This is a genomic window from Pseudothioglobus sp. nBUS_23 (genome assembly GCF_051201565.1).
Taxonomy (GTDB): domain Bacteria; phylum Pseudomonadota; class Gammaproteobacteria; order PS1; family Pseudothioglobaceae; genus Pseudothioglobus.
Genome location: NZ_CP179200.1, coordinates 171,185 through 228,855, shown reverse-complemented (window position 1 = coordinate 228,855; position 57,671 = coordinate 171,185). Strand labels below are relative to the sequence as shown.

Annotated in this window: 45 protein-coding genes, 2 tRNA genes and 3 rRNA genes (2 of these 50 running past the window's edge); 9 read left to right on the top strand and 41 right to left on the bottom strand. The window is 38.9% G+C overall.

The annotated features are described in order from the left end of the window. From secD to gshA, 14 genes are all read right to left on the bottom strand, one after another. A protein-coding gene (secD, locus tag ACMAZA_RS01110; RefSeq protein WP_435189275.1) for a protein translocase subunit SecD crosses the window boundary here: on the bottom strand, positions 1-1,690 show its 5' portion. 158 nt of this gene lie to the left of the window's left edge; only the first 1,690 of its 1,848 coding nucleotides appear in the window; its start codon is at positions 1,688-1,690; its stop codon lies off the left edge, out of view. A 16-nt stretch (positions 1,691-1,706) separates the two neighbouring features. Further along, positions 1,707-2,036 (bottom strand): preprotein translocase subunit YajC, encoded by a 330-nt coding sequence (gene yajC / locus ACMAZA_RS01105; protein WP_435189274.1) that lies wholly within the window; start codon positions 2,034-2,036, stop codon positions 1,707-1,709. A gap of 27 nt (positions 2,037-2,063) precedes the next feature. Further along, a complete protein-coding gene (gene serS, locus ACMAZA_RS01100) occupies positions 2,064-3,359 on the bottom strand; it encodes a serine--tRNA ligase (protein ID WP_435189272.1) in 1,296 nt (431 codons plus the stop codon). A 106-nt stretch (positions 3,360-3,465) separates the two neighbouring features. Beyond that, the gene (locus ACMAZA_RS01095; protein WP_435189270.1) at positions 3,466-4,737 is read right to left on the bottom strand and encodes a Tat pathway signal protein; all 1,272 of its coding nucleotides are present in this window, start codon (positions 4,735-4,737) and stop codon (positions 3,466-3,468) included. 8 nt (positions 4,738-4,745) lie between these two features. Further along, positions 4,746-5,660 carry an outer membrane lipoprotein-sorting protein gene (locus ACMAZA_RS01090; RefSeq protein WP_435189268.1) on the bottom strand — a complete coding sequence of 305 codons (915 nt, stop codon included), beginning with the start codon at positions 5,658-5,660 and terminating at the stop codon, positions 4,746-4,748. Next, positions 5,657-8,245 carry an efflux RND transporter permease subunit gene (locus tag ACMAZA_RS01085; protein WP_435190439.1) on the bottom strand — a complete coding sequence of 863 codons (2,589 nt, stop codon included), beginning with the start codon at positions 8,243-8,245 and terminating at the stop codon, positions 5,657-5,659. The genes ACMAZA_RS01090 and ACMAZA_RS01085 overlap by 4 nt, the downstream gene beginning before the upstream one ends. Before the next feature lie 172 nt (positions 8,246-8,417). Then, complete coding sequence (locus ACMAZA_RS01080; RefSeq protein WP_435189266.1) at positions 8,418-9,368, bottom strand: MBL fold metallo-hydrolase; 951 nt, start codon at positions 9,366-9,368, stop codon at positions 8,418-8,420. Between the two features lie 105 nt (positions 9,369-9,473). After that, a 5S ribosomal RNA gene (gene rrf / locus ACMAZA_RS01075) occupies positions 9,474-9,589 on the bottom strand. A 147-nt stretch (positions 9,590-9,736) separates the two neighbouring features. Beyond that, positions 9,737-12,626 (bottom strand): 23S ribosomal RNA (locus ACMAZA_RS01070). Positions 12,627-12,930: 304 nt separating this feature from the next. Then, positions 12,931-13,006 (bottom strand) — tRNA-Ala (locus ACMAZA_RS01065). Positions 13,007-13,030: 24 nt separating this feature from the next. Continuing rightward, positions 13,031-13,107 (bottom strand) — tRNA-Ile (locus ACMAZA_RS01060). Between the two features lie 91 nt (positions 13,108-13,198). After that, positions 13,199-14,738, bottom strand: a 16S ribosomal RNA gene (locus ACMAZA_RS01055). Together the 16S, 23S and 5S rRNA genes with 2 tRNA genes alongside form the textbook arrangement of a ribosomal RNA operon. 366 nt (positions 14,739-15,104) lie before the next feature. Beyond that, on the bottom strand, positions 15,105-16,448 hold the full coding sequence (gene mnmE / locus ACMAZA_RS01050) for a tRNA uridine-5-carboxymethylaminomethyl(34) synthesis GTPase MnmE (RefSeq protein ID WP_435189264.1): 1,344 nt from the start codon (positions 16,446-16,448) through the stop codon (positions 15,105-15,107). Continuing rightward, a complete protein-coding gene (gene gshA / locus ACMAZA_RS01045; RefSeq protein WP_435189262.1) occupies positions 16,438-18,000 on the bottom strand; it encodes a glutamate--cysteine ligase in 1,563 nt (520 codons plus the stop codon). The genes mnmE and gshA overlap by 11 nt, the downstream gene beginning before the upstream one ends. A 108-nt stretch (positions 18,001-18,108) precedes the next feature. On the opposite strand from gshA, the gene ACMAZA_RS01040 reads away from it, so the two are divergent. Beyond that, positions 18,109-19,020: a Nudix family hydrolase gene (locus ACMAZA_RS01040; RefSeq protein ID WP_435189261.1), complete on the top strand. Its 912-nt coding sequence runs from the start codon at positions 18,109-18,111 to the stop codon at positions 19,018-19,020. On the opposite strand, the gene ACMAZA_RS01035 is transcribed toward ACMAZA_RS01040, so the two are convergent. Continuing rightward, positions 19,017-19,283, bottom strand: coding sequence for a glutaredoxin family protein (locus ACMAZA_RS01035; RefSeq protein ID WP_435189259.1), 267 nt, complete (start codon positions 19,281-19,283; stop codon positions 19,017-19,019). The two genes, ACMAZA_RS01040 and ACMAZA_RS01035, sit on opposite strands and share 4 nt — an antisense overlap. 53 nt (positions 19,284-19,336) lie before the next feature. Further along, on the bottom strand, positions 19,337-20,089 hold the full coding sequence (yaaA, locus tag ACMAZA_RS01030) for a peroxide stress protein YaaA (RefSeq protein ID WP_435189257.1): 753 nt from the start codon (positions 20,087-20,089) through the stop codon (positions 19,337-19,339). 137 nt (positions 20,090-20,226) lie between these two features. Between yaaA and gltB the strand changes: the two genes are divergently transcribed. After that, positions 20,227-24,744: a glutamate synthase large subunit gene (gene gltB / locus ACMAZA_RS01025; protein ID WP_435189255.1), complete on the top strand. Its 4,518-nt coding sequence runs from the start codon at positions 20,227-20,229 to the stop codon at positions 24,742-24,744. Here the strand turns inward: gltB and ACMAZA_RS01020 are convergent. Further along, positions 24,741-24,923 (bottom strand): DUF6726 family protein, encoded by a 183-nt coding sequence (locus ACMAZA_RS01020; protein WP_435189253.1) that lies wholly within the window; start codon positions 24,921-24,923, stop codon positions 24,741-24,743. The two genes, gltB and ACMAZA_RS01020, sit on opposite strands and share 4 nt — an antisense overlap. Then, positions 24,920-25,408 carry a dihydrofolate reductase gene (locus tag ACMAZA_RS01015; RefSeq protein WP_435189252.1) on the bottom strand — a complete coding sequence of 163 codons (489 nt, stop codon included), beginning with the start codon at positions 25,406-25,408 and terminating at the stop codon, positions 24,920-24,922. The genes ACMAZA_RS01020 and ACMAZA_RS01015 overlap by 4 nt, the downstream gene beginning before the upstream one ends. Before the next feature lie 56 nt (positions 25,409-25,464). On the opposite strand from ACMAZA_RS01015, the gene ACMAZA_RS01010 reads away from it, so the two are divergent. Beyond that, positions 25,465-26,055, top strand: a complete 591-nt coding sequence (locus ACMAZA_RS01010; protein ID WP_435189250.1) for a Maf family protein — start codon at positions 25,465-25,467, stop codon at positions 26,053-26,055. Continuing rightward, positions 26,052-29,483, top strand: a complete 3,432-nt coding sequence (gene mfd / locus ACMAZA_RS01005; protein WP_435189248.1) for a transcription-repair coupling factor — start codon at positions 26,052-26,054, stop codon at positions 29,481-29,483. Before ACMAZA_RS01010 ends, mfd begins: the two co-directional genes overlap by 4 nt. A gap of 44 nt (positions 29,484-29,527) precedes the next feature. Here mfd and ACMAZA_RS01000 read toward each other — a convergent pair whose 3' ends face one another. The 13 genes from ACMAZA_RS01000 to ACMAZA_RS00940 form a co-directional block, all read right to left on the bottom strand. Then, positions 29,528-30,103, bottom strand: a complete 576-nt coding sequence (locus ACMAZA_RS01000; RefSeq protein WP_435189246.1) for a hypothetical protein — start codon at positions 30,101-30,103, stop codon at positions 29,528-29,530. A 309-nt stretch (positions 30,104-30,412) separates the two neighbouring features. Then, complete coding sequence (locus ACMAZA_RS00995) at positions 30,413-30,694, bottom strand: hypothetical protein (protein WP_435189244.1); 282 nt, start codon at positions 30,692-30,694, stop codon at positions 30,413-30,415. 110 nt (positions 30,695-30,804) lie between these two features. Beyond that, positions 30,805-31,806 carry an adenosine kinase gene (locus ACMAZA_RS00990; protein WP_435189242.1) on the bottom strand — a complete coding sequence of 334 codons (1,002 nt, stop codon included), beginning with the start codon at positions 31,804-31,806 and terminating at the stop codon, positions 30,805-30,807. A gap of 19 nt (positions 31,807-31,825) precedes the next feature. Further along, positions 31,826-32,755, bottom strand: a complete 930-nt coding sequence (ispH, locus tag ACMAZA_RS00985) for a 4-hydroxy-3-methylbut-2-enyl diphosphate reductase (protein WP_435189240.1) — start codon at positions 32,753-32,755, stop codon at positions 31,826-31,828. 26 nt (positions 32,756-32,781) lie between these two features. After that, positions 32,782-33,627, bottom strand: coding sequence for an acetyl-CoA carboxylase, carboxyltransferase subunit beta (gene accD / locus ACMAZA_RS00980; protein ID WP_435189239.1), 846 nt, complete (start codon positions 33,625-33,627; stop codon positions 32,782-32,784). Between the two features lie 12 nt (positions 33,628-33,639). Further along, a complete protein-coding gene (trpA, locus tag ACMAZA_RS00975; protein WP_435189237.1) occupies positions 33,640-34,440 on the bottom strand; it encodes a tryptophan synthase subunit alpha in 801 nt (266 codons plus the stop codon). A gap of 66 nt (positions 34,441-34,506) precedes the next feature. After that, positions 34,507-35,547, bottom strand: a complete 1,041-nt coding sequence (gene hemE / locus ACMAZA_RS00970; protein WP_435189235.1) for a uroporphyrinogen decarboxylase — start codon at positions 35,545-35,547, stop codon at positions 34,507-34,509. A gap of 109 nt (positions 35,548-35,656) precedes the next feature. Next, entirely contained in the window at positions 35,657-35,869 is a 213-nt protein-coding gene (gene rpmE / locus ACMAZA_RS00965; protein ID WP_435189233.1) for a 50S ribosomal protein L31, read from the bottom strand. A gap of 42 nt (positions 35,870-35,911) precedes the next feature. Beyond that, positions 35,912-36,139: a BolA family protein gene (locus ACMAZA_RS00960; protein WP_435189231.1), complete on the bottom strand. Its 228-nt coding sequence runs from the start codon at positions 36,137-36,139 to the stop codon at positions 35,912-35,914. Positions 36,140-36,177: 38 nt separating this feature from the next. Then, complete coding sequence (locus tag ACMAZA_RS00955) at positions 36,178-37,458, bottom strand: inorganic phosphate transporter (protein WP_435189230.1); 1,281 nt, start codon at positions 37,456-37,458, stop codon at positions 36,178-36,180. 9 nt (positions 37,459-37,467) lie between these two features. Further along, positions 37,468-38,148, bottom strand: coding sequence for a TIGR00153 family protein (locus ACMAZA_RS00950; RefSeq protein ID WP_435189228.1), 681 nt, complete (start codon positions 38,146-38,148; stop codon positions 37,468-37,470). Positions 38,149-38,394: 246 nt separating this feature from the next. Next, on the bottom strand, positions 38,395-38,817 hold the full coding sequence (locus tag ACMAZA_RS00945) for an arsenate reductase ArsC (protein ID WP_435189227.1): 423 nt from the start codon (positions 38,815-38,817) through the stop codon (positions 38,395-38,397). Positions 38,818-38,826: 9 nt separating this feature from the next. Further along, the gene (locus ACMAZA_RS00940) at positions 38,827-39,495 is read right to left on the bottom strand and encodes an MIP/aquaporin family protein (RefSeq protein WP_435189225.1); all 669 of its coding nucleotides are present in this window, start codon (positions 39,493-39,495) and stop codon (positions 38,827-38,829) included. Positions 39,496-39,675: 180 nt separating this feature from the next. Here ACMAZA_RS00940 and glmU point away from each other — a divergent pair, with 180 nt between their 5' ends. The 3 genes from glmU to ACMAZA_RS00925 are packed head-to-tail and all read left to right on the top strand — an operon-like array spanning position 39,676 to position 43,092. Next, on the top strand, positions 39,676-41,031 hold the full coding sequence (glmU, locus tag ACMAZA_RS00935; protein WP_435189223.1) for a bifunctional UDP-N-acetylglucosamine diphosphorylase/glucosamine-1-phosphate N-acetyltransferase GlmU: 1,356 nt from the start codon (positions 39,676-39,678) through the stop codon (positions 41,029-41,031). Positions 41,032-41,045: 14 nt separating this feature from the next. Further along, positions 41,046-42,215 (top strand): MFS transporter, encoded by a 1,170-nt coding sequence (locus tag ACMAZA_RS00930; RefSeq protein WP_435189222.1) that lies wholly within the window; start codon positions 41,046-41,048, stop codon positions 42,213-42,215. 43 nt (positions 42,216-42,258) lie between these two features. Next, positions 42,259-43,092 carry a TauD/TfdA dioxygenase family protein gene (locus ACMAZA_RS00925; protein WP_435189220.1) on the top strand — a complete coding sequence of 278 codons (834 nt, stop codon included), beginning with the start codon at positions 42,259-42,261 and terminating at the stop codon, positions 43,090-43,092. Here ACMAZA_RS00925 and metC read toward each other — a convergent pair whose 3' ends face one another. The 4 genes from metC to polA form a co-directional block, all read right to left on the bottom strand. Further along, positions 43,093-44,256 carry a cystathionine beta-lyase gene (gene metC, locus ACMAZA_RS00920; RefSeq protein WP_435189219.1) on the bottom strand — a complete coding sequence of 388 codons (1,164 nt, stop codon included), beginning with the start codon at positions 44,254-44,256 and terminating at the stop codon, positions 43,093-43,095. Positions 44,257-44,336: 80 nt separating this feature from the next. Next, positions 44,337-47,513, bottom strand: a complete 3,177-nt coding sequence (locus ACMAZA_RS00915; protein WP_435189217.1) for a UvrD-helicase domain-containing protein — start codon at positions 47,511-47,513, stop codon at positions 44,337-44,339. Beyond that, positions 47,510-49,258 carry an arginine--tRNA ligase gene (argS, locus tag ACMAZA_RS00910; protein ID WP_435189215.1) on the bottom strand — a complete coding sequence of 583 codons (1,749 nt, stop codon included), beginning with the start codon at positions 49,256-49,258 and terminating at the stop codon, positions 47,510-47,512. The genes ACMAZA_RS00915 and argS overlap by 4 nt, the downstream gene beginning before the upstream one ends. Positions 49,259-49,372: 114 nt before the next feature. Then, entirely contained in the window at positions 49,373-52,111 is a 2,739-nt protein-coding gene (polA, locus tag ACMAZA_RS00905; RefSeq protein WP_435189213.1) for a DNA polymerase I, read from the bottom strand. 115 nt (positions 52,112-52,226) lie between these two features. On the opposite strand from polA, the gene ACMAZA_RS00900 reads away from it, so the two are divergent. Continuing rightward, positions 52,227-52,946 (top strand): metal ABC transporter ATP-binding protein, encoded by a 720-nt coding sequence (locus tag ACMAZA_RS00900; protein ID WP_435189211.1) that lies wholly within the window; start codon positions 52,227-52,229, stop codon positions 52,944-52,946. A 55-nt stretch (positions 52,947-53,001) separates the two neighbouring features. After that, positions 53,002-53,817, top strand: coding sequence for a 2,3,4,5-tetrahydropyridine-2,6-dicarboxylate N-succinyltransferase (dapD, locus tag ACMAZA_RS00895; protein WP_435189209.1), 816 nt, complete (start codon positions 53,002-53,004; stop codon positions 53,815-53,817). A gap of 66 nt (positions 53,818-53,883) precedes the next feature. Here the strand turns inward: dapD and ACMAZA_RS00890 are convergent, their stop codons facing one another. The 6 genes from ACMAZA_RS00890 to rsmG all read right to left on the bottom strand — a co-directional run. Further along, entirely contained in the window at positions 53,884-54,102 is a 219-nt protein-coding gene (locus ACMAZA_RS00890; protein WP_435189207.1) for a hypothetical protein, read from the bottom strand. A gap of 216 nt (positions 54,103-54,318) precedes the next feature. After that, the gene (locus ACMAZA_RS00885) at positions 54,319-54,534 is read right to left on the bottom strand and encodes a hypothetical protein (protein ID WP_435189206.1); all 216 of its coding nucleotides are present in this window, start codon (positions 54,532-54,534) and stop codon (positions 54,319-54,321) included. Positions 54,535-54,701: 167 nt separating this feature from the next. Next, complete coding sequence (gene ubiA, locus ACMAZA_RS00880; protein WP_435189204.1) at positions 54,702-55,544, bottom strand: 4-hydroxybenzoate octaprenyltransferase; 843 nt, start codon at positions 55,542-55,544, stop codon at positions 54,702-54,704. Then, complete coding sequence (locus ACMAZA_RS00875; protein ID WP_435189202.1) at positions 55,541-56,464, bottom strand: RluA family pseudouridine synthase; 924 nt, start codon at positions 56,462-56,464, stop codon at positions 55,541-55,543. Before ACMAZA_RS00875 ends, ubiA begins: the two co-directional genes overlap by 4 nt. A gap of 4 nt (positions 56,465-56,468) precedes the next feature. After that, a complete protein-coding gene (locus tag ACMAZA_RS00870; protein WP_435189200.1) occupies positions 56,469-57,239 on the bottom strand; it encodes a TatD family hydrolase in 771 nt (256 codons plus the stop codon). 7 nt (positions 57,240-57,246) lie between these two features. Then, a protein-coding gene (gene rsmG, locus ACMAZA_RS00865) for a 16S rRNA (guanine(527)-N(7))-methyltransferase RsmG (protein ID WP_435189198.1) crosses the window boundary here: on the bottom strand, positions 57,247-57,671 show its 3' portion. The gene runs 187 nt beyond the window's last position; 425 of the gene's 612 nt are visible here — the last part of the coding sequence; the start codon falls outside the window, past its right edge; the stop codon is at positions 57,247-57,249.

Below are 57,671 nucleotides of genomic sequence, written 5' to 3'. Positions count from 1 at the left end.
ATGCGATGAGCGTTGTTATATTAGCATCTGCAATTGTCAGTAAGGCTTTTTCATAGCCGGAGGATATTGCTTTTTGAATATTTTTACTGGAGCGCATCTCTTCTTTAATACGCTCAAAAATTAAAACGTTTGCGTCAACTGCCATACCCACAGTCAGCACAATTCCCGCTATTCCAGGGAGTGTGAGTGTCGCTTGAATCAATGACAAAATAGATATAATAGTAACCAAGTTAAGAGTCAAGGCTAAATTTGCAACCAGCCCAAAAACTCGGTAACGCCATGCCATAAAAATCAGCACTAAGCCAAAACCAACGAGCACAGAAATTAACCCTTTTTGAATATTATCAGCACCAAGACTTGGACCAATAGTTCTCTCCTCAATAATCTCTACTGGGGCAGAGAGAGATCCAGCCCTTAAAAGAAGCGCTAAATTTGTTGCTTCTCTGGCACTATCTAATCCTGTAATTTGAAAACGATTTGAAAAAGTACCCTGAATCGTCGCAGCGTTAATTATATCTTGCGTCTTAGAGCGCTTCTTAACAGCAACGCCATCTTCCATCACGGTTTCTACCTGGTTTTCGATAAAGACAACCGCCATTCTATAGCCTAAGAACTCTTTTGTAGTATCGAGCATAGAACGGCCGCCAGAGCTATCGAGAACAATGCTGACGCTCGGCTGGTTGTTCTCATCCATACTGGAAGAGGCGTCAACTATGTTTTCACCAGTTGTAATCACATTAGACTTTAAAAGGAGAGGCCTGCCATCTTTAAACTTATAAATTTTTGAACCTGTAGGCGTTTTTCCTGATTGAATTGCAGTCTGGACATCATTTTTTTCATCAACCAACCTAAACTCAATAGTTGCTACGGCGCCTAAAATCTCTTTTGCTCTTGCGGTATCTTGAACTCCGGGCAATTGAACCACGATTCTCTCTGTTCCTTGTTGCTGGATGATAGGCTCAGCAACACCCAACTCATTCACACGATTTCTGAGCGTCGTAATATTTTGTTTTAATGCGCCATTTTTTGCATCTGCTTGAGCAGCAGCTGAAATTTCAAGTCCTATTTCAAGTTCTTGCTCACTGCCTTCAGCAATAACCAAGTCAGGTAAGTCCTCTTTTATGACCTTTTTTGCCTCATTTTTGAGCGCTTCACTTTTGAATGAAACAAAAAGCAGATTATCTTCTTTACGGATTTTCTTATACAGCTTGTCTTTTCTGAGTGCCGCTCTAAGTTCATTGTAATAGCGATCAACAGCCATTGTTGTGACAGCGTTCATGTCAACCTCTAAGAGGAAATGAACACCGCCCCTAAGATCAAGGCCTAATGACATCGCCTTTCCACCAAGATTTGTAAGCCACTGAGGAATTGATGGCGCTAAATTAAGAGCTACAACGTAATTTCTTGTGAGCGAGTCTTTCAAAATTGCTTTGGAAGATAGTTGTGATTGAGAGTCATTAAATCTGACCAAAACATTCTTATCCTCAAGAGAAATCGATTTAAAGTTCACCCCATTATCTGACAATGTACCATTGATTTTATCTAGGTCTCTCTGACTGACATCATAGTTACCAGATCCAGAAATTTGAATCGCTAAATCTGAACCATAAAGATTTGGCAATGCATATAGACCTAAAATAAATAGGAAAAATACAATTAGAAGATTTTTCCAGGCTGCGTAATGGTTCATATGGTGTATTTGCCCTTTATTCCGCTTTTTCTATTGCTTTCGTCTTAGCCTTTGACTTACTGGTTGCCTTAGTCATTGGCTTGACACTACCTTTTGGCATTTTTTGATTGATACCTTGCTTTTGAACTTTCATAGAAACGCCCGAAGAAACCTCTATTTCAGCAAAAGATTCATCAACAGCAGTTATTTTTCCAATAACGCCACCATTAGTAACAACTTCATCACCCTTCTTTAATTCTTTCAATAAGTTTTTATGGTCTTTAGCTCTTTTTTGTTGTGGTCTGATTAGTAAAAAATACATCAGCACAAACATTGCAATCAGAAAAATTTCTGGTGGTAGATTCATCTTTCACTCCAAAAAATAATAAAGGGGTTATTTTATCTTAGTTAGGCCGCCCATGTAGCCCTGTAGGACTTTTGGTATAGTAATACTGCCATCAGCATTTTGATAGTTTTCAATCACTGCCACCAATGTTCTGCCAACTGCTAATCCTGAGCCATTTAAAGTATGCAAAAACTCTGACTCATTTGTCTCTGGATTCTTCCATCTAAGCTGCATTCTTCTTGCTTGAAACGATTCAAAACAAGAGCATGAAGAAATTTCACGATAGGCATTCTGACCTGGAAGCCACACTTCCAAATCATAGGTTTTTGCGGAAGAAAAGCCTAGATCACCTGTACAGAGAGTAACTTTTCGATAGGGCAACTCTAATAACTTCAGTATGCCTTCTGCATCATTCGTCAACTCTTCGAGAATATTGTATGATTCAGAAGGTTTTGAAATTTGAACGAGCTCAACTTTCTCGAACTGGTGCTGTCTAATTAGTCCGCGCGTATCTTTTCCATAAGAACCAGCCTCTGATCTAAAGCAAGGGGTATGTGCAACAAACTTAAGTGGCAGCTCAGATTCTTTCAAAATTGAATCTCGGACAAGATTTGTAACAGGAACTTCTGCAGTAGGAATTAAATATAAAGCTCTTGCCTCGCCCTCCTCGCCGTGCAGATGCGTTTTAAATAAATCGGCCTCAAATTTAGGTAATTGACCTGTACCCATTAATGAATCTGAATTTACCAAATATGGTGCATAAGTCTCTTTGTAATTATTATTTTCAGTATGATGATCCAACATAAACTGAGTTAAAGCACGCTGAAGCTTTGCCAGCCTCCCAGTAATAACAACAAACCTTGAGCCAGAAATCTTAGCTGCTGCTGCAAAATCAATTCCGTGTAACTCACCTAAATCAACATGATCTTTAGGCTCAAAATCAAATGGTGTTGGCCCCTCTTTTGGCCAACTTGAAACTTCCTCATTCTCATCTTCAGAATTGCCCTTAGGCACAGAAGGATGGGGTATATTGGGCATTGATAAAGCAATATCACTAATCTTTGACTGAATTTCTTGGAGTTCAACCTTAGCGTTATCAAGCTTTTCACCAAGGTCTGACACCTCTTTAAGAAGTGGCTCAATATTTTTACCACTTGCCTTAGCCTGACCTATAGATTTAGATTTGGTATTACGAAGATTTTGTAACTCCTGAGTCTGAACTTGGATAATTTTTCTTTGATTTTCAAGCTCATTGAATTCGTCAACATCAAAGGAAAAATTTCGTCTTTTGAGTTGCTCAACAACAAAATCTATATTCCCTCTTAAAAGCTTACTCTCTAGCATGATACTCAGTTAAATTAATATGCGTAAATTATACTATGTACTAACGAAGCAGGGTCATTGTTAGCTTGGCATCAGTCTTTATTGAATCACTTCAAAATTAATCGTCTTAATATTGATACTTAATTTCTAGGTTCACTCTCTGATAATCATCTAGGGCGGCATAAGCACGATTATCTTTAGCATCGATATAAGTTCCACTTAAAGAGGCTTGCCACTGATCATTAATGTCCCAATCTAGCGTTGCTGAACTGAGATTGAGGTCATTATTGGAGGATATGACATTAGATAAGCCCCATTTCCAGTCAGAGTCTCCAAAATTATCACTGACGCTGAACATGTAGCTCATGTTATTTCGTTTTGCACCTACACCAACACCTAAAATTGAAGGCGTTAAATAATCATTAGCATAATCCAAAAGATACTGAGAATTAATAGATATAAGCCACTGCCTATCATCGTTTTGAATATCAAATGCCAAGTCCCAATCAAGCCGATCTACTTTAATAAATTGTCCCGTTCGATTGTGCTGAACATTGTTCTTGAGGGCAATATCAAATTTAAGCAAAAAGTCATCAAAAGCCTTGTTCATACCAAAACCTATTAATTGATAAGGGGTTGCATAAACCATCCCATCAGTTAGATTAATGAGCGCATCATTGGGCACTAGTTGACCCAAATACAATGCCATATCACTTCCCTCACTGCTAATTCCGTATCGCATTCCAAATTCATCATAGGTATCATTTTTCAGAATAAGGAGGCTACTCTTCGAAACTTTTGGATTCGTATTGTAAAAAAAACTTAAATCACTATGATCAAAATAGCGGGTGGCGCTTAAAAACCACTGAGGAATCACAGATGGATCTGTCAACCCTCCAGAAGGATTAACAACGTCAATTGCACCGCCTTCGAGCTCACCCCAGCCAATGGTATATTTACCTATCTTAGTGCTCCAGTCATCAAAGCTAAACTGTAAAAAAGCCTGCTCAACCTCTAAATCACTTTTTTCAGTTGAATAATTGCTGTCACTGGGCCAGTATTTGGTTGCCTTTAATTCAACCTCTCCATAACCTGAATCAGAGACGCTACCACTAGTTCCGAGAGTCAACTCTGTTCTTTCTTGAGTGGTACTGTAATCACTTGCAGGATTGAAACCCCACTTTTGAGTCACTCCAAGATCTAGCCAAGGTAATCTTTTTTCTTCAATAGCAGCTTCTTCTCCAAAGATATCACTATCATCAGACCACTCATCAAAATCCCCTTCAGACTCATCAAAAGCAATGTCGTCATCAAAAAATGAGTCGTCTGCATTGACATTCATTAAGAAGGTAAAGCCAAATATTACAAATATTAATTGTCTTAGAACACTATTTAACATCTTAAGATTTATTTGGCCTGTTTGCGAAGATCTTTCAGATATTTCTCTCTGAAGGCCTGATCAGTAAGGGCTCTCTGAGTTAAAAAATCCTCTTTAATGTCCATATCAAAATTGATAGCCTCAAGCCTCATATTGGTTAGCCTGTTACTGACAGTATTAAAAAATGTCAAACTTCTACCCATCCAAACATCATTAATTTTTTCAACTTTACCTACCTCAAGCTTTTTAATAGGATTGGAGTTCTTATCAAACATTTGAACCTTCAAGGTAATGAATCTTTCAGTATCTACCCAACTCTGGGTTTTTCCATAACTACTTTTACTGAGTCGATGAGGCTTTGGTGTCGACTCAATGACGGCAACGTCACGACCTCTAAACTTACCTTGCTCTAGTAATTCATAGGTATAGTCATCGAGCTTTCCGGACTCCTGATCTTCTGTTGTCATTTCAGTTCCAAAAATACTAGCCGACTCAGTCTCCTCGTCATCACTATTTCTGACACTTATTCTCTTCACCTTTCCAAGCGCAGACAAATAGAGCCAGGTCTCATTATCTCTGTCACTATCATCATAGCTGTAAGAGAGCATTCCAATGCCTCTCTCACTGGCTGGCTCAAGAATGATTGCGACACTCTTGGTATCCTTATCATCAACGCCAGTATTGATTTGTGCATTCTCGACTAATTTAACACGGGGCTTTTCAGCACACTTAATCTTGCCATCCTTTTTGCCATATTTACAAGTCGTTAACTTCATTCTGGTGAACGCAGAGTCTGTTGACTTTCTGGACTCTTCGTCAACTCTTTCCATGATTTCTCTTGCGCTCATATCAGTATCAGCACTGACATTAAGACTAAACATTGCTACACAGAAACTTAACATGAGCAGTTTTAAGTTCAAATCATTTCTTACTGGTTTATTCATTTTGAAACCTCTATAAAGTTTAAATTATCATCAACGTCTTTCTGGCCAAATTTTGGCTTGAATATCATTATCAGTGCAGGGAAAAACAACAGGTCACATAGCAGCGCTACAAAAATTGCTAAGGAGCCAAAGCCCCCTATTTTAGCTAATCCTAAATAGTCACTAAAGGTTAACATAAAAAACCCACAACCCAGTATGAGTGTAGTAAACGTAACCGCCTGACCAACCTCTTTTATGGTTTCAACCAGCGCGATTTTCATGTTGTGGTTTTGAGCGAGTGACATTCTGTAATGACTAATAAAGTGAATTGTATCATCGACCGCAATACCAATAATTAAAGGTGCAATCATGAGCGTATCTGTATCCAGCGAAATCCCAAGTAGGCCCATTAACCCAAAAGCCAATGTTGCTGGAATTAGGTTTGGAACAATCGAGATTACACCTGCCTGCAATGAACCAAGTGTCAACATCATAAGCAAACTGATAACAACTGCTGCTATCGCCAAACTCTTAAATTGATTCTTGCTGATATCATCTGCTAGCCTCATCATCAATGCAAATGAGCCAGTAATTTGAACCTTGAGTTCTGGATAGGTTGCTGTAAGCTTGTTAAACTCGTTATTGATATCCTTCTGTATCTCATCAAAAAAATCTTTGTATTCTTCTGATCCTGCATTCCTGAGTTGAACACTAATATGGCTTTTACTGAAATCATCACTGACTAAGGCTCTCCGCTCCTCTGGATTGGAACTATTAAAGAGATAAAGGAGCTGGGAGACTGCAATCTGACTGTCAGGAATAGTTCTGAATTCCTCTGAACTTTGCATAATCGCATGAGTATCTTTAACGAGGTCAGCTAGGGAATTTGTACGGATAATGTAATCACTATAACTATCTTCGATTTTAGTCTGAAGTCTATCCATCGAGCTTAATACCGCAGGATCCATGATTCCATCAGATACAGCAGTATCAACCACTATGACCATGTTTCCAGTCCCCATCATATTGTCATCAACAATGTCATATGCCTGTCCAATTGGAACATCGTCAGAATAAAGTTCAACTAGATTAGAGTCTATTTTTACTTGCGTTGCGCCATACAAAAACACGATAAACCCGCCAAAAAATATGATGGCAATCAGGTATCGAAAACGCTCTACAAAAGCTGGGATTCTGTCTAATAACGGCTGGAGCCACTCTGCGCTCACTAACCAGGTCAAACCAACTTTTTGTGATGCACTTAATAGGGGTTTTGCAAAGAAACATAAAAAACTTAATATCTTTGATTTCAGCAATAGGACTAGAGCTCTAATTCCTTTTTTGTTATAAGTATCTTCATTACTTGATTTTTTAATCTGCATTGGATGCCAGTAATTTAACAAAACGGGTAGCAAGTAGATTGTGTATAAAAAGGCAAAGAAAACCCCTGCCGCGGAAGAAAGGCCAAACTGTACAAACATCGGCATGCCTATTGCAGCAAGTGATGACATACCTGCCATTGTTGTAATGGTTGTTAGGAGTATTGGAACCCCAGTCTTGCCATAAGCTTTAGAGAGTGCCTCATTGTGCTCCTTCCCATCTCGCCTAAAAAACAAATAGGAGCTCATAACATGAACACAGTCTGCAACACCTACCGCAATAACAAGCATTACTGTTAAAGCGATGAGAGTTGTTGATGCTAAGTTCAACCAACTCAGGCCACCAATGACAAACAATATACTCAGACCTATTGCAAGCTGAGGAAGAACAACCGCGCTGGCAGAGCGAAACAAAGTCCAAAGCAAGAGGTTTATGATGACTACCATTCCTACCAATAAGAATGCAGCCTGGATAAGAGTGTCCATAGCTAAAGAGATCATTGCAGAGTTACCAATTGGATAAAAGTTGAAATGCTCAGTCATCTCTGGCTGCTCTGTGATCGCTGTTATAGCCTTCATAAATGGAATATAAAGGGCAGGCTCGTCGGGCTGGTATTCAATTTTTTGGATGACAGCACTATCATCCATGCTAGCATCAAAATCATCACTCCAATCATCGTCAGAAAAAAGAGAGACGTCATCACTAGACTCTTGAACAACTGGAATAGCGCCAAAATCCGTTTTGATAGAGATTGCCCCATAGCGATGATCCTTAGAAAACATAAATAGCTCAAGAGAAGGCTGATCGTCTGCCTCAGAACTAATGGCATTGAGCTTACTGACATCACTTGGAATATTTTTAGGCACTAAGCGGGGCGAACTTAAAACATCGTCATCATTTTTCTGAATTCTAATGTTTGATAAAGATTGAACGCGCTTGATGTGCGATAGTGATTCAACAATATCTGGAGTTAAGCCATACTGGTTAAGCCATACATCATCACTGATTTGCTCATAATTATCTAGAGTCTCTGTGATCTCTGCGATTAAAGTAAGCGATTTATTTGAGAAGACATCACCGTCTTTAGCTTCATAAACAATGAAGAGACCGTCATCACTTCCAAATTGATCCCGGAACTCATCCAAAGCCTCGATTGCAGGGTCGGACTCACTAAACCAGACATCAAATGATGTATCTAGTACAAAACGAGAGGCGCCAAAACCCATAAAAATGGTTGATAGCAAAGCAAGTATGAGAACTATTTTGCGATATGGAATAAGTTGGCCAGGTACCCTTGCAAAATACCCATTGAGATAAAGTAATAGATTCTTCATATTTAAGTTACTAACGCCGACTTATATTATATCTATTTGTTCATTAAAGGTTTAAATTCAAGTCTTATCCTTGTCTATTTTTCTGCCAGTAAATGAGGCCTTGAGTATTAATTTGAACGTCAAGACTTAATCTGTCTCTTGCAACATCATTATTGTGAAACCCAATCTCATTCAGTCCTTTAAGAAAATAATCCATCATATTATTATAAATGATTGATTCTGCATCATTTTTGTCTGCATGCTTGATTGCTAAATCGCTTACAAAGTGGATACTTTCTATTAATTTATTGACAACTTTCTTGGTAGGTTTAATGGCTGAAAAATGGGTTAAGCAGACGCGCTCTGGCTTAAAATCCATGATTCGATTGATGCTTTTAGCAAGGGCCTCAGGATCAAACTGGACAGGGCTTGTGCTCGGCAAGATATAGACATCATCTTGATGGTCAAGGTCGCGATATGAGATGCCAAACGTATCGCCTGTAAACATAGTCTTCGTTGTCTTGTCCCAGATGCAAAAATGATGTTTCGCGTGTCCAGGCGTATCAATAAATCTGAGTTCTCTTCCATCAAAATCTAAAATAAAGTTATCATCTGCCTCAGTAACTCTATTGGCATCTATTGGAATAATTTCACCATAATATTCCTTGAATTTCTCTTCTCCATAGACAGCCGTAGCGCCCGCAACGAGTTTACTTGGGTCAATCAAATGACGTGCGCCTCTCGGGTGAACTACTAATCTGGCATTTACACATTGCCGCATCAGCTCACCAGCACCGCCCGCATGATCAAGATGGACATGGGTTGGAACTACATAAGAGACATCTAAAAGAGTGAGGCCGCTCTTCATTAGGGCATTCTCTACAACAGGAACGCTATAATTGGTTCCTGTTTCAATAATGGCAACCTTGCTGTTCTGCCTCAGAAGATATATTGCTGCAAAGTCTTGACTGTAGTATCCGGAATCAACAACATCAATCCCTTCAGCAATATTTATTACTTCTACTGTATTCATCATGAATGCTTTGAAATTAAATTCTTTTTAAGAAGCTTGATTTTACTTGAATTAGTTTAGATAAAAAAATACCCCGCCTTTTAAAAGGTCGGGGTATTTTGAATAAAAGCCTAGCAATGTCCTACTCTCACATGGGGAGACCCCACACTACCATCGGCGCTAAGTGGTTTCACTTCTGAGTTCGGGATGGGATCAGGTGGGTCACACTTGCTATTATCACTAAGCAAACTGCTTACTTGAACTAAGTCGAAACCTAACTCAAATGAATTAAAAAGTTTTTATACCAGAGGTATAACAAAATGGATAAAGTAAAGTTTATAAGGCATATTGCCTGTTGACACAACAACATCTCCAAATATCTTGGGTGTTATATGGTCAAGCCTCACGATCAATTAGTACTAGTTAGCTTCATACATTGCTGCACTTCCACACCTAGCCTATCAACCTCGTAGTCTTCGAGGGATCTTTAGGATTATTAAATAATCAGGGAGACCTAATCTTGGGAGGGGCTTCCCGCTTAGATGCTTTCAGCGGTTATCCTTTCCACACATAGCTACTCGGCAATGCGACTGGCGTCACAACCGAAACACCAGAGGTGTGTCCATTCCGGTCCTCTCGTACTAAGAACAGCTTCCCTCAAGTCTCCAACGCCCACGGTAGATAGGGACCGAACTGTCTCACGACGTTCTAAACCCAGCTCGCGTACCACTTTAAATGGCGAACAGCCATACCCTTGGGACCTGCTTCAGCCCCAGGATGTGATGAGCCGACATCGAGGTGCCAAACACCCCCGTCGATGTGAACTCTTGGGGGGTATCAGCCTGTTATCCCCGGCGTACCTTTTATCCGTTGAGCGATGGTCCTTCCACTCAGAACCACCGGATCACTAAGACCTAGTTTCCTACCTGCTCGACGTGTCAGTCTCGCAGTCAAGCATCCTTTTACCTTTGCGCTCATTGCACGATGTCCGACCGTGCTGAGGATACCTTTGCGCTCCTCCGTTACTCTTTGGGAGGAGACCGCCCCAGTCAAACTACCCACCATGCATTGTTCCCGATCCGGATTACGGACCTAGGTTAGAACCCCAACCATACCAGGGTGGTATTTCAAGGGTGGCTCCACTCTAACTAGCGTTAAAGCTTCAAAGCCTCCCACCTATCCTACACAAGTAGGATCAGAGTTCAATGCAAAGCTGTAGTAAAGGTGCACGGGGTCTTTCCGTCTGGCCGCGGGTATACTGCATCTTAACAGCAATTTCAATTTCACTGAGTCTCGGGTGGAGACAGTGTGGCCGTCGTTACTCCATTCGTGCAGGTCGGAACTTACCCGACAAGGAATTTCGCTACCTTAGGACCGTTATAGTTACGGCCGCCGTTTACTTGGGCTTCGATCAAAAGCTTCGCGCAAGCGCTAACCTCATCAATTAACCTTCAAGCACCGGGCAGGAGTCACACCCTATACGTCCACTTACGTGTTTGCAGAGTGCTGTGTTTTTAATAAACAGTCGCAGCCACCTAGTATTTTCAACTCTTTTCTGCTCTATCAGCGAGTGATTTCACATAACAAGAGTACACCTTCTCCCGAAGTTACGGTGTCATTTTGCCTAGTTCCTTCACCCGAGTTCTCTCAAGCGCCTTAGAATTCTCATCTCGTCCACCTGTGTCGGTTTGGGGTACGGTTTCATATAACCTGAAGCTTAGAGGATTTTCCTGGAAGCATGGTATCACTCACTTCTCCCAAAAGAGGGATCGTTATCACGCCTTGAAATAGAGGTTCCCGGATTTTCCTAAGAACCATTTCTACACGCTTGAACAAGGACAACCATCGCCTTGCTGAGCTAACCTTCTCCGTCTTCCCATCGCAGTTATATGAAGTACGGGAATATTAACCCGTTTCCCATCGACTACGCATTTCTGCCTCGCCTTAGGGGCCGACTAACCCTACGCCGATTAACGTTGCGTAGGAAACCTTGGACTTCTGGCGAGGGGGTTTTTCACCCCCTTTATCGTTACTCATGTCAGCATTCGCACTTCTGATACCTCCAGCAAACCTCGCAGTTCACCTTCAACGGCTTACAGAACGCTCTCCTACCATCGCAATAAATTGCGATCCGCAGCTTCGGTGTATAGTTTAGCCCCGTTAAATCTTCCGCGCAAACCGACTCGACCAGTGAGCTATTACGCACTCTTTAAAGGAATGGCTGCTTCTAAGCCAACCTCCTGGCTGTCTATGCCTTTTCACATCGTTTCCCACTTAACTATAACTTTGGGACCTTAGCTGACGGTCTGGGTTGTTTCCCTTTCCACTACGGACGTTAGCACCCGCAGTGTGTCTGCCATGCTCATACTTTCTGGTATTCGGAGTTTGCAATGGTTTACTAAGTCTTGACGACCCGCTAGCCATAACAGTGCTCTACCCCCAGAAGTAATACATGACGCTCTACCTAAATAGATTTCGGAGAGAACCAGCTATCTCCGGGTTTGTTTGGCCTTTCACCCCTATCCACAGCTCATCCCCTCATTTTTCAACATAAGTGGGTTCGGGCCTCCAGTTAGTTTTACCTAACCTTCACCCTGGCCATGGATAGATCACCCGGTTTCGGGTCTACTCCCAGCAACTAAACGCCCATTTAAGACTCGGTTTCCCTACGGCTCCCCTAATGGTTAACCTTGCTACTGAGAAGTAAGTCGCTGACCCATTATACAAAAGGTACGCAGTCACAGAACAAGTCTGCTCCCACTGCTTGTATGCATACGATTTCAGGTTCTATTTCACTCCCCTCCCGGGGTTCTTTTCGCCTTTCCCTCACGGTACTTGTTCACTATCGGTCAGTAGAGAGTATTTAGCCTTGGAGGGTGGTCCCCCCATTTTCAAACAGCGTTTCACGTGCGCCGCCTTACTCGATTTCACAATTAAAAGATTTTCGTATACGGGACTATCACCCTGTGTCGTTGAACTTTCCAGAACATTCTACTAATCAAAAAATTGCTTAAGGGCTGGTCCCCGTTCGCTCGCCGCTACTAAGGGAATCTCGGTTGATTTCTTTTCCTCTAGGTACTTAGATGTTTCAGTTCCCTAGGTTTGCCTCCTTAACCTATGTATTCAGTTAAGGATAATGATCTTATGATCACTGGGTTTTCCCATTCGGAGATCTCCGGGTTAAAGCTTATTATCAGCTAACCGAAGCTTATCGCAGATTATCACGTCCTTCATCGCCTTCTACTGCCAAGGCATCCGTCGTATGCACTTATTCACTTGACCATATAACCCCAAAGTATCTGGGTTAAATGGTTTCGTATTTCACCTTGTGAAGTCACTAGTTATATCTTTCGATACAATCAGTGAATTCTATTTATCAATGATAGAAATTAATCTATCAATGAGAATCCATATTTTTTGAAATTGTTGTGTCAATGCAATACACCTTACGTTGTATTGTATTTAACAAACTTTACTTCATATCCAAATTGTTAAAGAGCTCCCAGTCCAGTTTGCACCAGAAAGGGTATAAAAACTTAAATAAAACTTATGACTAAATCTTATTTAAGTTTTCACTTGAGAAAAATGGTGGAGCTAAGCAGGATCGAACTGCTGACCTCCTGGATGCAAACCAGGCGCTCTCCCAGCTGAGCTATAGCCCCAATTAAAACTAATAACCCAGAAATTGGTGGGTCTGGGTGGATTTGAACCACCGACCTCACCCTTATCAGGGGTGCGCTCTAACCAACTGAGCTACAGACCCTTAATATCAAAAAAATTGACTTTGGGTTATTGGTCTTTTTTCTCTTACTTTATTATTATCAAACAACTTGTGTGAACACTCATGCTTTTCTTAAGGAGGTGATCCAGCCCCACCTTCCGGTAGGGCTACCTTGTTACGACTTTACCCCAGTCATGAATCACACCGTGGTGACCGTCCTCACTAAGTTAGACTAGCCACTTCTGGTGCAACCCACTCCCATGGTATGACGGGCGGTGTGTACAAGACCCGGGAACGTATTCACCGTAGCATTCTGATCTACGATTACTAGCGATTCCGACTTCATGGAGTCGAGTTGCAGACTCCAATCCGGACTACGAAAAGGTTTATGAGATTAGCTACACCTCGCGGCTTCGCGGCTCTTTGTCCTTCCCATTGTAGCACGTGTGTAGCCCTGGTCGTAAGGGCCATGATGACTTGACGTCGTCCCCGCCTTCCTCCGGTTTATCACCGGCAGTCTCCTTATAGTTCCCACCATAATGTGCTGGCAAATAAGGATAGGGGTTGCGCTCGTTACGGGACTTAACCCAACATCTCACGACACGAGCTGACGACAGCCATGCAGCACCTGTCACTGCGTTCCCGAAGGCACCAATCTATTTCTAGAAAGTTCGCAGGATGTCAAGACCAGGTAAGGTTCTTCGCGTTGCATCGAATTAAACCACATGCTCCACCGCTTGTGCGGGTCCCCGTCAATTCCTTTGAGTTTTAACCTTGCGGCCGTACTCCCCAGGCGGATAACTTAACGCGTTAGCTTCGCCACTAAAGGGTAAATCCCCCCAACGGCTAGTTATCATCGTTTACGGCGTGGACTACCAGGGTATCTAATCCTGTTTGCTACCCACGCTTTCGTACCTCAGCGTCAGTATTGGTCCAGAAAGCTGCCTTCGCCATTGATGTTCCTTCTGATATCTACGCATTTCACCGCTACACCAGAAATTCCACTTTCCTCTACCATACTCTAGTTTACCAGTTTCAAATGCAGTTCCCAGGTTAAGCCCGGGGCTTTCACATCTGACTTAATAAACCGCCTACGCACGCTTTACGCCCAGTAATTCCGATTAACGCTTGCACCCTCCGTATTACCGCGGCTGCTGGCACGGAGTTAGCCGGTGCTTCTTCTAAAGTTAACGTCAAGGCTAACGGTTATTAACCGTTAACTTTTCTTCACAATTGAAAGTGCTTTACAACCCTCAGGCCTTCTTCACACACGCGGTATTGCTGGATCAGGGTTGCCCCCATTGTCCAATATTCCCCACTGCTGCCTCCCGTAGGAGTTCGGGCCGTGTCTCAGTCCCGATGTGGCTGATCATCCTCTCAGACCAGCTAAAGATCGTCGCCTTGGTAGGCTTTTACCCTACCAACAAGCTAATCTTACGCAGGCTCATCTGATAGCGTGAGGCTCGAAAGTCCCCCACTTTACTACGAATAGATTATGCGGTATTAATCCGAATTTCTCCGGGCTATCCCCCACTATCAGGCAGATTCCTACGCGTTACTCACCCGTCCGCCACTCGACGCCTACTAGCAAGCTAGTATCGTTTCCGTTCGACTTGCATGTGTTAAGCATACCGCCAGCGTTCAATCTGAGCCAGGATCAAACTCTTCAGTTCAATCTTTGACTTTTTAGAACACTTGGCATTTTATAACCAATAGTTCAATTTTTTAAAAAGCTTATCTGCTTTTGTTTTTTATGTGCACTGCACAATTTCTTGCACGAGTGCCCACACAAGTTGCTTGATAAATTGTTAAAGAACTACCGCTCAAAATATGACTGATTTGTGCGGTGAAAGCGGGAAATTATACATGCTCAAATCCTAGCGTCAAGCTATATTGTTAATTTTTATCAAATAAAGTTTAAAGCACTAAAAACCCGATTGAGTGATTACATAAAATAGTGTTTTAAATCAACAATATAGAGAGAAGCGAAGAGCTCGAAAAATTCCTAATTTTTTTCTCTCGAAACTCTAAATTGTACTCTATTTCCCTATACAGAATGAAGAGAAGATTTCTCCTAAAAGATCATCCGATGAAAATTCACCTGTAATTCGGCCAAGCTTTGATCCGGCCAGACGAAGATCTTCTGCCACAAGCTCACTAGATCCTGCATTTAGTTGACCTATGGCATTATTGATAAATTCAAGCGTTTCATCTATTGCATCAAGGTGTCTTTTTCTAGCTACAAACACACCCTCGATGCTCGAATTATGTCCTGCAAGCTGCGCGAGTGCAGCTCGAACTGAATCTATCCCATCTCCATTTTTTGCAGAGATAGAAACCTCCAGGTTGTTACCTATGTTCTTCATAGATGGCTGTTGGTCAACTAGATCAATTTTATTTCTAACAATTATTTTTGGTTTATTTTTAACTGAATCAGGCAAGATGCCTAAATCTAACTCAGAATCAGTAGAGTCGTAAACTAGCAATATGACATCAGCATTATTAATTTCATTATGTGCCCTTCGGATGCCCTCTTGTTCTATTACATCATCACTATTATGAAGTCCAGCTGTATCAATTATGTGAACCGGCATCCCATCTAAATGAATAGTTTCTTTGAGAACGTCCCTTGTTGTTCCAGCAATATCGGTGACTATGGCACTAGACTGCTTTGTTAACATATTGAGCAAGCTTGATTTACCTGCATTAGGTTTACCGGCAATTGCTACATGAATACCATCTCTAAGAATAGCGCCTTGAGTTGCTGTTTTGTGAATGTCTAAAAGCTTCTGCTTAAGATTATGAAGTTTATTCGATACCTCATGGGATTCTAAAAAATCAATTTCCTCATCAGAAAAATCGATGGTGGCTTCAATAAACACTCTCAATGATACTAATTCAGAAAGTATTTTATTTATTCTTTCCGAAAACTCTCCTGTTAATGATCTGACTGCACTTAATGCAGACTCTTCAGAGCTTGACTGAATTAAATCTTGGACGGCCTCGGCTTGCACTAGATCCATTTTGCCATTCAAGAATGCTCTTTTACTGAACTCTCCAGGTTCAGCAAGTCGAACATCTAAGTCAAGTATTATCTCAAGGATTTTTCTTAAAACACTGGCGCCACCATGCCCCTGAAACTCAACAATATCCTCACCTGTGTAAGAGTTTGGCCCTGGAAAAAAAATAGCTACACCTTGATCAATAACAATACTTTTAGCATCATAAAAAGCTCCATAGTATGCATATCTTGGATTTAAATCTGTTTTAAGTATTATCTTGGAGATAGATTTGGCAAGTGGGCCCGAAACTCTAACAATACCTATACCACTCTGTCCTATTGCAGAGGCGATAGCACAGATTGTCTCTACTTTAAATGTCACTTGAAAAGTATTCTTCTAAGAATTGATCAAAACTTACCTTGTCATCTGACTCTATCTCTCTTTGCTTTTCAAATGATAGTGTTCTGAGTTTGTCTAACTCAGAAAAGTAACCATCATTAATCTTCATGTTTTGATAGAGTTTTTGATATTTATGACTGAACTGATCCGTATATTCAAAAAATCCTTTTTCTTCATGCTTCATCTCATTAAGCATTTGCGCTGATGGAGTGAGGTCAGGATTTTTAATTCTATTCGAAATTTGATTTACCGAGTCAACATGCGCATCACTGAGAAGAGCTGAACACTCAGCAATTTTATTGAGGATAGACTGGCCCCAATTCTTTAAAGATACCTCTTCGCCGTTATACTTCAATTTGAGATTAGGCTCCCTACCCCTGTGAGCTACTAAGTTAGCATTTATATCTATTTCATATATCTGCTCAGTAGAAACAACAGGTGAGTCCTCTAACAGGCAAAACAACATAAATGATTCTAGAAACTGGACCTGTTCTGCATTTATGCCGTCTTTAATTAAGGGGTTCACATCAAGCGATCTTAATTCTACATAACCAACGCCACCTTTTAAGAGTGCGCCAAGAGGTCTATCACTACCATTCATTATTGGCTTGGGTCTAACTGAGGAGTAGTATTCATTAGCAATCTGAAGAATGTTAGTATTGAGCTGAAGATACTCTCCATCTTTTTTTACACCAATAGCTTCACAAGAATCACAATTGGTTTGCATTGCAGCTCTGAGACTATATATATAATGACGCAAACTATTGTAGTTTGCCTTTACCCCTTTTTTGTCTTCCTGAGAGTTTTGATAACCAATATCACCCATTCTTAGAGACGTTGCATACGGAAGGTAAAGGGTATTGTCATCAAATTCTTCTAAGTTGTGTTCATGATAGTCTTGCATAAAAGATTTACAAACTGTAGCTGAGGCGCCAAATAAATAAGTCACCAGCCAGCCATATCTTAATACATTTCGTGTGAGCGCCATGTAGTGGCGACTCATAAATCTTTTAGAATCTAATTTGCTCTCAGATGCAATGGTTTTTTGGTAAGACTCCCAAAATTCCAGTGAGAAAGAATAGTTGAAGTGAATACCGGCTATAGCTTGCATAACGCTACCGTAACGATTTGCTAAGCCTCGGCGATAAACTGTCTTCATTTTTCCAAGATTGGACTCACCATAATAAGCTATAGGAATATTAGTTTTACCTCTTAATATGCAAGGCATACTTGCGGGCCAAAAACGCTCATTATTTTCTAGATGGTGATTGATGAAGTGGTTAATTTTAGACAGCTCATCGATGACATTAGTGGCGCCCTTTATGGGACGCGTCACTATTTCAACCAATGCCTCACTAAAGTCAGTGGTAATTTCTGGATGGGTCAACGCTGAACCAAAACTAGTTGGATGAGGCGTCTGTGCAATTGTGCCATCTTTGGCAACGCGAAGCCCTTCCTTTTCTATTCCAATTAGATTTTCACCTAAACTATCTTTAAATGGATGTAGTGAATTAATTTTTTCCTGAAGACTCACTTTCTAATCTCTAACATTAAAATAGTTATTTTACCTTGTCTCATCATGACAGAGATAATGTAAAGATATCTATAAAATATATCAAGCTAATATGAAATCTAGAAAAAAATGATTGAAGTTGTAGTCGGAATAATACGAAATGAATCAGGCGATATTTTTATTGCTAAGCGTCAAAAAAATCAGTTTATGCCTGACTTTTGGGAGCTTCCTGGGGGTAAGGTAGAAAGCAATGAGAGTCATCATGACGCACTTAAGCGTGAGCTATTTGAGGAAACAGGCATCAAAGTTATCAAGTGCGGCCTGACTCAGACAATTCATCAGCAATATCCTGAAAAGACAATTAATCTCTCGGTATATATGATTGAGGAGTACTCTGGAATTCCTTCTGGTGAAGAGGGACAAGAATACTCTTGGTGCAATATTGATAACTTTATGAACTTTAAGCTTCTACCAACAATGTGGAAAATTATTAAAAAAATATCTCTTCCAGATTGTTATTGGATAACTCCAGAAAATCATAATACTGACTCAATTCTTGAGCAATGCTCGCAGCATATTGCTGATGGCAAAAAAATGATTCAACTCAGAAGTAAGCTTCAACTTGATAAGCAGTACATTGAAAAATTTAATCAATTATGTCAGTTAAATGGTGTGAAGCTTATTTTAAATATGCCCCAAATGAATTTTAGAGAGCCATGTGATGGTTGGCATCTAACAACTCAAGAGCTTTTGAATTTTTCTCCCAAAGAGCTTTCTGAGGAAAAGCTTATTGGAGCTTCAACACACAATTTAGAAGAAGTAAAGCATGCCGAAAAAATGTTTTTGGATTATATAAGCCTGTCTCCAATTAATAAAACTCTCTCTCATCCTGATACTAAAATTCTTGGATGGACAAGGGCTTCAGAAATTATCTCTCAAAGCAGACTACCTATTTATCTCCTTGGGGGAATGAATAATGACTCTCTGAAACAGGCATTGAGTATTGGCGCAAAAGGTATTGCTGGTATCAGAGGAGTTTAGAGTGGCGAACCTGTTATCTCAAGGAATTTATCTTGGATATCCTGCTTGCTCATTTGAACCAAACCATCCGATCCACCGCTACAAAGCAAAGTGTCATTTACAAAAATCTGGGGCACAGTTCTATAACCGGATTTAACAAAAAAATCGCGAGCCTGACTATCTTCCTGAATATTGAGAGTTTCGTATTCAATGTCCAAATTATCTAAATAGTTCTTGGCCCTAGTGCAGTAGAAACAAGAATGCGATGTATACACTTTAATCATATAATTTATTAGCTAAGTAAGTTGGATTTATGTAGTGATGAATAGTGTAACTTTCAACCCCTCAAAAAGACCCAAGACGACTCACTCGATAAATCTTTATCGAATCGATAACCCTCATCAGAAAAGTCTTTTAGGCCTTCAGGGTTTTCTAGTCTTTTTCTGATAATGTAATTAACCATTAAACCTCTGGCTCTTTTAGCATATATTCCAATAACCTTATAAGCGTCCCCCTTCTTTTCTTTAAAAACGATATCTAGAATATTTGCTTTGAGGGTACTTTGATCAATCGCCTTAAAGTATTCATTTGATGCAAGGTTAACAATTAAATCAGATTCGTCATCATTCAGAACATTGCTGATATCAGACCCCCAGTAGTCGTAAAGATCGTTCCCCTTTTCATTGCTAAGCTTTGTACCCATCTCCAAGCGGTATGGCTGTATCAAATCAAGAGGCCTTATAACGCCATAAAGACCAGAAAGCATTCTTACTTTGCCTTGGGCAAACTCTAAGTCTTCATTAGTTAGGTCAGGTGCATTAATCCCGTTATATACATCGCCCTTAAATGCAAGAATTGCCTGCTTGGCATTTTTAAGGGTAAAGGGTAGATGAAAATTCTGAAAACGATCAAAGTTTAGTTCGGATAACTTTTCACTCAATGACAGCAATTTTGAAATCTGGGATTTACTTTGGTTTTTGAGAATGCCAATTAACTCATTTGAGCTCTCAATTTGCCTAGTTTGAGAAAAGACATCAAGATTGCATTGAGAAAAATCCTGAGTTTTTGAAGGTGAAATTATTGCTAACATATGACTAGGAAAATGAAAATAATTCTACCTTAAAATCCCTTTCATAACAATAGATATGGGATAATTTGGGGTTTATTTTTGTCAATAAATACGGTATTATTGAAAGTTCGTCTGTGTCCGTTTTAGACTCTATACTTATGAAAAATAAGCAATTACATTTGCCAAAAGCGCGTGGGCTTTACGACCCAAAGAATGAGAAGGAAAACTGTGGAGTTGGCTTTATTGCTAACCTTAAAAGCAACTCATCTCATCAAATTACTCAAGATGCATTAGAGATGTTAACGAGAATGGACCATCGTGGTGCCTGTGGTTGTGAGGCAAATACAGGTGATGGTGCTGGGATACTTACTGACATTCCACATGAGTTTTTCTCTGACGAAATTAAAAAACTCTTTGGTATTAATGTAACGTCTGGTCATTACGGTGTTGGTAATGTTTTTTTACCTCAAGATCAGAAAGAAAGAGATTACTGCATTGCCATAGTTGAAAAAATTATTAAAGAAGAAGGTCAGTCTTTGATTGGCTGGAGAGACGTTCCAGTTGACTCAAAGCTCGCCAATGTAGGCAACACAGCACGTGAATCACAGCCTCAAATTAAGCAGCTTATCATTGAAAATGCTAGTAATTTAGATCAGGATACTTTTGAGGGAGTCCTGTATGTTATTCGTAAAAATATTTCTAAAATAATACGAACTGATGAATCAATTTCTCAGGCCTTGATGTTCTATGTCTGCAGTTTATCAACTAGAGTTATCATCTACAAAGGGATGCTCATGGGGTCACAATTATTAGACTTCTACACTGACCTGAGTAATAAAAAATTTAGTACTTATCTGGCGATGGTGCACTCTCGCTTCTCTACTAATACATTTCCATCCTGGGACAGGGCTCAGCCTTGTAGGTTTATGGCTCATAATGGTGAAATTAATACTCGCCAAGGAAATTACAACTGGATGAGGGCTCGAGAAGGGGTTCTCGAGAGTGAAGTCTTTGGCGATAACCTTTCAAAAACTCTCCCAGTCATAGAAACTGAGGTGTCTGACTCTGGAAGCTTTGATAATGTTTTAGAGTTTTTACTGATGAACGGCAGATCTCTTCAGGAAGCGGTATTGATGATGGTGCCAGAGGCTTGGCAGAATGATTCTGAAATGAGTTCAGAGAAAAAAGCCTTCTATGAGTACTTTTCAAACGTAATGGAGCCTTGGGATGGCCCTGCATCAATTGCGTTTACGGATGGACGCTATATTGGGGCAGTACTCGACAGAAATGGCCTAAGACCATCACGATATTATCTCACTCATGATGATCGCGTGATTATGGCTTCTGAAGTTGGTGTTGTTGATGTTGCAACAAATAATGTCAAAACAAAAGGAAGGCTTAGACCTGGAAAAATGTTCCTTGTTGACTTTAAAAAAGGCCAGCTAGTTGATGACAACGAAATTAAAAATAGCTTTGCAAGCAAGAACCCATATGCAGATTGGCTAAGTCATCAACAGATATCGTTAGCCGATTTGACATCAGAAGGCGATTCCAAAGGATTCTACCCTGATACTCTGATCAACAGACTTAAAGCATTTGGCTACAGCACTGAAACCCTTCAATTTATGTTGCTTCCTCTGGTCAGCGAACTAAGAGATCCAGTTGGCTCAATGGGTAATGACTCTGCACTGGCATGCTTGTCAGATCAGTCTCGAATTATTTATGACTATTTTAAGCAACTCTTCGCTCAGGTAACTAATCCTGCAATTGACTCAATCAGAGAGGAAGTCGTTATGTCTCTGAGTTGCTCCATAGGGCCGGAAGGAAATTTATTGAGTAACAAGGAGGAGAATGCTCACCGACTGGTCGTTGATCATCCAATTTTAACTAATGAGGAAATGGCTGCACTCAATCAATGCGACCATAGAGGCTGGACAAGTCAGACTATAGACATAACATACGAGACAAATAGCAATCACAATTTAAGTGACATGCTTGACTCAATCTGTGAGCAGAGCACACAAGCTATTAAAGATGGTCATAGCCTTGTCATTTTGTCAGATAGAAATATAAGTTCTGATCGAAATGCAGTTAGCTCTCTCCTCGCTTCATCAGCGGTTCACAGGCACCTTGTTGCAAACCATATGCGAACTCAAGTAGGCATCATAGTGGAAACTGGAGAGGCCAGAGAGGTTCATCACTTTTGTCTATTGACTGGATTCGGCGCTGATGCCGTAAATCCTTACCTAGCTTTTGAGGCATTATGGCAAGCCAGAAGAGATCAATTAATTAACCTGAATGATGATGAAGAAGTGGTTAGGTCATACCGCAAAGCCATTGCCAAAGGCATGCTCAAAGTTATGGCAAAAATGGGTATCTCTACTTTAGCATCCTACAAAGGCGCTCAGATTTTTGAGGCTGTTGGGCTCTCTGATGAAGTTATGAACAAATGCTTTTTTGAAACCGCAAGTCGAATCAGTGGAGTTGGGTTTGATGTTATTCAACAAGAATCTGAAACGCAACATAAGAAAGCATTTTTAACAAAATCACTTGATAACCTGGGTCATTACCACTGGAGAAGTGGAGGTGAAAAGCATATGTGGGAGCCACAAACAATTACTTCTTTGCAGCAAGCTGCTAGAGGTAATGATCAGAATGCTTATTGGGAATTTTCTAAAAAATCAAACGAAGAGGGTACGAGAAATTGCACACTTCGTGGTCTAATGTCTTTTAAAGATGGGCATCCAATCGATATAGAAAGAGTAGAGCCTGCAAAAGAAATTGTAAAAAGATTTGTTACTGGCGCTATGAGTTTCGGATCAATCTCAGCTGAATCACATGAGTCACTTGCGATAGCTATGAATCGCATTGGTGGAAAGTCAAACACTGGTGAAGGTGGTGAAGACTCAAAACGCTGGACGCCAGATGCTAACGGTGACTCTAGACGCAGCGCCATTAAGCAAGTTGCCTCAGGCCGATTTGGCGTTACAATTGACTATCTGAATAATGCTGATGAACTTCAAATCAAAGTATCCCAAGGCGCTAAACCAGGCGAGGGTGGAGAACTTCCAGGTGGAAAAGTTGATGAGGGCATTGCTAAAATTCGATGCTCGACAGCAGGTGTTGGCCTTATCAGCCCACCTCCTCATCATGATATTTATTCCATTGAAGACCTCTCTCAACTGATTTTTGACCTTAAGCGATCTAATCCAGATGCTCGAATCAGTGTCAAACTTGTATCAGAGGTTGGCGTCGGAACGGTTGCGGCTGGAGTCACTAAGGCAAAATCTGATCATATTGTAATCGCAGGACACGATGGAGGAACTGGAGCTTCTCCACTCACATCAATCAAACATGCAGGACTGCCATGGGAATTAGGTGTTGCTGAAACTCACCAGACACTGGTCATGAATGACCTTCGATCAAGGGTCGTAATTCAAACTGATGGTCAGCTTAAAACTGGACGAGATGTTGCAATTGCTGCCTTGCTGGGTGCTGAAGAGTTCGGCTTTTCTACGGCTCCATTGATTACTCTTGGCTGTATTATGATGCGTAAATGTCACCTAAATACTTGTCCTGTTGGAATTGCGACTCAAGATAAAGTATTACGTAAAAAATTTACTGGCAAACCAGAGCATGTAGTTAACTATCTGTTTATGGTTGCAGAAGAATTAAGAACTATCATGGCTGAACTTGGCTTTTCTAAACTAACTGATATGGTTGGAAGGGTTGATATGCTTGAAATGAATAAAGCAATTAATCACTGGAAGCAAGATTCAATTGATTTGAGCGCAATATTAACTCCTGCAGAAAATCTCTATAGAGATGCTGGAACCTATCAAAGCATTAAGCAAGATCATCAACTTGAGGAGCAGTTAGATCTAGATTTAATTGAAAAGTCTAAAGCTGCTATTGAGAACGATACGAGGATTCAATTTGAATCAAGTATTACTAATGTAGATAGAGCTGTTGGTGCTATGCTGTCATCGCATGTTGTTAAAGTAAGGCAAGGTAACAATCTCAAAGAAGATTCAATTCAAATTAATTTCCAAGGCTCGGCTGGACAATCTTTCGGAGCCTTTCTCGCTCAAGGTATTACTATGTCAGTAGAGGGAGATGCAAATGATTATGTAGGAAAAGGGCTGTCGGGTGGTCGAGTCATTGTCTACCCTCCTAAAGATTCAACTTATTCCTCTGAAAATGAAATTATTGCTGGAAATGTTTGTGGTTATGGTGCCACAGGTGGTGAACTTTACCTTTCAGGTCAAGTAGCTGAACGCTTTTGTGTTCGAAATTCAGGTTTAATTGCTATTGTTGAAGGCATTGGCGATCATGGTTGTGAGTATATGACAGGTGGAAGAGCAGTTATTTTAGGCGAGGTTGGCAGAAACTTTGGTGCTGGAATGAGTGGTGGTATTGCATACGTTTATAACCCAAATCAAACATTAGAGTCCAGAGCCAATGCAGCGATGATTGACTTTGACCCAATGGATAAGGAATCACTATCCGAGCTTCGTGAGCTTACAACAAAGCATTTAAAATATACTGGTTCAAAAATAGCTGAAAAAATACTAGACAACTGGGATAAAGAGGCTATTCACTTCACTAAAGTCATGCCTAAGGCACTTAAAGCAGTTCTAGCTGCTCAGGATAAAAAGCATCTCAAAGCAGTCTAAATAGGTATCGCGTCGATAACATCGGCGCTAGCACCCAAGATATTATCAACTCCATCGCCAACCACTGGAATCACAGAGACGACTGCGCCCGTGACTCGCATAGGGACTGTAACGACCTTAGTGAAGACGCAGCCTGACAAGAGTACAATCAATAAAGTTAATATAGCAAATCTTTTCATTGGGCTCTATCTAAAACAATAAAGTGGTGTGAGTAGGCATTTGAATGGTCTTTTGGATGAGATTCACAACTCACTTGCTGCCAATGACTATCATCATATTTTGGAAAAAAAACATCCCCTTCAAACTCTCCATCAACCTTTGTAATATATAGTCTACTGACTTGTGGGAGGAGCTGCTCACACAAACTTGCACCTCCAATTACCATAACCTCTTCTTCTCCTTTCGTTAGTTCAAGCGCGTTAGCTATACTTGATACAACTTCACACCCAGGAATTGAAATTTTTGTATTGCGAGTGACTACAATGTTTCTTCGATTAGGCAGAGGCCTCCCAATAGAATCATAAGTTTTTCTTCCCATTAATATTGACTTACCCGTGGTAAGTTTTTTGAAGTAGGCTAAGTCTGCAGGAAGATGCCATGGAAGTTGATTATTGTTACCAATCAAACGATTATCGTCCATTGCCACGACTATTGATAAGCGCATTAATTCAGCCTGATTGAAGTAAAATATTAGATTATTTTACAATCTTTAATCTTTCAGTGTCGCTCATTCTTGCCTCATCTTCGCCATTCAGAAAAGCTATACTTGACAAGCTAGGGCTCGACTTTGAAGTTGTTGCACCAGAGATCAATGAAGCCAGGAGAGAGAACGAATCACCCATTGATTTGGTTGCTCGACTCTCAAAAGAAAAGGCAATGGCAGTGGCAAAATCTAAGACAGGTCTAATTATTGCCTCTGACCAGGTAGCTACATTGGATAGTGGATACAAACCCAATGACTCTGTCCTCACCAAACCTGGTAGTCATGAAAATGCAGTCCTTCAGCTCAAAAAAAGTTCTGGAAAAACTCTAAACTTTCTTACTGGGTTAGTTTTGATGAACACAAAAAATCATAATACTCAGGTTCATGTTGAACAATTCAAAGTTTCATTTAAGGCGCTATCAGAAAAGCAAATATTAAACTATTTATCGAAGGAAGATGTCCTTAACTGTGCTGGTAGCTTCAAGTCAGAGGGTTTAGGAATTGCATTATTCAGTGAAATGGAGGGTAATGATCCCAACAGTCTTATTGGCCTTCCCACTATTCAATTAATCGATATGCTCGCAAAGGAAAATGTTCACGTTCTATGAGCATAGTTTATCCCGAAGAATCTAAGTCAATCTCTTCAGACTTCAGAAAGAATTATTGGGGTTCATTATTTGGCCCCTCAGAAGCACTTGCACTTCTTGAGTTTGCAGAATCTAATCAAGGCTTTGTTCTCTATATTGCAAGAGACATAAAGCATTATGACGAAATCAATAAGTCGCTCGTTTTTTTCAATAAATCCATTGAGATCCTGAGTTTTGCAAGCTGGGAAGTTTTAGCATTTGATCATTTCTCACCTCATCCTGACATTGTTTCTTCAAGACTCAGTGCGCTAGCCAAATTATCGTCCCTAGAGTCTGGAATTATCGTTACCACGATAGAAGCCCTGTCTCAAAGAATATGCCCAAAAGGCTATATAGATAAGTATAGCCTGAGTCTTAAAAATAATCAGTACCTTGAGGTTGATTCATTTACTGCAAACCTCATAAAAATTGGATATCGAAGAGTTACCACTGTAATGGAGCAAGGTGAATTCTCATTAAAAGGTGCGCTAATTGACATGTACCCAATGGGTGCAAAAAACCCATTCAGAATTGATCTTTTTGATAATGAGATTGAGTCGATTAGATCCTTTGACCCTTCTTCACAAAGGTCAATTGAGATCATTAAAGAAATTCAACTCCTACCCGCAAGAGAGTTTGCTTCAGACAAAGACAGTATAGATATCTTCAAAAAAAATTATTTATCGGAGTTTGGTAATACTGATGGTTTCATTTATACAGAGGTCAGTGAAGGAAGATATCCAGGAGGAATTGAATTCTATTTGCCATTATTTTTTGAAACAACTGATACCTTGTTTGACTTCATTCCAGATAATTCAGTCATTGCCTATCAGAAAGGACTTGATGAATCAATTGAGCAGCAGAGTGAAGAGTTGTTAGAGCGCTTTAACTTCTGTCAAAACTCTTTAGAAAGATTGCCCCTTGAAGTGGACAAGGTCTTCTTAAATACCAATGATTTTTTTGCTGCTCTCAATAAAAAAAAGCAGGTTCAAATTCAAACATCTAAGACACTCAAAGCTGAGGGTTTAGACTTTAAGTCATCCATTCTTCCTCCTGTTAAGATTGAAGCTGAAACCAAGAGCCCGCTCAACAAATTATTCAGCTTTATTAAAAGTTTTACTGGTCGAACTCTAATCGTTTGTGAATCTGAAGGTAGGCAAAGCGTTCTTAATGATTTGTTATCTTCTTATGATTTAAAAGCAGAAGAGTGCCTTAGCTGGTCTGACTTCCTGAATCAAAATTCAAAATTGAGCATAACTCACGCAACTTTAAGTGAAGGAGTTATTTTCGAAAAAATAGCAATTATTACTGAAAATAATTTATTTGGACAAGATGCGGTCAAGCAGCAACGCAGGCGTCGAGCGAAACATAAAGATTTTGATGAAGCAATCAAAAGCTTAGTTGAAATTCAACTGGGTGATCCTGTAGTCCATGAGCATTATGGTGTTGGGCGGTATTTGGGTCTGATCAGTCGAAGTTTTGATGACAACCAACAAGATTTTCTCTCAGTAGAATATGCAAATGGCTCAAAGCTCATGGTTCCTATCACCAGCTTAAATCTTATTTCAAGATACACAGGAGTGAGCGCAGATAATGCACCTCTTCACAAATTAGGGAGTCAGCAATGGACAAAGGCAAAGAAAAGAGCTGCAGAATCACTCTATGATGTTGCGGCTGAGCTATTAGAAATTTATGCAAAACGAGAATCTCAAAAAGGCTTCTCGTACCCAAGCCCTAATGACTCATATAGTTCATTTGTATCAAGCTTTGCATTTGAAGAAACACCTGATCAAATTAAAACTATGAACGATGTTTTATTGGATATGCAGTCTGATAAACCTATGGATCGACTGGTCTGCGGAGATGTTGGATTTGGTAAAACTGAAATTGCTATGAGGGCTGCCTTCCTAGCTGTAGAATCAGGAAAGCAAGTTGCTATCCTTGTCCCAACAACGCTTCTTGCTAATCAGCATTATCAGACATTCACAGACCGTTTTTCTAAATTTCCAGTAGTTATTAAATCTTTATCTAGGTTTCAGAATAATAAAGAACAAACCCAAATTAAAGCTGACCTCAAGCTAGGAAAAATTGATATTGTAGTAGGGACTCATAAACTCATTCAAGGGGGTATCAGCTATAAAAATCTAGGTTTAATTATTATTGATGAGGAGCATCGGTTTGGCGTCAAACAAAAAGAGTCGCTAAAAAAAATCCGTGGTCAAAGTGATATTTTAACCATGACAGCGACTCCAATTCCTCGCTCACTGAATATGGCACTTGGTTCGTTAAGGGAATTGTCTATTATTGCCTCTCCTCCAGCAAAAAGAACTGCAATTCAAACCTTCGTTGATGAGTGGGATAACAATACAATTACCGAGGCATGCTCAAGAGAACTGCATAGGGGTGGACAAATCTTTGTTGTTCATAATGACATCGATACCATTGACAACATGGCGGAATCATTAAAAGATCTCATGCCTAATATAAAAATTAGGGTAGCTCATGGTCAAATGCCGAGTAAAGAGCTTGAGCAAATAATGACTGATTTTTATCACCAACGTTTTCAGCTTCTAGTTTGCACAACAATTATTGAGACTGGTATCGACATCCCTAGCGCTAACACCATCATTATCAATAATGCTCAAAATTTTGGCCTTGCTCAGCTTCATCAGCTCCGTGGAAGAGTGGGTCGCTCTCACCACAAAGCTTATGCATATTTAGTAGTCAAATCAACTCAATCAATAACTGAGAATGCAAGAAAACGTCTCGACGCAATAGCTTCATTAGAAGAGCTTGGTGCTGGATTTATGTTGGCAAATCATGACCTTGAAATAAGAGGGGCGGGTGACTTACTAGGTGAAAATCAAAGTGGAAAGATTTCTGAAATTGGATTTAATCTTTATCATGATCTTCTCAGGCGAACTATTCACGCGATTAAAAATAACTACACACTTGATTTAAAAGATGCAACAACAGAAGAGGTGGAAATTAACACTGGAATATCCTGCATCATCCCAGAGACATATTTGCCTGATGTTCATGAACGCCTAATACTTTACAAAAGAATTGCAAGTGCTAAAGATGAGGATTCATTGAAAGAACTAAAGGTAGAAATGATTGATCGATTTGGACTTCTACCCGAGTCAACTCAAAATTTATTTGAGTCATCTTCACTCAAGAACTTATCTCAAGAAGTAGGAATTCTTAAAGTCAATATTTACGACGATAGGGCAGAAATTACTCTAAATGACAGCAGCAACATTGATATATCAAAAATTATCAATCTGATTCAAACAAGTCCCCAGCAGTTTCAACTCAAAAATCAAAAGACCATAGTTGTGAAAGAGGATATGGAAGCTGATCAATTGAGAATTAGAAAAATTACTGATGTTCTCAAATCATTTATTTAGCAAGGTCATTTTTAAAACTATTGGAACTATCCGGCTCAAAAGAATTATTCTTCTGGAGCAATCCTTGGTAAGAAGTATTTGATAAAAGGAACAACCACAAGAGCTGCAAAAAATAAAACAATCAAACAGCCTAAAATATCTCCCATTAGATAATTCCTTAAGAAGTCTGTGGCATTAATAGTCTCATCAACTTGACCATTTGAAATGATATAAGAGGACACAAAAAATGCAATTAATGTATTAAATAGAGCGGTCAAGATTGCTAAAAAAATAAGGTGATGAAAAACCAGCCTCTCACCATCAAAAAAATTAGAGAGTTTAAAAAACCTCATACTTGAAATTGCAAGAGCCGGGCCAATCGCCCCAGAAACAGTCCTAATCAGCGTCAGCTGATCAAAAAAAGGCAGAGAATGAAACCAAAATTCTGAGAATTGAGAGGCTAATATTGCAACAATAAATACCTTAAACCCAAATAATAGAAAACATAACGACATCGCACCTAAAGGCAGCCAGACAAGATTCCCTATAAATGGATAAGAAGGGCCATTAATAAAGTAACAAAATACAACTATCATAAATGTTGTTATTTGGGGCTGAATCTCTAAAGAATTATTTTTCATCTTACTGCTCCGTAGTTTGGTCTTTTAGATGTTTGCATCCAGGTTTTTAAAAAACCCCTACCAATGCAAGACCCATCTGCGATTCTTCTAAACGAGTTATCACATATCGAAAATTTTTGAAGTATGCAGATTAATGCTTCATCTAGGCATTTCAACCTAATTGTTTTAGGGCAACACCCTTTTACCTGCAAGTAAGATTCACTCCTCTGTATTAATTTATTAATCGCTGCTGGCAGAATCAGTCGATTCCTATTGTACTTTTTTAGTGAGGTATCTATAGGCTTCGCTCACTTTAACTCTTTGCTGCTATTATTGCAGCGTCAAAATCATCTCCCTTTTGTCCAAAGTTGACTGTTCAGCCTTAATAACTTCATTCGATGTTAAGAAAAGAACTGCTCTTTTAATTGTCGACAAGGAGTATTTAGAAAAATAGGGGTCATTTTTAATTGAAGTGATGGTCGCATTTGCATTTGAACTAATATAAGAGAAAACTGCCTTTTCAACTTCTGAATAACCAGCCAAACCAAACTCTTTCTCACACTCATCGAGAGCTTTTCTAAGCTGAAATAATCTTGCTACTGCTTTTGCCATAACCTAACAACCTTACTTTAATAATTAACGAAATTCAATATATGTAAGCATCATAAACAATTTGACAAGAATTTACAATGGTTTAAGGCTAAATTTAATCCATAAGATATCTAACTGAGTTTAAATTGTTGTTTAAGGCTGATATATTCAATGGACTTAATTCTAGGTCCGAACTGACTTACAACTCGGGAGGATGCCGCGTTAGCAAAGCCAGCAGCCCAAGAAAAGCCCTTTCCCTGAGTAATAGCATGTAAAAATGCACCTGCAAACATATCTCCTGCGCCATTTGTATCTACTGCGCTTGCTAAAACCCCTTCAGTATGAATTAGATTAACACCATCAAATACTAATGATCCTCCAGGACCCCTAGTAATAACAAAAGTCTTTGCATATTTTTTTAAGCCTTCTGCAGCTGCCTCAATAGTATGAGTATCTGTAAAGCTTCTTGCTTCATCCCCATTACAAAAAATCAAATCAAGACCATCATCTCCGATAATAGTTTTTATGTTATCTGAGAATACCTCAACAACAAAAGGGTCAGAAAGGCTTAGAGAGGTCTTAACACCATTGTCTTTTGCGAACTTCATTGCATCTCGAGCAACTGCTGTTCTTTGATCATCTGTCACAACATATCCTTCAATATATAACCACTCTGAATTGGCTAGCGCTTCTTCATCAACTTCACGATATGTTAGCTCGAGGCTCGCGCCCAGATTAGTATTCATCGTTCTTTCTGCATCTGGCGTAACCATGACTAGGCACTTTCCAGTAACTCCACTTGACGGATCTACTTGATGAAAATCAACTCCCGATTTTTTTAGATCTTTTACAAAAAAGTCACCTACCTCATCATTAGCCACCTTGCCAGAGAAGAAGGCGCTTGAACCGAACATGCTTGCTGCAACAACAGAGTTACAAGCCGAACCACCACAACTCATCTTTACAGGTACACGCTGAGTCGTAAGAGAGTCTATAAGATATTTTTGTCTCTCTGTATCAACTAAAGTCATCAAACCTTTACCAATGTCATTATCTTTAATAAATGAATCACTTACCACAACCTCTGTATCTACAATTGCAGCGCCCATTCCATAAATGTTGTATTTTTTCATTATTTATATTCTGTATTTATTAATTTTTTAATGATGCAGGCACAGGAAAATTAACATCTTCTCTTGCCCCCTCTACCTCAATAATCTCATGGCCACCCTGTGACATCAAGAAACTAACGACCTCCTGAACCAAAATCTCTGGAGCCGAAGCACCTGCAGTTATGCCTACCGAATTAATATTATCTAGCCACTGCTCATCAATGTCATCAGAGCTATCTATTAAATAAGCTGGCTTGCCTTGAATATCAGCAATCTCTTTGAGGCGATTCGAGTTTGAAGAGTTTTTTGAGCCAATGACTAAGAGAATTTCTGAGTGTTTTATAACCTCTTTTACTGAATCCTGGCGGTTTTGCGTTGCATAGCAAATATCACTCTTCTTTGGAGATTGTATATTGGGAAATTTCTCTTGCAATGCCTCAATAACTTCTGATGTGTCATCAACAGATAATGTTGTTTGGGTGGTGAAAGAAATATCTCTTTCTTGGTTAAAATTTAATCCATCAATATCACCAACTGATTCAACTAAAGTGATGCTGTTAGAGTCATCAGACTGGCCCAGAGTTCCCTCAACTTCTGGATGGCCGGCATGGCCGATAAGTATCACCTGATGATTGTTTTTTTGGCGACGAATTACCTCTTTATGCACCTTAGTCACAAGCGGACAAGTTGCATCATAAATAATAGCTGAGATATCGTTGGCTTCTTTTCGAACTGCTTGAGATACGCCATGAGCACTATAGATTACTACACAACCTTCTGGAACCTCAGAAATTTCATCGACAAAGACAGCACCTTTGTTCTTTAGATTATTGACAACATACTTATTATGAACAACCTCATGTCTTACATAAATGGGAGGACCATGCTTTTCAATGGCTCGTTCCACTATCTCTATGGCTCTGTCAACTCCAGCACAAAAACCCCTAGGATTAGCCAAATATATTTTCAAAATTTATCAGTTAATATTAAAAAAACTTACGCTGAGGAGTGCAGGGCTGAGAGCAATTGAAAAATTTTGTTTCTCAATTCTGCACGATGGACAATCATATCTATAGCACCTTTTTCGAGCAAAAATTCACTCCTCTGAAAACCTTCCGGGAGCTCCTCTCGAACTGTTTGCTCAACCACCCTTGCTCCAGCAAAACCAATCCTTGCGTTCGGCTCAGCGATTTGAATATCACCAAGCATTGCAAGACTTGCCGAGACTCCGCCCATTGTAGGATCAGTTAAAACTGAAATAAATGGAATTTTTTTGTCTGCCAACAGTTTCACAGCAAGCGATGTTTTAGACATCTGCATCAAAGAAAATAATCCTTCCTGCATACGTGCGCCGCCACTGGCAGAAAAACATACAAAAGGCTGATTATTTTTAATAGCAGAATTAGCTGCCCTCACAAATTTCTCACCAACAACTGAGCCCATTGAGCCGCCCATAAAACTAAAATCAAAGGCCGCTGTGACAACTGGCATACCCTTCAAAAAACCACTTTTAACAATTAAGGCGTCTTTTTCTTTGGTAAATTTTTGTGCATCCTGATAACGATCCTTGTATTTTTTTTGATCTTTAAACTTTAAGGGGTCTGCCGATTGAACATTTGATGCTATTTCAACCTGATTTTCCATATCAAGAAAGCTCTCGAGTCTTTTTCTAGCTGAAATCCTTAGATGGTGATTGCACTTCGGGCAAACATAGAGCAGTCGCTCTAACTCCTCCTGATAAAGGACTCGATTGCACTCGGGGCATTTACTCCAAAGACCCTCGGGAATATTTTTTTTAGCATTCTTGCCAATCGATGGCATTATTTTTTCTAACCAACTCATACTTTGCCTTAATTAAGTAATTGCGCTAGAGATCTCTTTTGCCAGATTCCCAACCTTAGTGACCATTTTATCTTTGTCAGAAGATAGCTCTTCTACAATTGAAACCAGAGCACTACCAACAATCACAGCGTCTGCATTTTCACCAACCTGCTTTGCTGTTTCAGCGTCTTTAATTCCAAAACCAACACCAACAGGGAGTTGGATATAGTTTCTCATTCGCTTTAAGTGGAAGTTAACAGAATCAACATCTAAATTACCCGCGCCCGTAACCCCTTTCAAAGAAACATAATATATGTATCCACTCGCTATCTTTGAAATATGCTCAAGACGCTCATCTGTTGTTGTTGGTGCAACCAAGAAGATTAAGTCAATCTTATATTTATCGAGTTCTTTTTTAAGGTCTGCGGCCTCTTCAGGGGGCATATCAACGACCAGAATTCCATCCACACCAGCTTCATCAGCCCTAGCTGCAAAATCTTTAAATCCGTAAACTTCAATTGGATTCGTATAACCCATTAAAACAATACCCGTGCTCTGGTTATGCTCCCTAAACCTCTCAACAATTGCAAAAACATCATTGAGGTCTATACCATCAGCTACTGCCCTCTCATGAGATTTAGCGATGACAGGCCCATCAGCCATAGGGTCAGAAAATGGCATGCCTAATTCAATAATATCTGCACCACAATCTGCAAGAGTAAAAACAAGCGCCTCACAATTATCTAGTCCGCCATCTCCAGCAGTGATGAAAGGAATGAAAGCAGTTTGGTCAGCTTCATTAAGTTTTTTAAAAATATTAAAGATTCGTGACATGTTATTTTTTCTTCTTAATTAAATTAATTTTAACATAGTGAAAGTAGATCTCTATTCACTGATTTTTTATTTTGAATATGAATGCACAGCATCGACCAAGACCTTCATGCTCTCTGGATCAACCTCTGGCGTAATTCCATGACCTAAATTAAATACATGTCCAGTTGAGCCCTTAAACTGATCTAGAATTTTATGCGCCTCAGCTTTTATAACCTCTGGCGATGCATAGAGCACCGATGGGTCAAGATTACCCTGCAACGCTACTTGATTTCCAACTCGTCTCTCTGCCTCTCCTATCTCAACCGTCCAATCAATTCCAACTGCGTCACAACCAGTCGCTGCGATTTGCTCTAGCCATGCTGACCCTCCTTTTGTAAAAAGGGTCACTGGAATTGTCTTGCCTTCGTATTCTCGCTTAATTCCATCAACAATTTTTGACATATACCTTAATGAAAAGCCTTCATAGCTCTCCTTATTCAAAAGACCACCCCAAGTATCAAAAATCATAACTGAGTCAGCCCCAGCCTCAATTTGAGAATTGAGATAATCTATAACGGTATCAGCAAGGACATCAAGCAGCTGATGCATATGCTTCGGATTCTCATACATCAGCGCTTTTACTTTTGAAAAAGTTTTGCTGGAACCACCCTCAACCATATAGGTTGCGAGTGTCCATGGACTTCCAGTAAAACCAATCAACGGAACTCTGCCCTTTAGGTTTTTTTTAATAACAGAGACAGCGTTACTTACATAAGATAGCTCCTCAGAAACATCCGGCTTTTGTAATTGCTCAATGTCTTTAAGGGTGTTCAGTGGATGAGTGAACTTTGGACCCTCGCTCTCAACAAAATGAAGTCCAAGACCCATTGCATCTGGAATAGTTAGGATATCTGAAAAAAGAATAGCAGCATCCAAATCAAACCGATCAAGGGGCTGAAGTGTTACTTCACAAGCCAAGTCACTTGACTTGCAAAGCGTCAAAAAATCTCCAGCTTTTTTTCGAGTAGCTCTATATTCTGGCAAATATCTTCCTGCCTGCCTCATGACCCAAATAGGCGTTCGGGTTACTTCTTTTTTTAGTAGTGCATTAATGTAGTCGAATGCCATTTTGTTGTCTCAAAAATATTTGATTATATCAATTTTAAGGCTTTTCTTTAGTTTCCTTCTGACACAAAAAAAGCCACATTTGTGGCTTTCACTGTGTCTTAATTTGAAATTAACGTTTGAAAGCGCCGTAACGTGACTTGAACTTTTCAACACGTCCCGCAGTATCCATAATTTTTTGCTTTCCAGTGTAGAAAGGATGGCAACTTGAACAAACGTCAAGATGAATTTCGTCTTTACTTGAAGTCGAGCGAGTCTCAAATGAATTACCGCAACTGCACACAACTTTAATAGTTTCGTATGAAGGATGAATATCTGTTTGCATAACTTTATATCTTCAAGTTTCTAAAAAGGAGTGAATTATATACTATCTCTCTTCTGGGGTAAATGTTTTAACACTTAAAGCGTGAAGCTCTCCGCTCTTTATTTCTTCCTTTACAAGACCCAAAACTAATCTTTGTCGTTGAAGCAAAGAAAGGCCATCAAACGCTGAAGAGACAATAACTGCTGAGCAGTTACAGCCGTCACCTTCCATAATAACTTCTGAGCCTTCAATGCCCTGCTCTAGCTTAGCTTGTACCTCTTCCAGTGTCATAATATTACCCTAATCAATTTGCCAACATATTATACGCTCTATGCGCTAAATATTCCTTTTAGGGCAAAGAAAAATAAAATCGACATGACCGCCCCTGCTGGCAAAGTAATAATCCAAGATAGAAAGATTTTATTAATCACTCTTAGATTAAGTGATGCAAGACCTCTCGCTATTCCAACGCCTAGAACTGCACCAACGAGAACCTGTGTCGTTGATACAGGTAGCCCAGTATAAGAAGCAAAAACAACAGTCGTTGCAGCAGCCAGTTCAGCTGAAAACCCGCGACTTGGAGTGAGCTCAGTAATATTTTTACCTATAGTTCTCATCACTCTAAAGCCAAAAGTTGCAAGACCAAAAACAATACCGCCACCTCCAATGAGAAGTATCCATGATGGCAAAGCACTTTTAGAGACAATTTGACCTCCTGATTCTACGATACTATAGACAGCAGCCAAAGGCCCAATAGCATTCGCAACGTCATTTGATCCATGAGCAAAAGCCATTGAACAGGCCGTAATCACCATGAGTCCACCAAATAATTTCTCCATGTTGGCATAAGAGAAATCGCTATCATCCTCAGGATTTGTTTTGATGCGTCTGAGAATAATTGCAGCAAGAATGGCTGCTAATATTCCAACTATTGTTGCAATCATCATGCTGGTTGGCAAATCTTTACCCAAGTGTTTTAATGAGTCAACGTGTTTAAGGCCCTTTAAAAGGGTTACCAAAGAGAGAACGAATCCAACAAAGAAGACATAAAACGGTAGGTATTTTTTTGCGTTCTCCAAAGGTTTGTCAGTATCAATGACCAGGCGCTGAAGGCTTTTAAAAATAATAATTGCCATAGTGCCTGCAATAACGGGTGAAACTACCCAGCTGGCAATAATGGCATAGACCTTGCCCCATGACACCGCCTCTACTCCAACACCTACCGCTCCAAAACCAACGATTGCTCCAACAATAGAGTGCGTAGTTGAGACGGGCCAACCCAGTGATGATGCAATTAGAAGCCATGTGGCAGCTGCCAAAAGTGAGGCGAGCATTCCGTAGACCAACAACTCTGGATTAGATGTAAATGCCCCAGCATCAAGGATGCCCTTCCGAACGGTTGCAGTGACCTCTCCACCAGCCAACACTGCGCCAGCAAATTCAAAAATAACAGCAATAATGACTGCCTGCTTAAATGTTATTGCGCCTGAGCCAACAGAAGTTCCCATAGCATTAGCAACATCATTGGCACCAATACCCCAAGCCATAAATAGACCAAAGCCAATGGCTAACATGATTAGAATTTCACTATTTTGAATGATGATTTCCACAACGAACTCCTATTTTGTCAACATAACTTCGAATCGTGACCCAACCTTTTGGGCAGCGTCTGCGGTTTCACCGAGCCACTCAATGGCCCGATAGTAAAACATCACATCAATAGGTGGCAGGGAAGCCTCAAGTAGATAAAGCTTATTCCTAATTGACTCTTGGGCAACATCAGTTTCATGCTCTAATTCGTTGACCTTCTTTATCATCTTGTCAACAATTTTTCGCTCTCGACTGCTAAATGCTGTCTCTAGGAGCTCATCTAGTTCATTAATTGCAACCAGTGCAGCAGCTGAAGTCTTTATGCATAACTTTGACAAATCTATAAAATCCTGAGCAAATTCTTTTGGAAAAACCATTTTTCTTGACATCATCAATCCCGCCAAGTCTTTTGTAATATTCGCAATCGAATCCTGAATCAATAATACATCCAATAAATCCCTTCTTGAAAAAGGCATCATAAATGTGCTCGGAAGATTCATTCTTAATTTCTTCTTAAGCACATCCGCTTTTTGTTCTTTTTTCCCAATTGAAGTATGACTCAATTGAGCTTTTTCCCAATCTTCAGCCTCAGCAGCCTTAGCAAATGCACCAAACTCTTTAAGGCATGAGTGCACTTGTTTCATATGTTTCTGTAGGGGGCTTATTGGCGATTTACCAAATAAGCTTGTGATATTGTCTTTTCCAGTCATAGCAGCGATCTACTCCATTTATTTTTAAAAGCTTAAAACACTATGTAACAATACAAATTTCTGATAACCAATGTCAAAAAATGCGCATTATAAATAATAATCTTTGTTCTTTTATGGTTTATTGTCTCATTGACTAACTCAATTTAATTAAATTCAATTCAATGATTATAACTGACAAAAAAAAACTTAAGCCACAGGCTTAAACTAATACACTTAATTTGAATAGGGTTGAATATTTTTGAGTACTTAACTTGATGCTGAATTGCTAAGAAGATAAGTTTGAACAAATGGCAATAAATTTTCTTTAATTCTATCAAAACAAAGCTTAAAAGATTCATATCCTTGACCATCAGGATCATCAAATCCAATATGTTTGATAGGTATATTTCCAGGAAAAATCGGACACGTTTGGCTTGCATTCTCACAAACAGTTATGACTAAGTCAAAAGGAATATGAATAATGGAATCTATACCTTTAGAATGATAGCTACTCTTCCACATTTCATTTTCTACTAATATTTTTTTGGCCTTAGGGTTTACTCTACCACTTGATGAAACACCGCTGGAATGAGCTTCAATTTGACCATTGAATGAATGATTGATGAGCGCCTCAGCAATAATGCTTCGACAGCTATTTCCTGTGCACAAAACCAAAACTTTTTTACTCATCTGACCTACCTAATTGTCTGATTTAAAGACCCTTAAAAAAACCATCGATGCCAGCATAGCGCCTAGACAAGTTGCCACAATATATACCCATAGATGTTCAAGGTTTCCACTAACAATAGCGGGTCCTATGCTTCTTGCTGGATTCATACTAGCGCCAGTAATTGGGCCAGCAAACATTGACTCAAGTCCAACAGTAAGTCCAATTGCTAAACCGGCAAAATCTTTTGTAGCTTTGCCATGAACAGCAGATGAACAAATCACAATCATTAATATAAAGGTCAAAATAAGTTCAAAACCAAAAGATTGTGAAACAGAGCCACTGGGAATAGTTGCGCCTAAATAGCTCACCTCAGATACGTTAGAAAAATTTTCTGATAAGAGAAAAAGAAGGCACAAACTAGCCAACACTGCGCCAGTAACTTGTGCGGCAATATAGGGGATAACATTTCTCTTATTAAACTCGCCCATGGACCAGAATGCTAGGGTCACTGCAGGGTTGAAGTGGGCACCAGAAACATGCGCAAAACTATAAATCAGAGCTACAATCACAAACCCAAAAGTTAGTGCTATACCTACATGTCCGATTGCTTGGGCGATGTCATTAATCATAATTGCTCCGGTGCCTGCAAACACCAGTATGAAAGTACCGAGTAGCTCAGCAGTTAGTTTCTTATACATTGAAATATTGGGTCATTTGATAGAGTTAGCCAAGTATCATAAAATTGAAATATGACAGTTGTATTACAAAATCTTTTTTAATTTGGCCATTAAAAGGTACAAAGGGTAACATTATACAAAAATTAATAAATTAACCCCAATTATTATTCCGTTTTATAAAAAGTACAGCCAAATATTAAGATGAACACTGCCATTATATTAGCCGCTGGTCAAGGCACAAGAATGAAGTCCCAAACTGCCAAGGTGCTTCACAAGGTTGGCAGCAAATGTCTGCTTCAACATGTTGTAGATGCCACAAGAGATTACGTTGAAACAATAAATGTAATTGTTGGGCACAATTCTCAATCTGTCAAAGCCGCAATCAAGGAAAGTAAAATTAACTGGGTCCTCCAAGAACAACAACTGGGGACTGGGCATGCTGTTCAGCAAGCTGTACCATTACTAAATGATGACTCAACCTGCTTAATACTCTATGGAGATGTCCCCCTTATTCAAAGCGTTACAATAGAAAAATTACTCATTAAAGCTCGTACATCAGGATTTTCACTTTTAAGTGTTGTGCTAGATGATCCTTCTGGATACGGGAGAATAATCAGAGATACAAATGGATTGATTCAATCTATTGTAGAACAAAAAGATGCTAGCGAAAGGCAGCAAAATGTTAAAGAAATCAATACTGGGATCATGGCGATTAAGTGCTCTCTATTGAAGAAGTATTTGAATGAATTAAAGCCCAATAATGTCCAAGGGGAGCTCTATCTAACCGATATTGTTGAAAGTGCTGTCAAAGATAATGTTAATATTGCCTCATTTCTATGTGAAAACGCGTCAGAGGTCATGGGTATAAATGACAAAAAACAACTATCTCGAGCTGAACGATTCTATCAAGTCAGACAGGCTGAAGATTTTATGTCGTCAGGACTGACTATTATGGATCCTAGTCGTTTTGATTGTCGAGGTGGTTTGACCTTTGGAAATGACTGCACTATAGATGTTAATGTTGTTTTTGAGGGAGATAATGTTTTAGGTAATAATGTTTTAATTTCGCCTAACTGCATTATAAAAGACTCGAAAATCGGAGATAATACCTCTATCTTTCCGAATTCGATTATTGAAAATTCGATTATTGGCTCGAGCACAACTATCGGTCCCTTTGCTAGGATTCGACCTGATACAAACATTGGAGATCACTCTAAAGTTGGTAACTTCGTTGAAATTAAAAAATCTACCATTAAGAGCAATTCTAAGGTATCACATTTGAGCTATGTTGGTGATAGCAAAATTGGAGATGATGTAAATATTGGGGCAGGTGTGATTACTTGCAATTATGATGGCGCCAATAAACATCAAACCGAGATTAAAGATGGAGCATTTATTGGATCTAATAGTCAACTAGTTGCCCCAGTCTCTATAGGAAAAAATGCAACCATCGGGGCAGGGTCGACCATCACTCAAAATGCACCAGATAATAAACTCACTCTGAGTAGAAATAAGCAGTCGACCATAGACAAGTGGAAGCGACCTAAGAAGAAATAACAATCTAACCAATAATGCTTAATCTTCCTAAAAATGTATGGATTCTGACTGCGTGTCAATCCCTATTTATGTCACTGAGTGTTTTTATGGTTTTTGTTGCAGGCATTATTGGGAGTGAACTCGCGCCTACTAAAAGTTTATCAACGCTGCCTGTTGCAACTATCGTTGTTGGAACTGCTCTAAGCGTGATTCCTGTGATTCGACTAATGTCAATCTTTGGTCGGAAAAAAGTTTTTTTAAGTGCATGCATTTATTCAATCCTGCTCATTGGCCTGTGCATTTTTTCTATTTCTGAAGAAATATTCTTTCTGTTTAGTTTTGCAAGTTTTTGTCTTGGAGCGACAGTAGCAACAATGATGCAGTTTCGCTTTGCAGCAATAGAGAGTGTGAATCAAGACCAAAGAGCCTCAGCAACTGCGGTGGTTCTTCTCGGCGGCTTAATTTCTGCATTCCTTGGTACTGAAATTGCAACTATTGGAAAAAGCATCCTGGATACTGAATTTGTGGGCTCATTTTTATTATTAGCACTTCTTTTCATCATTGCGTTTGTTTTGATGTTCTTTTTTGAGCCAGCTGTAAAATTTAAGGAGCAAATAGAAAAATCAAAGCGGCCCTTATTAAGCATCATTCAGCAGGGCTCATTTGTTGTTGCTGTCTCTGCTGCAACAACGGGATATGTTGTCATGAGTTTCATTATGACTGCTACTCCTGTAAGTATGCATGTTATGGATGGACATTCTCTTCATCACACTAAACTTGTTCTTCAAAGTCATGTTATAGCAATGTTTCTACCCTCACTTTTTACGGCCTACATAGTCAAATATATTGGTCTCACTAAAATGATGCTTCTAGGTATTTTGATTCTTTTCATCTCTGTATTCATTGCCTTTATGAGTCATGCTCTGACACATTATTGGTGGTCCCTCGTTCTTCTTGGGCTAGGCTGGAACTTTCTTTTTATTGGAGGCACTAACCTTCTTCCTCAGGCATACAGTGAAAATGAAAAATTCAAAGTTCAATCCATTAATGACTTCTTAGTGTTTGGTTTTCAGGCTCTGGCAGCTCTCTCTGCAGGATGGTTTGTATTCAATTTTAGTTGGGAGGTTGTTCTACTATCAGTTCTGCCATTACTGTTAATACAGTTCAGTGTGTTACTATGGTGGTTTTTTAAAAAAACTAACTAGTCAGTTTTTTTGGTATAAAATTCAAAAAAAAACGGAGCTATAGATGCTTAAAGCAGAGCCATTAACACCCTCGATTGGCGCAGTAATTTCGGGAGTATCACTGAATCATTTAGATTCTGAAAGTCTGGATCAAATCTATGATTCACTGATCAAGCATCAGGTGATTTTTTTTCGAGATCAAGAGCTTTCGCCTGAATCTCACATGCGTCTGGCTGAAGGCTTGGGAGAAATTGATCCTGGACACCCAGTCTACCCTCATGTTGAGGGATACCAAAGCATTGTTCTGCTCAGAAATGATGCCAACAATAAACCTGACACGGCAGACTGGCACAAAGACCTAACATTTAAATCTAATCCCCCTTTTGCAAGCATCCTTCATGGAGTTGAGGTTCCTAAATTTGGAGGGGACACTCTTTGGGCAAGCATGAGTGCTGCCTATAATCAATTGCCTGAAGGCTGGAAGCAATACCTAGAAAATCTTGAGGCTATACATGATATGGGAACATTTAGAAACGACTACCTTAGAGAAGGGGGTGTTGCATCTGTGAACGATGCCCTTAAAGAGGTTGGTTCAGCGGTCCATAAGGTGATAGAAACTCATCCAGTATCGGGCCTCAAATATATTAATGTCAATCAATCATTTACACGAAACATTGTGAATGAAAACCAGGGTCCAAGCGATCATGTATTACAGTTCTTGTATCAACACATGAACAAACCTGAATTTCAGGTGCGATTTCATTGGGAGAATAACTCAGTTGCCATTTGGGATAATCGGATTACTCAGCACTATGCTGTATGTGACTATTTACCCGAGTTTAGGCATATGCAGCGCATTACTGTTGTAAACGATAAAAGGGAACTAGCCCAGAAATAACTAAAGGTTTTTAAAGGCTTGCTCTAAATCTTCGATTAAATCTTTTGTTTCCTCAAGCCCTATGCTTAAGCGGATTACGTGCTTACCATTATAAAGCCATTGACCATCACGCTTGTATGGCCTTGCAGTCAAAAGACTTTTATAACCGCCCCAACTAAACGCGAGCCCAAACATCTCAAGGGAGTTAACAAATTTGGCAATTTGATCAGCTGAATATGACTTTTTGAACGTAAATGAGAACAAGCCAGATGCTCCTAAAAAATCTCTCTTCCATAAGGAGTGTTGAGGATGCGACTCAAGTCCAGGATGTATCACACAATCCACAACATCCTGTTTTTCAAGCCAATGCGCAACCTCAAATGCCGATCTCTCATGTTCCTGTAATCGGACTTTGAGCGATCTTAATCCTCTTAATGCCGAATAGCAATCCTGAGGGTTGGTGTAGTTTTCAACAGTTTCGAAATAGTTTGCAAATTCATCAGCATATTTTTCATTAACCGTAGCACATCCCATCAAAACATCTGAATGCCCGCAGATGTACTTTGTTACCGATTGAATAGCGACATCTGCCCCAAGGTCTAGAGACTTTAGGTACAAAGGTGTCGCCCAAGTACTATCAATGATAATCATTATTCCTGCTTTTTTAGCAGCCTTAACAATTGCCGGTATATCCTGAATCTCAAATGTATTAGAGCCAGGTGACTCAAGAAAAATAAGTTTAGTTTTGTTATTAAAGTAAACACTTATCTCTTCACCGATATTTGACTCAATATGAGTAGTCTTAACATTATATTTAGCAAGAATTTTGTGACAAAATCTTTTAGTAGGGCCATAAGCATTATCACAAAGCAATACCTCATCACCACTCTGAGTAAATGCCATAAGAGTACTTGTTATTGCATTAATTCCTGAGGGAAATGCATATGCTCTATGGCCATTTTCCAATCTACAAATAGCCTCTTCAAAGGCTTTCTGTGTTGATAGACCATGAGTCCCATAATCTACTCCAGGATAGTTGCCCTCTAGAGCTAATTGCATATCCTCAAAGTTTTCAAACAAAACAGAAGAGCCGCTTTGAACATCAGGGTTAATAGTTTTTATTTTTCGACCACCATACTTCTGAGTATAGTCAGTCCAGCCAACATTGTTTTTTTGCTTCGACATAGAGATAAAATGTTTACAGAATTGGCTGCCATCATAGGAGGAATTTGATGCTTTGTCCAGTTATTTTCCTTAACTACTCATTAGAGCAATATGAGTTGACTTTCTGCAGGACAATAAATCGCTGTTTTAATGGGCATATCAAAGAAATCATTTAAAACCTCTAGGTATTTTTTCATCTGAGATTGGTGTGAGTGTTTTTGTCGCTCAATAAATTCAACCAAAGTCTCGCCCTTATTTAGTGAAGCAGTTTTGAAATCGATAATCCATAAAGTTCCATCATCAATAAATAATCGATCAATAACAACTGATTGGCTTGCATTTCTATATTCTGACTCGACTTCTGTTGATTCTCTATATTTAAATAGCCATTCGAAATGCTCATCATGCTTTGTTTTTGAGAGTATCTCTGAAATTGAATTTGAGAATGCACTCAATAATTTTGACGGAATCCCCATTTCTCTTAACCTTGTTTCAACTGACAATTGAGAAGGATTGAAGTCCCCATGTTCCAAATAAAAATGAACGATTGTGCCTATTGATCCTTGATAAATTAAATCAAAAGTTTTTGGATGATTTGTTCTCTCCTCAGTTTTACTAATTCTTTTATTTGATAAAGAGTCAAGATTTTTTAACCTTTGAAGTTTTGGTGCGCGGATCTCTGTTTGGCTTGTGCCACTCTGCTCTATATCAAAATCTAAATCAATCTCAAAGTATTTGTCCAATAGAGACAAAAACGATCCATTTACTGCCTTTCCATTTTTTGATACGCTACCAAATAAGTGAACCCTATTTTTAGCTCGACTCATAGCCACATACAGAAGCCTCATCAACTCAAAATGTGATTGCTGCTTTTGCAAATATTGTAAATAAAGGTATGTTTCATTCTCACTATTTTCGTGGGAAGGCTTGATAGGCGACATTAGAACCTTGTTATTTTGGAATTCTTGAATTTGCATGAGAGGAAGATTATCGCTCCTTCCTTTTTTGCCAATTCCTGGAATAATAACTGTGTCAAACTCAAGGCCCTTCGACTGATGAACAGTCATCAGTTTGACATTTGAGACTTTAGAGGGCGCATAGAGCTCTTGGAGCATAGACTCAATCGCATGAGCATTGAGGTTTTCATTGATTTCACAATAATTCAACACTTCAAGAAACTGTGACTTAATTGTTCTCTCGATGCTTGTCAGTTCATCATCATTGAACAGCTGGCCCAATACAAAAGAGAAGCGCTCAACGAAAGAAAACCTACCTTCAGCAAAAATAGCGTCTCTTGTTGCAAAATAAATGTGTTTACATCTCATAAGTCCATCAGAACTCATTCCCTCTTTTGAATCTAAATCCATTAGCTGAGCAAAAATAGTTTGATCATTATTCTGGCTTAAAATTAATAAATCACTTAGATTCAAACCGCACCATGGCGATCTAAGTATAGACAGCCAAGCGAGCTTGTCACCCAAGCTGAGAATTGATCTTGATAAACTCAATAAATCTCTGGTGAATAGCTTAGATCTTAAGGATTCAGTTTTCAAAGACTCAAAATGAATATTATTATTTTTCAGAACTGAAGAGATCTCTGTAAGGTGAGATCTTGACCTAACAAGAATAGCTATCTCTCTATTAGAGTCTTCTGAGAGAGATTGATCAACAATTTTATATATTTGTTCAGCCTCCTCAAGGTCACTATTAGGCCCTAGAGGATAGAATGAGACTGCTTTGTTTTGTTCAGTTTTAGAAAATGAAAATGAACTAGTATATTGAATTGCACCTTTAACTAAGTCATCTTTCTGAGGAAAAATTCTAGAGAAAATTTCATTATTCGTCTCAACAATACTTTGATTAGATCTAAAGTTTGCCTTTAGTTTTAGAGGTTTAACCTTTAGACTACCAATTCCATTTTGAGCAACATTGAGAAAGATTCCAACCTGTGATTCTCTAAATTTGTAGATTGACTGCATTGGGTCACCAACAAGAAATAACGTTTTTCCATCATCTTGCTGCCATCCACTGATCAGCCTCTCTATCAAGTTGAATTGTGAGTATGAAGTATCTTGAAATTCATCAACCAGAACATGCTTGATTTGGTAATCCAACAGTAAGGCAATGTCACTTATCTCATCTCGACTATCTAAAGCATTTATTGCCTTAATATTGACCTCAGAAAAATCTTGTAGTTTTTCTTGATCAAAAATTATGCTTAGTTTTGCAACACTAAGCTTCAAAACTTGAACTATGTCTGAAATAGATTTTTTAAGGGATTCTGGAAGCTTGCTACTTGGCAAAAAATCTAAATTGATAAGCAGTTCTTTGAAATCTATTTTTCCATCTAGTCCCTCAAGGATTTCTTTAAACATGTTTTTCTCTTCCTTGAGTTCGGGAGGAAAGCCCATTTTCACATCGACTCTCTTTCTCCAGTTACTATTACTTTTAGTTATTAAGAGTTCAGAAATAATTTTCCAATCCTTCAAATCACTGGGTTCTACACCAGGAAGATGGGTAATACTCGATACATCTTCTCTTGCATTCTCTCTAAGAAGAGAAAAAAAATTAGGACTAAGTATTTTTTGTGCTTGCGTTCTGAGTGATTTGAGGTGATCAGTAATCAATTCACCAGAAAAATCTTCGATATGACTAATATCTAAAGCGCCTTTGGCATATATTTTTGGAAGCCACTGCTCTCTTTTTTTAAGCATTTGCTCTACAAGTCGATAGAACCTTTCTACATCATTGTCAAGATAAAGCAAGACTGATGAAATAATTTTTTGATACTCATCATCCTCTATAAGCAATAGTGTCTCTTCTGCGGCCTGACGATAAATTATGTCGTACTCAAAAGAGTCAACCATAGTTCTTGGCGGAATCAATTGCTCAAGAGAGGGGAATCTAGAAACTATTAGATTAGACAATGAGTCGATAGTAATTATTTTTAGCCGAGAAGGGTGATTGACAAGGTCCCACCCCCTCTTGTGAGATTGGTTTAAAGCCTTAGTAGCGAGATCAAAAGTTTTTCTTTTAAATTTCTCAATAGGAGGTTTTTCTTTAGCTTGATTTAATGAACTTATGACTCGATGCTTGAGCTCATCTACTGCTCTATTCGTGAAAGTCATTACTAATATATTTTCTGGCTCATCGGCAGAGCCGAGTAATTTCAAGTATCTTTGTGAGATAAGTTCGGTTTTTCCAGAGCCTGCAGGGGCTTGAACGATGAAGGAGTCGCGTACATTTAATGCGTCATCCCTTTGTTTTTGATCATTCACATTGACTCTGGAGCGCCTACTCCTAGAATTGAAAGTCCATTTTTGAGTATTTGCTGTGTAGCACTGATCAGTGCCAATCTCGCTTGCGTTAGATTTTTATCATCAACGATAAACTTGCAGGCATTATAGTAACTATGAAAATGATTAGAGAGATCTCTGAGGTAATAAGCTAACTGATGAGGCTCATATTGAATCGCTGATGATTCCAAAACACTCTTAAATCGACTCAGCTCTCTTAAGAGATCCTTTTCAATCTCTTCAGTAAGTAGTGCTAAATTTGTCTGGCTAACATCCAGCTCTATCTCTTTTTCATCTGCCTGCCTAAAAACCGAACAAATTCGAGCATGGGCATATTGAATATAGTAAACAGGATTTTCATTAGTTTTAGATTTTGCCAAATCTAAATCAAAGTCCATATGTTGCTCTGATTTTCTAAGGATATAAAAAAAACGCGCAGCATCATTTCCTACTTCTGCTCTAAGATCTTCAAGTGTAACAAAAGAGCCACTTCGCGTAGACATTTGAACCTTACTCCCACCGCGATAAAGATTTGCAAACTGGACTAACAAAATCTCAAGCTTATTTGGGTCGTGGCCTAACGCCTCAATTGAAGCTTTAACTCTTGGGATATATCCGTGATGATCTGCACCCCAGACATTAATAATTTTGTCATAACCCCTCTCCAGTTTTTCAAGGTGATAGGCAATATCAGATGCAAAATATGTATGGTTTCCATTATCACGAACGACGACACGATCTTTTTCATCGCCATAGTTTGTTGTCTTAAACCATAATGCTCCATCTTTCTCGTACAAGTTCTTGCTGTCCTTTAGCTTTGAAATACAGGCTTCTGAAAGACCGCTATCGATCAATGACTGTTCTGAAAACCATTTTTCAAAAATTACTCCAAATTCAGCTAAATCATTTTTTATCCCACCCAAAATACTTTCAATTCCAGCCTTAAAAACCGCCTTAAAGCGATCTCCCAATACAGACTTAGCCCTCTCAATTAACTGATCGATATGTATCTCCTTATCACCCCCTTCAGAGCCATCTTTAGATACATTTTCAAAAACCAAATCTGACTTTAGATGGAATTCTTGTCCACTAGCCTCATAAATTACTTGAGCAATATCATGAATATACTGGCCTTGATAACCATTGTCGGGGAACCTCAAACTTTCTCCACAAATAGTTAAATAGCGCAAATAAATACTGACTGTTAAAATATCCATCTGCCTACCAGCGTCATTCACATAGTACTCATTGTCAACGAGGAACCCAGCATTTCTTAACAAGTTTGACACAGTTGCACCATACGCAGCTCCCCTCCCATGACCCACATGGAGTGGCCCAGTAGGGTTAGCAGATACATATTCCAAGAGTACTTTTTTTCCATGACCAATTTCTGAGCTGCCATATAAAGCAGCTTGGTCAATAATCTCATTTACAATTGACGAGCTTGTTTCCTGCGACATGAAAAAATTAATAAAGCCTGGGCCTGCAATTTCAATTTTCTGAATAAAGCTTTTTTGTTCGAATTGATCAATAATAATTTTTGCTAATTCGACAGGGCTCATTTTTGCCTGTTTAGAGAGCATTAAGGCTATATTGGTAGCATAATCACCATGGCTATTATCCTTCGTATGATCGATTCTGATTTTTGAGGGCATCTCATTAAGAGTGCCCTTAGAAATTAACTCCTGAATGCACTTGTTAAGTAAATCTTGTAATTGGTCTTTCATATGGCTCAGCTAGTGATTTCTTATATGTTCAAGGAAGCTATTTTAATTTATCTGAGTGTAAGCCCATTACCGAATTATACTTTCGACATTCAGACGAATAAACCAACATTCGAATTAATGAGCCTCCTGCCAGTTCGACCCGATACCTACATCCACATCGAGTGGTATGCTCAACTTGAGAGCATTTGACATTAATTCTTTTATGTCTGTTGCGTAAGAGTCAGCCATTTTCTCATCAAGTTCAAAGACAAGTTCATCATGAACCTGCATAAACATCTTGATCTGATGATTCTCTTTGTCAATCCAGGCCTGAATATCAAGCATGGCTTTCTTTATAATATCTGCCGAAGATCCTTGCATAGGCGCATTGATTGCAGTCCTTAACGCGTGCTGTTGAAGCATTTTATTTTTAGAATTAACTTGAGGTAGATAAAGCCTCCTTCCAAGAACTGTTTCTACATAACCCTGAGATTTTGCCTTTTCTTTAGTCTCCTCCATAAACCTCAAAACGCCTGGATAGTTTTCAAAATAACCGTCAATATATTGCTTGGCCTCAGTCCTAGAGACATCAATTTGCTTAGCCAAACCAAAAGCACTCATGCCATAGATTAAGCCAAAGTTAATCGCCTTAGCTTTTCGGCGCTGATCCTTAGTGACCATCGAGATTTCAGTGTCAAATACTTGTGCAGCAGTTGAGCTATGGACATCTTGATTATTATTAAATGCCTTGATTAAGTTCTGGTCTCCTGAAATGTGAGCCATAATCCTTAATTCAATTTGAGAGTAGTCTGCAGCAAGAATCACATTCCCTTTTTCAGCAACAAAGGCTGACCTAATTTGTGCACCTTGTGGAGTTCTAATTGGAATATTTTGAAAATTAGGTTTTGAAGAAGAAAGCCTTCCAGTTGCCGTAACTGCTTGATGGTAAGAAGTATGAAGACGCCCAGTTCTTCTGTTTATTTGCCTAGGAAGCGCCTCTAAATAAGTTGAATTTAACTTTGTTAAGGTTCTGTAAGACATGATTAGGTCCACTAGAGGATGATCCAATAACTTTAACGCCTCTTCATTGGTTGACGGCTGTCCTTTTGCTGTTTTCTTTTTAGGCTCTAGTCCAAAACCTTCCTCACTAAATAAAATTTGTTGGATTTGTTTTGGTGATTCTAAATTGAATTCATCTCCCGCAATCTCGTAAGCCTGCGTTTGAATTTTGATCATTTCTTCTTTAATTTCATTTTGTTGATTAAAGAGAGATGCCTCATCCAGCCTAGCGCCATTCCTCTCCAACCGCAGCATCACTTTTATTAAAGGAAGCTCAATACTTTTGTAAAGCGCTACTAATTTTGGGAATTCTTGTAATTTAGATTCAAATAAATTATTTAGCTCATTAGTAACAATGACGTCTTCGCATGCATACGGCATCGCCTCTTCAATGCTAACTTGATTGAATGTCAGTTGTTTTTTTCCACTTCCGGCTACATCAGAATACTGAATAGTTTTGTGACTCAAATAATGAAGGGCCAGGTCGTCCATATTATGGCGACTCGCAACCGAATCTAAGCAATATGACTTAACCATTGTATCGTCCTTGATGCCATTTAAATTGATATCAACATTAGCTAATACATGTGCATCATATTTTAAATTTTGACCAATCTTTCCAATTGTGGGACTTTCTAGGATTGGTTTTAAGGAGGATAAAACTTTAGATCTCGACATTTGGGCTGGCGCGTCCAAATAATCATGAGCAACTGGCAAATAGTAGCTATTATTTTCTATTAAAAATACAAAACCAACTATTTGGGCCTCCATATAATCAAGGCTATTTGTCTCAAGATCAAAAACAAAAGATTCACTTGATAAAAGTTTTGACAGCAAGGCGTCAAAATCATTTTCACTCAGAATAAGTGCTTTTGTATAGTTATCCATAGATAAGGTTGAATCAATGTCTTCAACCTTTTCAGTCTGATTATCAGTCTCATTTGGCTCACCAGCTTTTGAAGGTCCCTGCTCATCTAGTTGCTTTAGCCACATGGAGAAACCATATTCTGTGTAAAGTTTTATCAGTTCCTGTGTATTTTCTCCAGGCTCATCTTCAAGAATATTCAAAGGTAGTTTCACATCAAATTTTAGTTTCACTAGTTGATAAGAAAGATCCAACAAATCAAAGGATTCCCTTAACTTTTCTCCAACCTTGCCACCAATCATATTTGCGTTAGCCTTTACACCCTCAATGTCCTTATAAAGTTCAAGCCACTTTGCCGCCGTCTTTGGACCAACACTTGGGACACCCGGGATATTGTCAGAGGTGTCACCAGTTAAAGCCAGTAAATCAAGGATTTGACTAGGCATAACACCCATTTTGTCTTTGACATCTTCCTCTGAAAAGAGCTTTCCTTTCATATCTAATTGTTTTATATTGTCTCCAACTAGCTGAAAGAGATCTTTGTCTCCACTGGCAATGATTGTTTCAATGCCTTTATCATTTGCGTATTTGGATAAGGTAGCAATTACATCATCAGCCTCAACTCCATCTTCACATAAGAAATGAAAACCCATAGCGCGAACAATTTGATATAAGGGCTCAATCTGAACGATTAGGTCATCGTGAGCAGGGCTTCTATTAGCCTTGTATTCAGGAAAAATTTCATGGCGAAAGTTTGTGCCCTTTGCATCGAAAATCATAATTAGTTTTGAACCATGGTATTTTCTTTGTAAGTGCTTGATGGCATTCACAACTCCAAACATAGCCCCTGTAGGAAAACCACTTTCGTTAGTAAGATTTTGAGAGATTGTTGAGAAGTAAGAGCGGAATAGAAATGCTGTTCCGTCAACTAAAATGAGAGGCTGATTCATATTTAAATTTTACATCTAAACTATGTTTCAATTCTTAGAAACTGGGTTATGAATATAATGCCTCTAACTCTTTATTTTGAGCTTGAATGTTGAAAATGTTAGATAAAATGTACTTATGTCAGATGCCCTCATAACTCTCAACAACATTACACTCAGCCATAATGGTAAGAATGTTCTTGATGATGTCAGTTTTCAGCTTCATCAAGGAGAATTTGTCACGCTCATTGGTCCTAACGGTGCAGGAAAAAGCTCTTTAATCAAAATTTTGTTAGGTGTTATTAAGCAAGACTCTGGTAGTGTAACTTATCAGGAAGATATCAGGCTTGGTTATACCCCTCAAACATTTACAGCTAATCCATTTATACCCATATCTGTGAAAGACTTTCTGACTTTGAATCAGAAGCTGGATTTAGTTTTTATGCAGCAAACTTTTGATTTGATAGGCATTAATGATTTGCTTCAATTGCCTCTAAAAAACCTATCTGGAGGTGAATTACAGAAGGTTCTGCTGTCTAGAGCGCTGCTCAATAAACCGAATGTATTAATTCTAGATGAACCTGCCCAAAATCTAGATGTTGATGGTCAAATGCAACTCTATAAGCTGATTCAGGACATTCATCAACAGCAAAATTGTGCGGTTTTAATGGTATCCCATGACTTACATCGAGTCATGAAGGAATCAACCCAAGTTTTGTGTTTATATCATCATATCTGCTGCGAGGGTCTTCCTGAATCAATATTGAAAGATGAAAAATTTAATGATCTTTTTGCTGATCAAATAAATGAACTAATGGCTACTTATGAGCATCATCATAACCATCATCACGAACATTAGATAAGCTCAAATCTAATGTAAATGTTATAATTGCCCCTTTTTTTAAGTATTAATCATGAAAGATATTATCGAATCAGCTTTTGAGGATAGGAATCATTTAACTCCAGCTACTGCAAGCCCTGAAATTAAAGATGCTGTTAATGAAGCAATACACTTACTGGACTCAGGCAAAGCTAGAGTGGCAGAACAGAAAGGTATTGGTGATTGGCAAGTTAATGAATGGCTAAAGAAGGCTGTCCTTCTCTCATTTAGACTAGCTGACAACACCCCTATGCCCTCTGGATATACACAATACTTTGATAAGGTGCCCTCTAAGTATGCAGCTACGACTGAGAAAGAGTTCCAAGCATCAGGTGTCAGGGTAGTTCCTCCCGCAACCGCAAGACGAGGCTCATATATTGCCCCTAATACTGTTTTAATGCCCTCTTACGTAAATATAGGCGCTTATGTTGACTCAGGAACAATGGTAGATACATGGGCAACAGTTGGATCATGTGCTCAGATAGGTAAAAATGTTCACTTATCAGGTGGTGTTGGTATTGGTGGTGTTTTAGAGCCATTGCAAGCTAGCCCCACGATAATTGAAGACGATTGTTTTATTGGTGCAAGGTCTGAAGTGGTCGAAGGAGTTATTGTCGAAGAAGGTGCTGTTATATCAATGGGTGTTTATATTGGGCAATCAACGAAAATTTATAATAGGATGACTGGGGAAGTAAGTTATGGTCGTATTCCAGCTGGCTCAGTTGTAGTTTCTGGAAATCTTCCATCTTCAGACGGTAGCTACTCACTGTATTGCGCTGTAATAGTGAAACAGGTTGATGCAAAAACAAGATCAAAAGTTGGCATTAACGAACTCCTTAGAGGAATTTAATCTCTATTATTTGAAGCAATAAAAAACCCGCCTAGTGCGGGTTTTTTAATGAGCTAATATGCTATGTTACCTAGTAAAGATTTTGTATATTAACCCCGCAGCAACAAGACCTACTAAGTTAGCAGAGCCAAGTTCACTTATGATATTAATCAGGCTGCCAGTTACATCGCCAGGAAGGAATGCAGCATCACCGCCAAAGATTATTTGAACAACTACAGCAAGTGCAATAACTGCAACGCCTGCTTCAGTCAATTTTTTTGCCCAACCAATTACGTTGTCTAACATATCTTCTCTCCGTTTGTTGAAAGATAACCAGCATCACTACCGATTGATGAACTTTTTATAGTATCAATATAATTATGTCAAGTTTTCTGAGTTGCATTTTTGGGAAAAAACGCTTAATCTGTTGAATTAATAGGACTTATCAAAATAATATTAATATTTTTTCGTACATAAAAAACCCGCCTCTCGGCGGGTTTTCATTGAGCTAATATGGTATGTTTACTTGAGGATTTGGTACAACAATCCAGCTGTGACTAACCCAACTAAGCCAGCAGCTCCAAGTGATCCAATGATACCCATTAGATTAGCAATAACATCACCAGGAAGGAATGCTACGCTTGAACCAAAGATTACTTGAACTACAATTGCAAGTCCTACAAGACCCACACCTGCTTCTGTTAATTTTTTTATCCAACCAGTTACATTACTTAACATATTTTCTCTCCATTAATTATAAAGATAACCGGCATCTTTGCCGATTGATGCACTTTTTATAGTAACGAAAACTGAGTGTCAAGTTTTATTGATGAAAAAAAGCTAAAAATGAAGCAAAAATGAGCAGAAATGGCTATAAAGTTGCAAAAAAACAACAAAAATTACTCTTAAATTGCAACTGACAAGAAAATCCCAGCAAATGCAGTCATACCAAGGTAATTGTTATGAATAAAAGCCTTGAAATATTGCTCATTTTGCCGTTTTTTCATCAAAATCTGATGATAAATCATAAAACAAACAATAAAAATTACAGAAAAATTGTAAATTTGGCCTAAATTGAAGGAATTACCTATTCCAAAAAATATCAAAATCAGTAGCAATTGTAAAACGGAAATGACAATATGGTCATATCTTTTAAACAGAATTGCTGTTGACTTGACCCCTATTATTAAATCTTCATCTCGATCAGCCATAGCATAGAGAGTATCGTAAATCAGAGTCCAGACTAGGGAGGCTAGGAAAACGAGACCCGCCTCTAATGGTACTGAGCCAGTTTGTGCTGCAAAAGACATAGGAACGCTCATTCCAAATGCCGCTCCCAAAACAAGTTGCGGTAGATTTGTCCATCTTTTAGTAAAAGGGTAAATTGTAGCTAAGCCAGCCGCTAATAGTGAAAGCTGGATAGTCAATAGGTTTGTTTGTAAAACTAGCAAAAAAGCGATAAATATTAGTATTACAAATAATATTAGTGCCGATCTTGGTGAAATCTCACCTGATGTGATAGGTCTGTTTTGTGTCCTTTTAATGTGTTTATCAATTTCTCGATCAGCATAATCATTGATTACACAGCCTGCGGTTCTCATAATAACAACTCCCAGCGTGAAAATAATCAATAAATCTAAATCTGGCCATCCATCAGCACTAAGGAATAACGCCCAGTAAGTTGGCCATAAAAGCAATAATGAGCCAATAGGCTTATCTAGTCTCATCAATCGAATATATGGAATCATAGTTTTTTCAAAAATGTTTCTAAATCATCTGGCAGCGGTGCATTTACTTTCTGAATTTCATTTGTTAATGGGTTCGTAAAAGTTAATGTCTTGGCATGCAAAAATAAACGATTTAGACCTTTCTTTTTCATAAACTGATCAAAATCTCCATCGCCATACTTATCATCCTGTGCAACTGGATGCCCCGCAAACTTTGCATGAACACGAATTTGATGTGTTCTGCCAGTTTCTATTGATACCTCAACAAGTGAGGCATTAAAATCCCCTAATTCAAAGTTTTTTATGGGATGGAAGTGACTTAGAGAGTCCTTTCCTTTTGAATCTATTACGCTGTATCTGGAGTTTTGATATATGGGTGCATCAATAGTATGTTTTTTCTTGCTCCATGTATCTTTGACTAGTGCTGTGTATCTTTTTTCTAATTGATGATTAACTAACTGTGAATGTAATGACTTTAGGACTGATCTTTTTTTGGCCAGAATTAGGCATCCAGAAGTTGCACGATCAAGCCGATGAACAAGCTCTATTGGCTCTTTGTATTGTGATTTGAGTGCCTCAATAATTCCAACACTAATCCCGCTGCCACCATGAACTGACATTCCATGAATTTTATTGATTATTAGCATGCCCTTGTCCTCATAAAGCACTGCATTCTCAAGTAACTTTAGTAGGCTTTGTGAAGGCTTGATTTCTTTTTCAGTTGAAGTTCTTATAGGTGGTATTCGAATTAAATCCTCAGCTTTAAGCTTGTAATCAGCTTTCTTTCTGCCCTTATTTACTCTAACCTCACCCTTTCGAATGATGCGATAAATCCTAGATTTTGGAACCCCCTTCAGCAACTTAATCAAGTAATTATCAAGTCTTTGGCCCACAGAAAATTCATCAACTGTTACAAACCTAGGTGCATCATGGGTAGTCATAAGTTCAAGAGAAAAACAACTGATTAAAATTTTGCGTTGTTACTTTTGCAATCTCTCCAATTGTCGTATTACGAATCTCAGCAAGCTTTTCAGCAACATAGTATGTATAGGCTGGACTATTTGGCTTGCCTCTATAAGGGACTGGTGTTAGATAAGGAGAATCAGTTTCTATTAAAATACGTTCTGTAGGAATTTGTTTTGCCACTTCCCTTAAATCTTGTGCGCTTTTGAAGGTAAGAATGCCAGAAAAAGAAATATAGAATCCCAAATCTATTGCAGCTTCAGCAGTCTCCAAATCCTCTGCGAAACAGTGCATAACGCCTTTTTCTGCTTTCTCTCGCGATAAGATTTCAATTGTGTCCTCTTTTGAGTCTCTCATATGAATAATCATTGGCTTCCCCGACTGATTAGATGCAGCAATATGCCTTCTAAATCTGTCTCTCTGCCAATCAGCCTCATCTTTTCTTACATGAAAATAATCTAGACCTGTCTCACCAATAGCAATTACTCTATTACTTTTGGCATACTCTAAAAGCTCTTCAATAGACGGGTCTTTACAATTTGTTTCTGTTGGATGAACACCAACAGAACAATAGATGTTGGGGTAAGATTTTGACAATGTATGGACATCATCAAAATGTTCCAGATCTATACAAACACACAAAAATTTATCGACTGAAAGATTTCTTGCATGATCTAGCATTGACTCAATACTTCCACCAAATGCGTCAAGATCTACACGATCAATATGGCAATGGGAATCAATTATTTGCATAACAAAATTATATATTAATTTCTAAAAGTGATCTCTTGTCTGAGACAAAGGGTACTTGTATAGAATGAATTTTAAAGCTGAGTTTCTGAAGATTTTCTTGGTCAACATTAGCACCCTTCATAAGCAAATAACGCCCATTACTTGAAATTAAATGTCGAGTTTTATCTAATGTATCAACTCCAGATGAAAAAGCCCTTGATACAATTTGTGGGAATTTTTCTTCATAGTTGAAGCTTTCAACCCTATTGTTGACTACAGTCAAGTTTTCTAATGATAATTCTGTCTTTACTGTTTGCATAAACCGGCATTTTTTTCCAACACTGTCGATTGTAAATACTTTAGTTTTTGGTTTCATAATTGCAATAACAATGCCTGGTAATCCTGCTCCTGAACCAACATCTAAGAGCATTCCAGGTTGAATAAAACTAACAA

Coding starts and splice junctions, on each gene's coding strand:
- ACMAZA_RS01020 (WP_435189253.1), bottom strand. CDS start 24,923: ATGAAAAGATTTGCTATATTAACTTTATTGATTGTACTCTTGTCAGGC.
- ACMAZA_RS01095 (WP_435189270.1), bottom strand. CDS start 4,737: ATGTTAAATAGTGTTCTAAGACAATTAATATTTGTAATATTTGGCTTT.
- glmU (WP_435189223.1), top strand. CDS start 39,676: ATGAACACTGCCATTATATTAGCCGCTGGTCAAGGCACAAGAATGAAG.
- ACMAZA_RS01015 (WP_435189252.1), bottom strand. CDS start 25,408: ATGCGCTTATCAATAGTCGTGGCAATGGACGATAATCGTTTGATTGGT.
- ACMAZA_RS00885 (WP_435189206.1), bottom strand. CDS start 54,534: ATGTTAAGTAATGTAACTGGTTGGATAAAAAAATTAACAGAAGCAGGT.
- ACMAZA_RS00945 (WP_435189227.1), bottom strand. CDS start 38,817: ATGAGTAAAAAAGTTTTGGTTTTGTGCACAGGAAATAGCTGTCGAAGC.
- mfd (WP_435189248.1), top strand. CDS start 26,052: ATGAGCATAGTTTATCCCGAAGAATCTAAGTCAATCTCTTCAGACTTC.
- ACMAZA_RS01085 (WP_435190439.1), bottom strand. CDS start 8,245: ATGGGTTTTGGCGCCTCTCGTTTTGTACTAGATACATCATTTGATGTC.
- ACMAZA_RS00950 (WP_435189228.1), bottom strand. CDS start 38,148: ATGACTGGAAAAGACAATATCACAAGCTTATTTGGTAAATCGCCAATA.
- ACMAZA_RS01090 (WP_435189268.1), bottom strand. CDS start 5,660: ATGAATAAACCAGTAAGAAATGATTTGAACTTAAAACTGCTCATGTTA.
- ACMAZA_RS00995 (WP_435189244.1), bottom strand. CDS start 30,694: ATGGCAAAAGCAGTAGCAAGATTATTTCAGCTTAGAAAAGCTCTCGAT.
- argS (WP_435189215.1), bottom strand. CDS start 49,258: ATGAAAGACCAATTACAAGATTTACTTAACAAGTGCATTCAGGAGTTA.
- ACMAZA_RS00900 (WP_435189211.1), top strand. CDS start 52,227: ATGTCAGATGCCCTCATAACTCTCAACAACATTACACTCAGCCATAAT.
- ACMAZA_RS01035 (WP_435189259.1), bottom strand. CDS start 19,283: ATGATTAAAGTGTATACATCGCATTCTTGTTTCTACTGCACTAGGGCC.
- hemE (WP_435189235.1), bottom strand. CDS start 35,547: ATGGCATTCGACTACATTAATGCACTACTAAAAAAAGAAGTAACCCGA.
- metC (WP_435189219.1), bottom strand. CDS start 44,256: ATGTCGAAGCAAAAAAACAATGTTGGCTGGACTGACTATACTCAGAAG.
- serS (WP_435189272.1), bottom strand. CDS start 3,359: ATGCTAGAGAGTAAGCTTTTAAGAGGGAATATAGATTTTGTTGTTGAG.
- ubiA (WP_435189204.1), bottom strand. CDS start 55,544: ATGATTCCATATATTCGATTGATGAGACTAGATAAGCCTATTGGCTCA.
- ACMAZA_RS00875 (WP_435189202.1), bottom strand. CDS start 56,464: ATGACTACCCATGATGCACCTAGGTTTGTAACAGTTGATGAATTTTCT.
- ACMAZA_RS00930 (WP_435189222.1), top strand. CDS start 41,046: ATGCTTAATCTTCCTAAAAATGTATGGATTCTGACTGCGTGTCAATCC.
- polA (WP_435189213.1), bottom strand. CDS start 52,111: ATGAATCAGCCTCTCATTTTAGTTGACGGAACAGCATTTCTATTCCGC.
- ACMAZA_RS00925 (WP_435189220.1), top strand. CDS start 42,259: ATGCTTAAAGCAGAGCCATTAACACCCTCGATTGGCGCAGTAATTTCG.
- ACMAZA_RS01000 (WP_435189246.1), bottom strand. CDS start 30,103: ATGAAAAATAATTCTTTAGAGATTCAGCCCCAAATAACAACATTTATG.
- ACMAZA_RS00940 (WP_435189225.1), bottom strand. CDS start 39,495: ATGTATAAGAAACTAACTGCTGAGCTACTCGGTACTTTCATACTGGTG.
- gltB (WP_435189255.1), top strand. CDS start 20,227: ATGAAAAATAAGCAATTACATTTGCCAAAAGCGCGTGGGCTTTACGAC.
- ACMAZA_RS00870 (WP_435189200.1), bottom strand. CDS start 57,239: ATGCAAATAATTGATTCCCATTGCCATATTGATCGTGTAGATCTTGAC.
- accD (WP_435189239.1), bottom strand. CDS start 33,627: ATGAGTTGGTTAGAAAAAATAATGCCATCGATTGGCAAGAATGCTAAA.
- ACMAZA_RS01080 (WP_435189266.1), bottom strand. CDS start 9,368: ATGATGAATACAGTAGAAGTAATAAATATTGCTGAAGGGATTGATGTT.
- dapD (WP_435189209.1), top strand. CDS start 53,002: ATGAAAGATATTATCGAATCAGCTTTTGAGGATAGGAATCATTTAACT.
- ACMAZA_RS00890 (WP_435189207.1), bottom strand. CDS start 54,102: ATGTTAGACAACGTAATTGGTTGGGCAAAAAAATTGACTGAAGCAGGC.
- ACMAZA_RS00990 (WP_435189242.1), bottom strand. CDS start 31,806: ATGAAAAAATACAACATTTATGGAATGGGCGCTGCAATTGTAGATACA.
- ACMAZA_RS00960 (WP_435189231.1), bottom strand. CDS start 36,139: ATGACACTGGAAGAGGTACAAGCTAAGCTAGAGCAGGGCATTGAAGGC.
- trpA (WP_435189237.1), bottom strand. CDS start 34,440: ATGTCACGAATCTTTAATATTTTTAAAAAACTTAATGAAGCTGACCAA.
- rpmE (WP_435189233.1), bottom strand. CDS start 35,869: ATGCAAACAGATATTCATCCTTCATACGAAACTATTAAAGTTGTGTGC.
- yajC (WP_435189274.1), bottom strand. CDS start 2,036: ATGAATCTACCACCAGAAATTTTTCTGATTGCAATGTTTGTGCTGATG.
- ACMAZA_RS01040 (WP_435189261.1), top strand. CDS start 18,109: ATGATTGAAGTTGTAGTCGGAATAATACGAAATGAATCAGGCGATATT.
- yaaA (WP_435189257.1), bottom strand. CDS start 20,089: ATGTTAGCAATAATTTCACCTTCAAAAACTCAGGATTTTTCTCAATGC.